The sequence below is a fragment of the Sinorhizobium psoraleae genome, from assembly GCF_013283645.1.
GTDB lineage: Bacteria > Pseudomonadota > Alphaproteobacteria > Rhizobiales > Rhizobiaceae > Sinorhizobium > Sinorhizobium psoraleae.
In genome coordinates, this window is record NZ_JABEKV010000010.1 from 56,103 (window position 1) to 113,507 (window position 57,405).

The 57,405-nt window shown below is 61.0% G+C and carries 46 protein-coding genes and 8 pseudogenes (2 of these 54 running past the window's edge); 37 read left to right on the top strand and 17 right to left on the bottom strand.

The features are described from left to right. Both rfbB and rfbD read left to right on the top strand, forming a co-directional pair. Window positions 1–367, top strand: partial view of a dTDP-glucose 4,6-dehydratase gene (gene rfbB, locus ILFOPFJJ_RS30650; RefSeq protein ID WP_173514258.1) — the 3' portion only. 704 nt of this gene lie to the left of the window's left edge; the window shows 367 of its 1,071 coding nt (coding positions 705–1,071); its start codon lies beyond the left edge, outside the window; its stop codon occupies window positions 365–367. Continuing rightward, a complete protein-coding gene (gene rfbD / locus ILFOPFJJ_RS30655) occupies window positions 364–1,257 on the top strand; it encodes a dTDP-4-dehydrorhamnose reductase (protein WP_173514259.1) in 894 nt (297 codons plus the stop codon). The genes rfbB and rfbD overlap by 4 nt, the downstream gene beginning before the upstream one ends. Window positions 1,258–1,326: 69 nt before the next feature. Here rfbD and ILFOPFJJ_RS30660 read toward each other — a convergent pair whose 3' ends face one another. Continuing rightward, entirely contained in the window at window positions 1,327–1,932 is a 606-nt protein-coding gene (locus ILFOPFJJ_RS30660) for a TetR/AcrR family transcriptional regulator (protein WP_173514260.1), read from the bottom strand. 133 nt (window positions 1,933–2,065) lie between these two features. On the opposite strand from ILFOPFJJ_RS30660, the gene ILFOPFJJ_RS30665 reads away from it, so the two are divergent. Then, entirely contained in the window at window positions 2,066–2,512 is a 447-nt protein-coding gene (locus ILFOPFJJ_RS30665; RefSeq protein WP_173514261.1) for a DUF2214 family protein, read from the top strand. Window positions 2,513–2,562: 50 nt separating this feature from the next. Here ILFOPFJJ_RS30665 and ILFOPFJJ_RS30670 read toward each other — a convergent pair whose 3' ends face one another. Then, window positions 2,563–2,991, bottom strand: a complete 429-nt coding sequence (locus ILFOPFJJ_RS30670; protein ID WP_173514262.1) for an FKBP-type peptidyl-prolyl cis-trans isomerase — start codon at window positions 2,989–2,991, stop codon at window positions 2,563–2,565. A 227-nt stretch (window positions 2,992–3,218) separates the two neighbouring features. On the opposite strand from ILFOPFJJ_RS30670, the gene abc-f reads away from it, so the two are divergent. From abc-f to ILFOPFJJ_RS30700, 6 genes are all read left to right on the top strand, one after another. Beyond that, the gene (gene abc-f, locus ILFOPFJJ_RS30675; RefSeq protein WP_173514263.1) at window positions 3,219–4,841 is read left to right on the top strand and encodes a ribosomal protection-like ABC-F family protein; all 1,623 of its coding nucleotides are present in this window, start codon (window positions 3,219–3,221) and stop codon (window positions 4,839–4,841) included. A 160-nt stretch (window positions 4,842–5,001) separates the two neighbouring features. Next, window positions 5,002–5,763, top strand: a complete 762-nt coding sequence (locus ILFOPFJJ_RS30680; protein WP_173514264.1) for a GGDEF domain-containing protein — start codon at window positions 5,002–5,004, stop codon at window positions 5,761–5,763. Window positions 5,764–5,950: 187 nt separating this feature from the next. Next, window positions 5,951–7,396, top strand: a complete 1,446-nt coding sequence (locus ILFOPFJJ_RS30685) for a TolC family outer membrane protein (protein WP_376741477.1) — start codon at window positions 5,951–5,953, stop codon at window positions 7,394–7,396. A 34-nt stretch (window positions 7,397–7,430) separates the two neighbouring features. Continuing rightward, the gene (locus ILFOPFJJ_RS30690) at window positions 7,431–9,608 is read left to right on the top strand and encodes a type I secretion system permease/ATPase (RefSeq protein ID WP_173514265.1); all 2,178 of its coding nucleotides are present in this window, start codon (window positions 7,431–7,433) and stop codon (window positions 9,606–9,608) included. 51 nt (window positions 9,609–9,659) lie between these two features. Then, window positions 9,660–10,940, top strand: coding sequence for an HlyD family type I secretion periplasmic adaptor subunit (locus tag ILFOPFJJ_RS30695; protein WP_173514266.1), 1,281 nt, complete (start codon window positions 9,660–9,662; stop codon window positions 10,938–10,940). A 4-nt stretch (window positions 10,941–10,944) separates the two neighbouring features. Further along, window positions 10,945–11,550 carry a ribbon-helix-helix domain-containing protein gene (locus ILFOPFJJ_RS30700; RefSeq protein ID WP_173514267.1) on the top strand — a complete coding sequence of 202 codons (606 nt, stop codon included), beginning with the start codon at window positions 10,945–10,947 and terminating at the stop codon, window positions 11,548–11,550. Between the two features lie 22 nt (window positions 11,551–11,572). Here ILFOPFJJ_RS30700 and ILFOPFJJ_RS30705 read toward each other — a convergent pair whose 3' ends face one another. Beyond that, the gene (locus tag ILFOPFJJ_RS30705) at window positions 11,573–12,484 is read right to left on the bottom strand and encodes a transglutaminase-like cysteine peptidase (protein WP_246299926.1); all 912 of its coding nucleotides are present in this window, start codon (window positions 12,482–12,484) and stop codon (window positions 11,573–11,575) included. Window positions 12,485–13,133: 649 nt separating this feature from the next. Between ILFOPFJJ_RS30705 and ILFOPFJJ_RS30710 the strand changes: the two are divergent. After that, window positions 13,134–14,264: pseudogene (locus tag ILFOPFJJ_RS30710) on the top strand (VCBS domain-containing protein); the annotation flags it as partial. A 116-nt stretch (window positions 14,265–14,380) separates the two neighbouring features. Further along, window positions 14,381–14,509 (top strand): annotated as a pseudogene (locus tag ILFOPFJJ_RS35545) (response regulator); the annotation flags it as partial. 251 nt (window positions 14,510–14,760) lie between these two features. On the opposite strand, the gene ILFOPFJJ_RS30715 reads toward ILFOPFJJ_RS35545, so the two are convergent. Further along, window positions 14,761–15,744, bottom strand: coding sequence for an MBL fold metallo-hydrolase (locus tag ILFOPFJJ_RS30715; protein ID WP_173514269.1), 984 nt, complete (start codon window positions 15,742–15,744; stop codon window positions 14,761–14,763). 179 nt (window positions 15,745–15,923) lie between these two features. Between ILFOPFJJ_RS30715 and ILFOPFJJ_RS30720 the strand changes: the two genes are divergently transcribed. Further along, entirely contained in the window at window positions 15,924–16,847 is a 924-nt protein-coding gene (locus ILFOPFJJ_RS30720) for a LysR family transcriptional regulator (RefSeq protein WP_173514270.1), read from the top strand. 75 nt (window positions 16,848–16,922) lie between these two features. On the opposite strand, the pseudogene ILFOPFJJ_RS35550 reads toward ILFOPFJJ_RS30720, so the two are convergent. Beyond that, window positions 16,923–17,173, bottom strand: a pseudogene (locus ILFOPFJJ_RS35550) (integrase); the annotation flags it as partial. A 144-nt stretch (window positions 17,174–17,317) separates the two neighbouring features. Between ILFOPFJJ_RS35550 and ILFOPFJJ_RS30725 the strand changes: the two are divergent. From ILFOPFJJ_RS30725 to ILFOPFJJ_RS30820, 20 genes and pseudogenes are all read left to right on the top strand, one after another. After that, window positions 17,318–18,673, top strand: a complete 1,356-nt coding sequence (locus ILFOPFJJ_RS30725) for an LLM class flavin-dependent oxidoreductase (protein ID WP_173514271.1) — start codon at window positions 17,318–17,320, stop codon at window positions 18,671–18,673. Between the two features lie 23 nt (window positions 18,674–18,696). Further along, on the top strand, window positions 18,697–19,545 hold the full coding sequence (locus ILFOPFJJ_RS30730) for an ABC transporter ATP-binding protein (RefSeq protein WP_173514272.1): 849 nt from the start codon (window positions 18,697–18,699) through the stop codon (window positions 19,543–19,545). Window positions 19,546–19,568: 23 nt separating this feature from the next. Beyond that, complete coding sequence (locus ILFOPFJJ_RS30735; RefSeq protein WP_173514273.1) at window positions 19,569–20,645, top strand: ABC transporter substrate-binding protein; 1,077 nt, start codon at window positions 19,569–19,571, stop codon at window positions 20,643–20,645. A 25-nt stretch (window positions 20,646–20,670) separates the two neighbouring features. Further along, entirely contained in the window at window positions 20,671–21,489 is an 819-nt protein-coding gene (locus ILFOPFJJ_RS30740; RefSeq protein WP_376741480.1) for an ABC transporter permease, read from the top strand. Window positions 21,490–21,491: 2 nt separating this feature from the next. Then, window positions 21,492–22,274 carry an ABC transporter permease gene (locus ILFOPFJJ_RS30745; RefSeq protein WP_173514275.1) on the top strand — a complete coding sequence of 261 codons (783 nt, stop codon included), beginning with the start codon at window positions 21,492–21,494 and terminating at the stop codon, window positions 22,272–22,274. Window positions 22,275–22,766: 492 nt separating this feature from the next. Beyond that, entirely contained in the window at window positions 22,767–23,879 is a 1,113-nt protein-coding gene (locus ILFOPFJJ_RS30750; RefSeq protein ID WP_173514276.1) for a sulfate/molybdate ABC transporter ATP-binding protein, read from the top strand. A gap of 435 nt (window positions 23,880–24,314) precedes the next feature. Further along, complete coding sequence (locus ILFOPFJJ_RS30755) at window positions 24,315–25,343, top strand: sulfate ABC transporter substrate-binding protein (RefSeq protein WP_173514277.1); 1,029 nt, start codon at window positions 24,315–24,317, stop codon at window positions 25,341–25,343. An 828-nt stretch (window positions 25,344–26,171) separates the two neighbouring features. Beyond that, entirely contained in the window at window positions 26,172–26,840 is a 669-nt protein-coding gene (locus tag ILFOPFJJ_RS30760; protein WP_173514278.1) for a helix-turn-helix domain-containing protein, read from the top strand. Between the two features lie 99 nt (window positions 26,841–26,939). Further along, the gene (locus ILFOPFJJ_RS30765) at window positions 26,940–27,845 is read left to right on the top strand and encodes a class II glutamine amidotransferase (protein ID WP_173514279.1); all 906 of its coding nucleotides are present in this window, start codon (window positions 26,940–26,942) and stop codon (window positions 27,843–27,845) included. A 32-nt stretch (window positions 27,846–27,877) separates the two neighbouring features. Then, window positions 27,878–28,564: a GltB/FmdC/FwdC-like GXGXG domain-containing protein gene (locus tag ILFOPFJJ_RS30770; protein ID WP_173514280.1), complete on the top strand. Its 687-nt coding sequence runs from the start codon at window positions 27,878–27,880 to the stop codon at window positions 28,562–28,564. 15 nt (window positions 28,565–28,579) lie between these two features. Further along, complete coding sequence (locus tag ILFOPFJJ_RS30775) at window positions 28,580–29,908, top strand: FMN-binding glutamate synthase family protein (protein ID WP_173514281.1); 1,329 nt, start codon at window positions 28,580–28,582, stop codon at window positions 29,906–29,908. Window positions 29,909–29,996: 88 nt separating this feature from the next. Continuing rightward, window positions 29,997–31,304 (top strand): type III glutamate--ammonia ligase, encoded by a 1,308-nt coding sequence (gene glnT / locus ILFOPFJJ_RS30780; RefSeq protein WP_173514282.1) that lies wholly within the window; start codon window positions 29,997–29,999, stop codon window positions 31,302–31,304. Between the two features lie 119 nt (window positions 31,305–31,423). After that, a complete protein-coding gene (purU, locus tag ILFOPFJJ_RS30785) occupies window positions 31,424–32,308 on the top strand; it encodes a formyltetrahydrofolate deformylase (RefSeq protein ID WP_173514283.1) in 885 nt (294 codons plus the stop codon). A gap of 3 nt (window positions 32,309–32,311) precedes the next feature. Next, window positions 32,312–33,211, top strand: a complete 900-nt coding sequence (locus tag ILFOPFJJ_RS30790; RefSeq protein ID WP_173514284.1) for a bifunctional methylenetetrahydrofolate dehydrogenase/methenyltetrahydrofolate cyclohydrolase — start codon at window positions 32,312–32,314, stop codon at window positions 33,209–33,211. 110 nt (window positions 33,212–33,321) lie between these two features. Further along, on the top strand, window positions 33,322–34,455 hold the full coding sequence (locus tag ILFOPFJJ_RS30795) for an aminomethyl transferase family protein (protein WP_173514285.1): 1,134 nt from the start codon (window positions 33,322–33,324) through the stop codon (window positions 34,453–34,455). A gap of 11 nt (window positions 34,456–34,466) precedes the next feature. Then, the gene (locus ILFOPFJJ_RS30800) at window positions 34,467–35,072 is read left to right on the top strand and encodes a dimethylamine monooxygenase subunit DmmA family protein (protein ID WP_173514286.1); all 606 of its coding nucleotides are present in this window, start codon (window positions 34,467–34,469) and stop codon (window positions 35,070–35,072) included. Continuing rightward, complete coding sequence (locus tag ILFOPFJJ_RS30805; protein WP_173514287.1) at window positions 35,069–36,037, top strand: PDR/VanB family oxidoreductase; 969 nt, start codon at window positions 35,069–35,071, stop codon at window positions 36,035–36,037. The genes ILFOPFJJ_RS30800 and ILFOPFJJ_RS30805 overlap by 4 nt, the downstream gene beginning before the upstream one ends. 22 nt (window positions 36,038–36,059) lie before the next feature. Beyond that, window positions 36,060–37,100: a heme-dependent oxidative N-demethylase family protein gene (locus ILFOPFJJ_RS30810; RefSeq protein ID WP_173514288.1), complete on the top strand. Its 1,041-nt coding sequence runs from the start codon at window positions 36,060–36,062 to the stop codon at window positions 37,098–37,100. A gap of 46 nt (window positions 37,101–37,146) precedes the next feature. After that, window positions 37,147–38,484 (top strand): trimethylamine monooxygenase, encoded by a 1,338-nt coding sequence (locus ILFOPFJJ_RS30815; RefSeq protein WP_173514289.1) that lies wholly within the window; start codon window positions 37,147–37,149, stop codon window positions 38,482–38,484. Between the two features lie 121 nt (window positions 38,485–38,605). Continuing rightward, window positions 38,606–39,158, top strand: a pseudogene (locus ILFOPFJJ_RS30820) (PAS domain-containing protein). A gap of 51 nt (window positions 39,159–39,209) precedes the next feature. On the opposite strand, the gene ILFOPFJJ_RS30825 reads toward ILFOPFJJ_RS30820, so the two are convergent. Next, window positions 39,210–41,579, bottom strand: a complete 2,370-nt coding sequence (locus ILFOPFJJ_RS30825) for a trimethylamine N-oxide demethylase (protein WP_173514290.1) — start codon at window positions 41,577–41,579, stop codon at window positions 39,210–39,212. A gap of 256 nt (window positions 41,580–41,835) precedes the next feature. Here ILFOPFJJ_RS30825 and ILFOPFJJ_RS30830 point away from each other — a divergent pair, with 256 nt between their 5' ends. Both ILFOPFJJ_RS30830 and ILFOPFJJ_RS36635 read left to right on the top strand, forming a co-directional pair. Next, window positions 41,836–43,620: a trimethylamine N-oxide permease gene (locus ILFOPFJJ_RS30830; RefSeq protein ID WP_173514291.1), complete on the top strand. Its 1,785-nt coding sequence runs from the start codon at window positions 41,836–41,838 to the stop codon at window positions 43,618–43,620. A gap of 170 nt (window positions 43,621–43,790) precedes the next feature. Continuing rightward, window positions 43,791–43,891: pseudogene (locus ILFOPFJJ_RS36635) on the top strand (3'-5' exonuclease); the annotation flags it as partial. Between the two features lie 169 nt (window positions 43,892–44,060). Here ILFOPFJJ_RS36635 and ILFOPFJJ_RS35555 read toward each other — a convergent pair. From ILFOPFJJ_RS35555 to ILFOPFJJ_RS34770, 3 genes and pseudogenes are all read right to left on the bottom strand, one after another. Continuing rightward, window positions 44,061–44,242: pseudogene (locus ILFOPFJJ_RS35555) on the bottom strand (MucR family transcriptional regulator); the annotation flags it as partial. A 13-nt stretch (window positions 44,243–44,255) separates the two neighbouring features. Beyond that, window positions 44,256–44,728, bottom strand: a pseudogene (locus ILFOPFJJ_RS35560) (helix-turn-helix transcriptional regulator). A 73-nt stretch (window positions 44,729–44,801) separates the two neighbouring features. Then, window positions 44,802–45,020, bottom strand: coding sequence for a hypothetical protein (locus ILFOPFJJ_RS34770; RefSeq protein ID WP_210267658.1), 219 nt, complete (start codon window positions 45,018–45,020; stop codon window positions 44,802–44,804). 32 nt (window positions 45,021–45,052) lie between these two features. Here ILFOPFJJ_RS34770 and ILFOPFJJ_RS36640 point away from each other — a divergent pair, with 32 nt between their 5' ends. Then, entirely contained in the window at window positions 45,053–45,238 is a 186-nt protein-coding gene (locus ILFOPFJJ_RS36640) for a hypothetical protein (protein ID WP_376741481.1), read from the top strand. Between the two features lie 38 nt (window positions 45,239–45,276). On the opposite strand, the pseudogene ILFOPFJJ_RS36335 reads toward ILFOPFJJ_RS36640, so the two are convergent. From ILFOPFJJ_RS36335 to ILFOPFJJ_RS30860, 6 genes and pseudogenes are all read right to left on the bottom strand, one after another. Beyond that, a pseudogene (locus ILFOPFJJ_RS36335) lies at window positions 45,277–45,442 on the bottom strand (short-chain dehydrogenase); the annotation flags it as partial. Between the two features lie 39 nt (window positions 45,443–45,481). After that, complete coding sequence (locus ILFOPFJJ_RS30840; RefSeq protein ID WP_173514292.1) at window positions 45,482–47,527, bottom strand: ABC transporter ATP-binding protein; 2,046 nt, start codon at window positions 47,525–47,527, stop codon at window positions 45,482–45,484. Window positions 47,528–47,529: 2 nt separating this feature from the next. Beyond that, the gene (locus ILFOPFJJ_RS30845; RefSeq protein WP_173514293.1) at window positions 47,530–48,417 is read right to left on the bottom strand and encodes an ABC transporter permease; all 888 of its coding nucleotides are present in this window, start codon (window positions 48,415–48,417) and stop codon (window positions 47,530–47,532) included. Further along, complete coding sequence (locus ILFOPFJJ_RS30850; RefSeq protein WP_173514294.1) at window positions 48,414–49,367, bottom strand: ABC transporter permease; 954 nt, start codon at window positions 49,365–49,367, stop codon at window positions 48,414–48,416. The genes ILFOPFJJ_RS30845 and ILFOPFJJ_RS30850 overlap by 4 nt, the downstream gene beginning before the upstream one ends. Next, complete coding sequence (locus ILFOPFJJ_RS30855; protein WP_173514295.1) at window positions 49,364–50,035, bottom strand: dimethylsulfonioproprionate lyase family protein; 672 nt, start codon at window positions 50,033–50,035, stop codon at window positions 49,364–49,366. Before ILFOPFJJ_RS30855 ends, ILFOPFJJ_RS30850 begins: the two co-directional genes overlap by 4 nt. A gap of 66 nt (window positions 50,036–50,101) precedes the next feature. Then, the gene (locus ILFOPFJJ_RS30860) at window positions 50,102–51,628 is read right to left on the bottom strand and encodes an ABC transporter substrate-binding protein (RefSeq protein ID WP_173514296.1); all 1,527 of its coding nucleotides are present in this window, start codon (window positions 51,626–51,628) and stop codon (window positions 50,102–50,104) included. A 111-nt stretch (window positions 51,629–51,739) separates the two neighbouring features. Here ILFOPFJJ_RS30860 and ILFOPFJJ_RS30865 point away from each other — a divergent pair, with 111 nt between their 5' ends. After that, a complete protein-coding gene (locus ILFOPFJJ_RS30865) occupies window positions 51,740–52,618 on the top strand; it encodes a LysR substrate-binding domain-containing protein (protein ID WP_173514297.1) in 879 nt (292 codons plus the stop codon). Between the two features lie 579 nt (window positions 52,619–53,197). Next, window positions 53,198–53,368, top strand: a complete 171-nt coding sequence (locus ILFOPFJJ_RS36645) for an SRPBCC family protein (RefSeq protein WP_210267659.1) — start codon at window positions 53,198–53,200, stop codon at window positions 53,366–53,368. A 245-nt stretch (window positions 53,369–53,613) separates the two neighbouring features. Here the strand turns inward: ILFOPFJJ_RS36645 and ILFOPFJJ_RS30875 are convergent, their stop codons facing one another. After that, window positions 53,614–55,515 carry a potassium transporter Kup gene (locus ILFOPFJJ_RS30875; RefSeq protein ID WP_173514298.1) on the bottom strand — a complete coding sequence of 634 codons (1,902 nt, stop codon included), beginning with the start codon at window positions 55,513–55,515 and terminating at the stop codon, window positions 53,614–53,616. A gap of 922 nt (window positions 55,516–56,437) precedes the next feature. Further along, a protein-coding gene (locus tag ILFOPFJJ_RS30880) for an alcohol dehydrogenase (RefSeq protein ID WP_173514299.1) crosses the window boundary here: on the bottom strand, window positions 56,438–57,405 show its 3' portion. Its footprint extends 52 nt past the window's final position; 968 of the gene's 1,020 nt are visible here — the last part of the coding sequence; its start codon lies beyond the right edge, outside the window — the gene reads right to left on this strand; its stop codon occupies window positions 56,438–56,440.

The window sequence follows — 57,405 nt, forward strand, 5'->3', positions numbered from 1 at the left end:
GGAGCTTGTGATAAGGCAGGGGAGGCCAGGGGAGAGCTACAATATCGGCGCCCGGGCCGAACGCAACAATCTGTCGGTGATGGAGAGCATCTGCGATCTCCTCGACATTCGCCGACCGCGCAAGGGTGGCAAGAGCTATCGGGATCTCATCACCCTTGTCGCTGACCGGCCCGGCCATGACCGACGCTACGCAATCGATCCCTCGAAGGTTGAGCGAGAGCTTGGCTGGAGACCGAAGCGGGCGTTTGAGGCGGGTCTGAGCGACACGATCGATTGGTACCTTGATAACAGTTGGTGGTGGGAGCCGATACGGCGAGAACGTTATTCGGGCGCCCGCCTCGGAGGACGGCTTCGGAGCGTCACATGAGGATCGTCGTGACAGGTTGCAGCGGGCAGGTGGCGCTCAGCCTTGCCGAAAGAGCGCGCGAGAGGCCGGATCTCGACGTGGTCACGGTCGGGCGGCCGCACCTCGATCTGGCGCGTCCGGAGTCGATCTTGCCGGCGCTCGAGCATCGTCGCCCCGATCTTGTCGTTTCCGCCGCTGCCTACACAGCCGTCGACCAAGCCGAAGACGAGCTGGATCTGGCTTTCGCGGTCAACGCAGTCGGGGCGGGCGCGGTCGCCGAAGCGGCAGCCCGCCTCGGGGTTCCAGTTATCCACCTTTCGACAGACTATGTCTTCGACGGGTTCAAGGAAGGCAACTACGCGGAAGACGATACAACAGCTCCGCTGAACGTCTATGGCGCCTCCAAGCTTGCCGGAGAAAAGGCCGTGGCGGCGGCAAATCCCCGCCACATCATCCTGCGTACGGCTTGGGTCTACAGCCCTTTCGGCAAGAATTTCGTGAAGACGATGCTGCAACTTGCGGAGAACCGCGAAGAGATTGCGGTCGTAGCCGACCAATGGGGAAATCCATCCTCGGCTCCCGACATCGCGGACGCAGTGTTCAAGACGGCCGCCTTCCTGATCCGGTCCCGCCAGAATGACATCTCCGGGGTCTATCACCTCGCTGGCACGGGTAAGGTCAACCGGGCGGATTTCGCGCGCCACATCCTTTCGGCAAGTCGTGCTCGAGGTGGGCCGTGGTCACGTGTTCGAGGCGTGACGACGGAGGAATTTCCGGCGCGGGCACGCCGTCCTGCCAATTCGTCTCTCGCAACCGCCAGGTTCGCCGCAACGTTCGGCTGGACCATGCCTGACTGGCAGCATTCGATCGAAAGCACCATCGAGCGGCTTCTCCAGGCAAAGCACGGCTGACCAGGGTGGCGACGGGCACGTCGCGCCCGGCGATTTCCAAGGAGAAGTAGGTCGCCGACGTGCCTTCTCCTAAAGCTCCCGTTCCTTCACATACTCGGCGACCCCCGGTTCCAGAAGCCGGAGAATTGCCGGCATGCTCTGGTCCAAACCGGACGGCAGCTTTTCGTCCATGAGAAGCATGACGAGCCCGTGCACCAAGGACCAGGCCGCGATCGGGCCGGGATCGCGAATGGGATCTGACCCATTCCGGCCGGCCTTCATGGCAAGGAGTTCCAGGGCTTGGCGACTGGCCGTCGACAGGTGCTCGTTGCGCATGTCTATGTGCTCGTCGGAACCGAACATCAATCTGTAAAGACCCGGATTCGCCCTTGCAAAGTCGAGATATGCCAGGCCAAGATCACTGAGGCTTCGCGCGGGATCGGATGCGAGTGGTGCGATCAGATCCCTCAGCCGAGAAAATCCCACCGTGGCGATGGCCGACATCAGCTCGCGCTTGCTGTGAAAATGCGCATAGGGGGCAGCCTGGCTGACGCCGACCTGCCGCGCCACCGCACGCAAGCTCACCCCACCCGGTCCCTCGCGCTCGAGCAGCGCCAATCCTGCTTTGATCAGTGCGGTTCGCAAATCGCCGTGATGATATCCCCGAGCCTGCATTTCCGGCACAACTTGAATCATGATCTTGACACTGTTAAGAACGCCGCTATCTTAACACCGTTAAAATCAGGCTGTCTATCTAAAATTCAAGGCATCTTGCCTGATCCGCAGGCGTCGCTGCCGATCCTTCGTCACCTGAATCGGGGGAACGCCCATGTTTACAGATCTTGTTCTTGCCGGCGCCCACCACGTCCTGGTCTTTTTGCTAGCGGCGATCATCGCCACGGAAGCGGCAATGGTACGACCCGGATTGTCTGCAGCGGGCGTGAAACGGCTCTCCCGGATCGATGCGTATTACGGAGCGATCGCCGCCCTCGTGATCCTCGTCGGCGTCGGCCGCATCGTCTTCGGCCTCAAGGGATGGGAGGCTTACATCTATAACTGGGCGTTTTGGTCAAAGATGGCGGCCTTCGTGGCGGTCGGACTCCTCTCCGCCCGCCCGACGCTGCAAATCCGAAAGTGGCGCATGTCGGCCGACGATGAGGCTTTTACCGTCCCGACCGAGGAAATAGCCGCAACACGCGGGTTTATCATCGCGCAGGGCGCCATCTTTCCGCTCATCCCGATCTTTGCCGCGACGATGGTCCGATACGGCTATTGAGCTGTCGGTCGAATGTCTGCACGGCAATCCGTGGTCTATCTGCAAGCTGCTTAAGTATTGAGGATTTCCACGACCGTGACGTCGAAGACCAGATCCTGGCCGGCGAGCGGATGATTGGCATCCACCGTCACTTGTTCGTCATCAACCCTCGTAACGGTGAGCGCCATCTGACGGCCATCCGGCGCGGTCGCTTGGAGCCTGGTCCCGATCTCGACCCCTTCGGGAACAGCGGAACGTGGGACCATCTGCACCTGCGTATCGTCATGTGGGCCATAGGCGTCCTCTGCTGGAATGGCCACCGTGTTCATCTCGCCGACGGCCATGCCGCTGATCTCGCGGTCGAGCCCGGGAATGATCTGGCCTGCACCCACCAGGACTTCGAGCGGCTCCCGGCCCTGCGAGGATTCGATTGCCGTGCCATCGGTGAGCTTGGCGGTATAGTGAATGCGAACGACGTCGCCGTTCTTGACTTCAGTCATATCTGTCTCTCGATAGATGTTGAGGAACGTTTCGGTCGCGAGGCTTAAAGGCTCATCGCACCGGGCGACATGCCGGTCTCTGCCGACATCAATACAGCGTGACCTAGGGCGCTGACGGCAAATGTAAACCGGAGCGGGATGGACGCACAGAGAATGCGCCGGATTGCGTGACAGCTGCACCAACCCATGGCATAGGGATGCCCGCAACCCCACCAGGCTTCCTCCACATGATCCGTATCGATAATATCAGCAAGTCCAACAGTCACCGCATCCTCTACATCGAAGCCTCGGCCGCGTTGAACCGTGGCGAAAAGATCGGGCTTGTCGGTCCCAACGGGGCGGGAAAGACGACCCTCTTTCGGATGATCACCGGCGAGGAACTGCCCGACGAGGGACAGGTTTCCGTCGAGAAGGGCATGACGATCGGCTATTTCGATCAGGACGTCGGCGAGATGTCCGGACGGTCGGCCGTCGCCGAGGTGATGGAAGGCGCAGGCCCGGTCAGCGCCGTGGCGGCGGAGCTGCGCGAGCTCGAAGCGGCCATGTCGGATCCGGATCGAATGGATGAAATGGATGCGATCATCGATCGCTACGGCGAGGTACAGGCACGCTACGAGGAGCTGGATGGCTACGCATTGGAGGGGCGCGCCCGCGAGGTCCTGGCGGGACTGAGCTTCAGCCAGGAAATGATGGACGGCGATGTTGCAAAGCTCTCGGGCGGCTGGAAGATGCGCGTGGCACTCGCCCGCATCCTGCTGATGCGCCCGGACGTCATGCTGCTCGACGAGCCGAGCAACCATCTCGATCTCGAAAGCCTGATCTGGCTGGAAGAATTCCTGCAAGGCTATGACGGCGCGCTGCTGATGACGTCCCATGATCGCGAGTTCATGAATCGGATCGCCACCAAGATCATCGAGATCGACGGCGGCACGCTGACGACCTATTCCGGCGATTATGGCTTCTATGAAGAACAGCGGGCGCTGAACGAGAGGCAACAGCAAGCGCAGTTCGAGCGCCAGCAGGCGATGCTCGCCAAGGAGATCAAGTTCATCGAGCGCTTCAAGGCCCGCGCCTCTCACGCCTCGCAGGTTCAGAGCCGCGTAAAGAAACTCGAAAAGATCGACCGTGTCGAGCCGCCGCGCCGGCGCCAGACAGTCGCCTTTGAATTCCTGCCGGCTCCACGCTCCGGCGAAGACGTCGTCAACCTCAGGAATGTCCATAAGGCCTATGGCAGCCGGACGATCTATGACGGGCTCGACTTCATGGTGCGCCGGCGCGAACGCTGGTGCATCATGGGCATAAACGGCGCCGGCAAGTCAACACTGCTCAAGCTGGTCACCGGCACCGCCACGCCGGACAAAGGTAACGTGTCACTCGGCGCCAGCGTCAAGCTCGGCTATTTCGCCCAGCATTCGATGGACCTGCTCGATGGCGACAGCACCATACTGCAATGGCTGGAGGAGCGCTTTCCCAAGGCCGGACAGGCTCCGCTTAGAGCGCTAGCCGGCTGTTTCGGCTTTTCCGGCGATGATGTCGAGAAGCGCTGTCGAGTGCTCTCCGGCGGTGAGAAGGCGCGGCTGGTGATGGCCGCAATGCTGTTCGACCCGCCGAACTTCCTCGTCCTCGACGAGCCGACCAACCACCTCGACCTCGATACCAAGGAAATGCTGATCAAGGCGCTCTCGGCGTACGAGGGCACCATGCTGTTCGTCTCGCACGATCGCCGTTTCCTGTCGGCGCTTTCCAATCGAGTGCTGGAGCTCACGCCGGATGGCATCCGGCAATATGGCGGCGGTTATACCGAATACGTGGAGCGCACCGGACAGGAGGCGCCGGGCCTGCGCGGGTGAGGGCGGGCGCCGGTCAAGGGCCGACCATATGATCCTATGCCGTTTTGATCCATTTCCCGGTTATTTGAGCCACTTGCATAAACTTGTAGACAAGCAGCAAAGGGAATATCCACAAAGCTGCGCTAGACCGAATATCCTCAGGGAATCGGGAGCTGGATGAATGCAGAGGCAAATACCGTTCAAAGGGCAGAAGGACTGGCGGGTGGCGCGCTATGCTCTCGGCGGCGTTGTCGGCTTTGCTGTCCTTGCCCAGCTGTTGACTTATCTCAGCCTGGCGGCGCTTCCCGACAGCCCCTATGTCGCCGCCATGGTCAGCGCGGGGTTGGTATCGTTGCTGATGGGTATCCCATTGATCGTGGTCGCCGCCGTCCAGTTTCGGCGCGCCGAACGACTGCGGAATCAAATCAATCATCTTGCCGCACATGATGGCGCGACCGGTTGCGTCACCGGACGCGGACTTGTCCAGCACGTGAGTGGACTGGAGCGCCGGCGCCGCCGTTCGGGCGATTCGCTGCAGGGCGCCCTCATTCATGTGCGTATCAACAATCTCGACGACATGGGCGCGAGCTTTGGTCCGCAATGGAGCGACGAGCTTTTGCAATTCGTGGCCTCCACCATCAGCACCTCCATTCGCCGCGACGACATCGTCGCACGAACCGGACCCGCGAGCTTCGATGTGCTGCTCATCGGTGCCACTGAAGCCGAGGCTGACCATGTATGTGCACGCCTGACCAAGGCGTTGGTTTCTTCGCACTTCGCCGCGGACGGCAAGGGTGCCGATCTTGCGCTCAGCGTCGGCGGCGTTTTGTTCGACGGCAGCATCGACCTGGAACGGCTGCATCGCGCCGCGGCTTCGGGGAGTGTTACAGTGACCGCGGAGGCCGCTCAGGACATCGGATTTATGCGCCTGCCGTCAGCCTGATGCGTCTTGACCGTTACAACGTACGGGTGGTTTGTTCCTTTTTTGCAACATGGCGCCGCCAAAGCTTGAGCGCGACCTTGGCCCCCTAAAAATTAATGGCTCTCCTTTATTACCAATGTATTATTTAACGCAAATTTTGAGTGATTTTGATGCATGCTCAACCTGCGGGCGTGACGAGGGGGATTAATTGAAATTAGGTAAGACATTTAGGGGTGGACTGTTTTCCATTCTGCTCGCATCGACTGTGCTTGCTAGTGGCGCAACGGAAGCGATGACGCTGCGGGAAGCGCTCCAGATTGCAATCGTATCCAACCCCGAAATCGGGCAGTCGGTAGAGAATCGCGAAGCGATCGAGTTCGAGCTGCGACAAGCGCGTGGACTTTATTTGCCGAGCGTCGATCTGGAGGCGTCAACCGGCGCCCGCCACCTGGAGGATGACAGCCGTCGACTGGCCTCCATCGAGAACGACCCCCTCTACCCATCGGATGTCAGTCTGACCGTCACGCAGAAACTCTTCGATGGGGGCGGCCGGCGCGCAGAGCTGGAGCGCCAGGCGGCACGCGTCGACAGCGCCTCTTTCCGCGTCCTGGAGCGGTCAGAAACAATCGCGCTGCAGATCGTTCGCGAGTATTTCGAATACATCCTCCAGCAGCAGATCGTGGAAGAGGCACGCCGTAACGTCGGTGCCCACCAGTCGATTCGCTCCGACATCAGCTCGTTGATTTCGGGTGGCAGGCTGACCGAGGCGGACCGCCAGCAGGCCGACGAACGCCTGCTTTCGGCGAAGGCCCGGCTGTTGGAAGCCGAAGAGGCGTTGGATACGGTCAAGATCAGCTTCAATCGTCTCGTCGGCCAGCCGCTGACCAAACCGTCCATGCCAAAATCGGTCGCCGCCGCGTTGCCGCAGACACTGGAAACTGCAATCGGTATCGCGCGGACCAATAATCCGCGCATCAAGGCAGCCGACGCCGATATCAATGTCGCCGACGCTCAGGTCAAGGCGGCGAAATCGAGCATGCTGCCGGAGATCGTTGCCGAGGGGCGTATCCGCTCTGGAGTGGACATCGACGGTTCGACGGGCGATACCTGGGATGCTCAGGCACGTATCGTCGCGAAGTGGAACCTCTATCGCGGCGGTATCGACATCGCCAACGAACAGGAGCAGATGCGTCGCGCCAGCGAGCAGCGGCTCGTTTTCCACCAGGCGCATCGCGAAGTCGAGGAAGCTGTCCGGATCTCCTGGGAGCGCCGCGCCAGCCAATATGATCTCTCGCGCACGCTGAAGGCGCAGGCGCAAGCGAACGACCAGCTTGTGGCATCCTATCGCGAGCAACTCGCCGTCGGGCAACGTTCGCTGCTGGACGTGCTCAGCGCGCAGAACGCGCGTTTCAATGCAAACGTTCTTGCGAAGACGGCGCAGTACGCCGCCTTGTTTGCCGAGTATCGCCTGCTCGCGGCCACGGGCCAACTTCTCGCCACCATGGAAATCAAGGCACCGGCCCAGTCGGAAGCCTATGCGCGGAAGGAATTCAACGTTTCCGAAGCTCCCGCGACGGAGACCTACCGCCGCGTGCCTTCCCGCCAGACGAATGATCTGCCGCTCGACCTGCTTGCACCGATCCGGCAAAAGTGATGACCTTCGCTATGGCACATGATCGGTCGTCATTATGCAAGGCATTGAAACCCAAGTGCAAACCGGCCCGGCTTTGACCGGCTTTACGACGGCGTTCAAGGAGATCTGCATCTTCTTGAACCGGCCGTCCTCCGATACAGTGCTCTATTCCGACGTGCCTTTCGATGCCCGCTCGCCGAGCGTCGAGGATGTGTCGCGTATCGCCGAGCGCGTCGGGCTGGAGACAGAAATCGTTTCTCCGCGCGCGCTCGCCAACCGTGATTTTCTATTTCCGCTGCTGCTCGTTTTTCGCGACGGTCGTGCGGCGGCGCTGTTGGAAGAGGGTTTGGATGGGGTCCTAAGCCTGTCGAACGCCGTATCATCGGCCGACGGCACCATGCTCAGGTTCTCGGATTTGCGTCTCGACCGGGTCGCATATGCCGTATCGTTCTCCGCGACCTATTTGAACGCCGCGACCGGCCCGGGTGTCGGCGAAGCACGCAATATCGACCGCAAACACTGGTTGACGGCGACAATACGACCTTTCTGGCAAGCCTATGCACAGGTTGCGCTCGCCGCGTTCTTCATCAACGTGCTTGCGTTGGCGGCGCCGCTATTCACGATGAACGTCTATGATCGCATTCTGCCCAACAAAGCGATTGCGACCCTCTGGGTGCTGGCGCTGGGTATCAGCGCCGTCATCCTTTTTGATTTCCTGCTGAAGACGGTGCGGGCTGCGCTCATCGACTACGCTGGACGCAAGGCTGATTTGAAGCTTTCCTACATGCTGTTCGAGAAAATCCTGCACGCCACCCTCGCGTCCAGGCCGCACTCGACCGGCGAATACGCCAACCGCGCCATGCAGTACGAATTCGTACGCGAATTCTTTACCTCGAATACGCTGAGCACGGTCATAGACAGCTTCTTTGTTTTCGTTTTCATTGCTGCAGTCTATGCCGTCGCGGGTTGGATTGCGGTCGTGCCCGCGGTCGCATTTATCTTCAGTCTGCTGATCGGCTATGTCGCTCAGCACAAGATCGGTAGCCGCGTTGCCGCTGCCTCGAACGAATCCGCCCAGCGCCAATCCTTGCTGGTCGAAACCATCAGCGCGATCGAGACAGTGAAGACGCTGCATTCGGAAAAGCAGCTTCTTCGCCGATGGAACGAGTTGGCCAAGCACTCTTCGAACACATCCGAGGAGATCAAACAGATTTCTTCATGGGCCGCGCATGCGACGCAATTCGTCCAGCAGTTGGTCACCGTGTGTATCGTCGTCGCCGGCGCTTACGAATTCACGCTGGGCAATATCTCATCCGGCGCAATCATTGCCGCCAGCATGCTCGCTGGCCGTGCGGTTGCACCGCTCGGCCAGATCGCCATGACGCTGGCACGACTTCGCCAAGCGCTCCTGTCGCTTCGTATTCTCAACTCGATTATGGAACAGCCCGAGGATCGACCCAACACGATCGGCTTCGTCAACCGCGACATTCGCCAGGGCAGCGTAACCTTCGCCAAGGTCGACTTTGCCTATCCCGGGACGGATCACAAGGTTGTCAGCGACATGAGTGTGACCATAGCTGCGGGCGAGCGCGTCGGGATCATCGGCCGCATTGGCTCGGGCAAGACGACGATCGGTCGTCTGTTGGCGGGACTGTATCCTCCGAGTTTGGGTCGGATCTTGCTCGATGGTGTCGATATCCGGCAGTTGCACCCCTCCGTGGTGCGCTCGGCAGTATCCTTCGTCTCGCAGAATTCGGACCTGTTCTCGGGTACCATCAAGGAGAACCTCTTGATGGCGAACCCGACGGCGAGCGACGAGGCAATGGTGGCGGCGGCGAAGCTTGCCGGCGTCGACGATTTTGTCTCCTCTCACCCGCGCGGCTACGACATGCCGGTCGGCGAACGCGGCTCCCAGCTTTCCGGCGGACAGCGCCAGGCAGTGGCGATCGCGCGGATCCTGCTTCGCAAGCCGAAGATCGTCTTCCTCGATGAGCCGTCCGGCGCCATGGATCTGGCCAGCGAGCGAGAGCTGATCAACCGGCTTTCCAATGTTTTCGGCCGGGATGTCACGCTGTTTATCTCCACCCATCGTTACAGCATGCTCAACCTCGTCGATCGGCTTCTGATTCTCGACCGCGGTCGCATAGTTGCCGACGGCCCTAAGGCGCAAGTTATCGAGCAGTTGCAGAAGCGGACCGGCTCGATCAGCCCTGTGCCGGAGGCAACCGCATGACTTCCCTTTCATCGGAAGGGGCACGGGTCACGAGCGGCGGAGGGAACCGGCATGACTGAAAAGCCACCCTTTGCAGCACGCGCCGGCCTGCTCGTCATCGGTCTTCTCATCACCTCGTTTGTCGCCTGGGCCGCGTTCGCCGAAGTCGACGAGATCGCTCGCGGCGAGGGCAAGGTGATCCCGGTTTCGAAGACGCAGATCATCCAGTCGAGCGAGCCCGGGATCGTGCGCGAGATCGCCGTCCAGGTTGGCCAGGTCGTTCGCCGGGGAGATCTGATCCTCAGGCTCGACGATACTGCCAGCGGCTCCTCGCTCGGCGAGCTCGAAGCCAAGGCGCGGTCGTTGCGCGCGCAGATAGCGCGCCTGGAGCTTGAAGAGGAAGGAGCCTACGAGTCAAAGTATAAATGCCCAGACGACATCGCCAAGGCGGCACCAGGCATATGCGCCAACGAGGAGCAGTTGCTTTTGGCCAAGGCCGGTAATTTCAACAACAAGCTCTCGGTCATGCAGGCGCGTCATGGCCAGCGCCAAAAGGAACTCGCGGAAGCACAAGCCAATATTGCGCGACTGAACGAAAGCCTGCAGGTGACGGAGCGTGAACAGGAACTGCTGGCGCCGATGGTCAAGCGCAAGCTGGTCGCGCAAACAGAACTGTTGCGGGTCGAGAAGGAGTTGACCGACACCCGCGGCCAACTCGCCCTGTCAAAGGAATCGATCGGACGACTGGAGGCGGCGATCAGGGAAGCCGCACTGCAGGTGACCGAATTATCGCTGCAACTGCGGCAAGAGGCTCTGGCGGAAAAGACCGAGGCGCTATCGCAACTCTCGGTGATCGAGGAAACGATCCGCGGTGCCAGTAGCCGGGTTGCGAACACCGATATCCGGTCGCCGGTCGATGGCATCATCAATACGCTGGAGGTCAACACCGTGGGAGCCTACGTGACACCTGGCGCGGTGATTGGCGGCGTCGTGCCGACATCCGAAACATTGCTGGTGGAAGCGCGCCTTTCGCCGCGCGATGTCGCTTTCGTTCGTACCGGTCAGCCGGCTCTGATCAAAGTTTCGGCCTACGACTTTTCGATCTATGGCGGCCTCGGCGGCGAGGTCGAAACCGTCAGTGCGGACAGTTTGGTCGATCAAAATACCGGCGAGACCTACTATCTCGTGCGGGTCAAGACCGACAGGGCCGCGCTTGTGAAGGACGGAAGGGAATACGCGATCATGCCTGGGATGATCGCTTCGGTCGACATCATGACCGGCAAGAAGACCATCCTTACCTATCTGATGAAACCCATCAACAAGGCGCGCGAGGAAGCCTTCCGGGAGCGTTAAGCAGATGAATGTCACGCAACCGACATCTTCAGCAGACATGAGTGCGCTTAGGTTCCGCGTCGTGACCGTCGGCGGACAGCGGCGCGGGATAAAGCTCGAGGAAATCTACTGGTCGAGCCTTTCCGAACTCGCCGCCCGTAGAAGCTGCAAGCTCGCCGATATCATCTCCGAGTGTGAACAAGCCCTGGATGGGGAAGGCAATTTGACAGCGAGGTTGCGTTACGTCGCGACAAGCTATTTGCGCGAACAGCTTTCCGGCGCTCGGGAACGCAGCGGGCTAGCGGTTGTCGCGGGCCAGGTGCGCGCATGCCCATCGCCAGCCTTTGCATTGTCGGGTGACAAGCGGATCATTGCCTATAATCCTGCATTCCTCACCTTCGTTCAGTCACGCTTTCTAAGATTCCAGTCCTCTCCGCCCGCGCAAGGCCTTAGGCTTTCCTTTGATGTCCAGTTTGCCGAGTTGGTAGATCGGTTGAAAGCTTCTCCCGGCGAACCCCAGCCGGCAGGGTTCACGATCGGGATCAACGAGCACGTCACCCGCGGTCGCCTGAGTGCAGCGCTCGCGTCACTGTTCGATCAGGATGTGGTTATCGGTTTCATCTCGGCGTGAAAGCAGCGAACTACACCGGCCGCTATCGGAGCGCACCCTCGCCAGGCATGACGTCCAACGACGGCGAGGCGGCTGAAGCAAGCTTGTCAACGCCAGTCTTGATGCCATGGATCCATGCACGATCCGCGCTGACCGAAAACAGCGGCTGGTAGGTAGGCAGGGCGCGGTCGAGCTTCACCTCGTCGCTCAGGTTGTCGAGTATGAAATAGCCCTGGCTGGTCATTACCGAGAGTACAGCGTGGTACAGATTGCGGCGTACGTCGCGGAGCACGACGATCGACATGGCCTGTGGCGGAAGCCCGGCCTGTTTCAGCGCAGCCATCTTGAGGATCGCGTAATCCTCGCAGTCGCCCTTGCCACGGGCGAGAATCTCGTTCGGGGATGCCCAATAATCCTTTGAACCGTAGTTCTGTGCATCCGCTTCGTAGCGAACGAGCCGGTTCACCGCGCGATTGATGCGGTTCAGCTTCTGGTAAAAGCCAAGGTCAATGGCGTCCTCGATGGAAGTCCGAAGTATTCCAGCTGCCGCGCAGCTGCTCGCCGTTTCGCACCGCGCGAAATCGGATGATGCTATCAAGGGAAATACGGCTTTCCATTTCCGCGCTGCCGGTATCGACGACACACGGAAAGCCACCGACTGGAATACGGCCACGGGGTTGGGTTGCGAGGCTGCATTCAGGCGGGGGCTGGCCGGCGTGACCGCCACCTGTTGCGGTCGAGCCTTGAGTGTTACCGTCGTCTTGTTCCTGAAGGCGTCGGCGTTGCCCATTGCGGCCGCAATTGCCGGCACGTCGAAGCCGATCATGTGCTGCAGAGTGCCGAGGTAGGCCACGCTGGGCTGGCCGGCCCACGTCGCTGAAGGGGACAGGAGGCTTGCAGCCAAAGCTACAACTTTCCAAACTGTCCTGTAGCGCGCCCAGTTCTTCTTACCCATTGCCGCACCTCACGGTTGAATGGGGATACTCTACGAAGGAAAAGAAAAACTGGCGTAAAGCTATACGGATTATCTACCGTATCAAGCAGTAATACAATTTGTATAAAATTTTATTCAAAGTGTATATTATATTTGGTCTCCATTGCGGTTGAAGTTCGTGTAAGTCGCAATTCCTACCGTGTAAACGACGCGGAAGATGGAACAATATTACCTATTTTTATGTGAGACTCAGGGGCAGCCGAGTCGTGTTTTCAACGAATGCTGCGATGGTGGAAGCGCCTGACGCCGCCGATATGCATACCATGATATGTCCTTAGTTCGCTTGTGAAAGAATATTCTCGTAACTGCATAATAGGATATATCGTTTCGCAATTTAAGGATTGCCTCAAGAATTGATTTCGAAAATGGCATGTGTTTACTTGCGCTAAATGCTTGGGGGATACTACACATGGCAACCGAAGGTATGGTTCTTTCCGATGATGCGTATGCGCCGACGGCTGAAAACAGCGTGGCCGATGAAGGGGGCGCTGCCAGGGGAGACCGCATCGTCGCGCAAGTGCAAAGCGGCGAGCTGCCTGAGCCGCAGTTGCTGGATCCGGCGACCGGAGCGCCTGTCGCCAGCGGCCAGGCCGCGGCTCCCGCACAGCCAATGCCGGACGTCGTCAGAGCGGATGCCTCCAATATCGTCAGGCTTCCTGCGGGTGTCTCCCTTGAGCAGATTAAGGTCTTCGGCAGCGACATCGTTCTGGAGCAGCCCGATGGTTCAACGATCAGAATTCTGAACGCGGCGCTGAACATTCCAACCTTTGTTATTGGCGATGCCGAGATCCCGAAAGAAACGCTCGTCGCGGTACTCGAAGGTAACGGCATCAACGTTGCGGCTGGCCCCGATGGAGGCATCAGCGTGGCTTCCAGCCAGAGCGGAGGCGGCAATTTTTCCGATGCTAGCGGCGGCATCGGCGATGCCGGGACGGTTATAGGACTGCTCGACCCAACCGCGCTTCAGTTTGGCGCGCCGGCGGGTGAGGAACAGTTGGCCGCCTTGCTCGATCCCAACGATGCACCGGTGATCACCGCGACGGCAAGCGGCGCCGTGACCGAGGACCTCGCGGTTATCGGCGGCAATCTGACGACGAGCGGCACGGTCACGGTCTCCGACGCTGACGCCAACGAGACGCTGACGGTAACAGCGACGCCGGCCGGGCAGCCGGTGTGGAACGGCGGTACGCTGACGCAGGCGCAGATCGACACGCTGACGGCGGGGTTCACCGCGACGACCGGCGGCTGGAACTATCAGGTGCCGAACGCGCTGGTGCAGTTCCTCGACGCGGGCGAAACGATCACGCTCAGCTATCAGCTGGCGGTCACCGATGGCGACGGCGCCACCGACACCCAGACGGTGACGATCACCATCAACGGCACCAATGACGCGCCCGTGCTCACCGCGACGGCAAGCGGCGCGGTGACCGAAGACCTCGCGGTTGTCGGCGGCAATCTGACGGCGGGCGGCACGATCACGCTTTCAGACGTCGACGCCAACGAGACGCTGACGGTGACGGGCACGCCGGCGGGGCAGCCGGTATGGAACGGCGGCGCGCTGACGCAGGCACAGGTCGACACGCTGACGGCGGGGTTCACCGCGACTGCAGGCGGTTGGAACTATCAGGTGCCGAACGTTTTGGTGCAGTTCCTCGGCGCAGGCGAGACGATCACGCTCAGCTATCAGGTGACGGTCACCGACGATGATGGCGCCACCGACACCCAGACGGTGACGATCACAATCACCGGCACCAACGACGCGCCGGTGATCGGCGCAACGTCGGTAATCGCCGGGGCGGTGAGCGAGAGCGGCCTTGCCGCCGACGACGTCACGCCGGTGACCGGGCCGCTGACGGCGTCGTGGCAAGCGCATATGCCGAGCCGGAGCTCATCGGCGGCGACATCCTCGCCGGGGCGCCGAATGTCGGCAAGCCGACCGAGGAGCGTCGCCTGCTCAGAGTTCTGAGGCAAGTCGTGGGTTCCTGAATCGCCCGTCGGTGGAGCATGCTGCTCTCCGCAGCGGAATCGCCGCAAGGTCCGCAACGGGACCAAATCCCGCCAGGTAAGCCGTTTGGCAGCCCATGACCGCGGAGGGTCGATCCTACTCCTTGCTCAGGGTCGCAAAGGGGAGGTGGCGGAATGACGACAGGCGCCTTGGTGGTGCTGCGGCGCTGCATGACTGCGACGATTGATCTTCGACCGGTCCATAAGAGTCTCCTGTTCTTCGGTTATCGACTTCAAAACTGCCAGTTGGCACGGACCCAGGCGTAGCCGCCATCGGTCTTGAGCATCCGGCCGAGGCCTGGAAACGGAAAATGGAAACCAAGCACCGGAATGCGATCGGCAGCCGCCCTGTCGAAGATGCGGCGGCGAGAGGCGAGTGCCGTCTCCTTGTCGCGATCGGGTCCGGGACGCCAGGGATTGTCGACGTTGACGATGGGGTGGTAGGCAAGGTCTGCTGTCAGCAACAACTGGTCATTTCCGGAATGGACGAGGAATGTCGCCATGCCTGGCGTGTGGCCGGATGCAACGATCGTCGTGAGGCCCGGCACGATCTCGGCGCCGGCTTCGTACAGCTCGACATCGTTCATGAAAGGTTCAAGGCTGCTTTTGATTGCAGCGGCGAACCGCACGCGAAAGTCCTCCGAAACGGGCATGTAGGAAAGATCGGGATCGGTGCGGACGAAGAATTCCCAATCCGCCTTCGGCACGAAAACGGTGGCGCGGGGGAAAGCCTTGCCTCCATCTGCTGTTCGCAGGTTGCCGACATGGTCGGGATGGGTGTGCGAGATCACCACCGCATCGATGTCTGCGGGACCGAGCCCGATCGCCGCCAGATTGGCGAAGATCCGGCCGGCATTCGGACCCATCGTACCGCCCGCGCCGGCTTCGATGAGAATCCGCCGGCCTCCGGTTTCGATCAGAAGGGTATTCAAGTTGAGCGTCATGTGATCGCTTGGCAGGAATGCACGCCGCAGCACCTCCTGAAGCTCCGCTTCGGGCGCGTCGCTTGCATAAACCCTGGTCGGGCCCCCGGTCACACCATCGCTCAAGACCGTCGCACTGATATCGCCGACACGGAAACGGTAGTAGCCGGCGTTTCCGCTCACAGGTGTCGCCTGGGCATTTGCGACACCGCCACCGCCTGCAACGAACATGCTCGATGCGCCGACAACAGCGGACAGCATGACAGCGCGTCTTTTTAGAATGAACGCATTCATTGGTATTCCTTTCATGATGATTGGCCGCCAGCTCGCCACACCCAGACGCGAGCTTATGAAAGCAACCGGTGACAGCACGGCGGTCAGAGCACGACAGTGACTACAGATCGAGCATGACACGGCGTCATCGCGCTGATAAGGCAGGTAAATAAGATCAGCTTGATTAGGTTAGCTTCGCAATGAACCCAATTCGTCTGGATAGCTTTGATGTGTTCGCCGCGATCGTACGCTGTGGTGGCTTTCGCGCTGCGGCGCTCGAGCGTGGCGTCTCGTCATCGGCCTTGAGCCAAACGATCAATGCACTGGAAGAGGCGCTCGGGATTCGACTCCTCAATCGAACGACAAGGAGCGTATCGCCGACGGAGGCGGGGCAGCGCCTCCTAGATCGTCTTGCTCCGGCCTTGAGCGATATCCAGCTTGCGATAGCCGAGGTCGACGAGCTGAGGGACAGCCCGTCGGGAACGTTGCGGATCAATGCGCCGGCTCCCGCCGTCGATCACCTCCTGTGTCCCCTCGCGTTCGACTTCATGGAAAGCTTCCCGGCGGTAAAAATCGAAATCACGAGTGACGCCGCGGTGATCGACATCGTGGAACACGGTTTCGACGCCGGTGTCCGGTTCGGCAAGCAGTTGGCGAAAGACATGATCGCAATTCCATTGGGTTTGCCGCTCCGATATGCGATCGTGGCTTCACCGGACTATATCGGACGACATGGGCGACCGGTGACGCCTCATGATCTGATCCACCACGACTGCATACGGCGCAGATTCCCGGGGGGCACGCTCGTGTCGTGGACGTTCCACAACGGAAACGATGAGATGGACATAACCCCGGAGGGGCGTCTTACACTCAGTTCAGCGTATAACGAGCTTCAAGCGGCGTTGGCGGGCAGGGGTATGGCGCACGTTTTTGAAGAATATGCCAAGCCCCACATCGAGGCGGGGAGGTTGATCGAGGTTCTTCCGGATTGGAGCCCGACATTGCCCAGCTGGTTTCTCTATTATCCCAATCGTCGCCTTCCAAGCGCCGCCATGCGAGCGTTCCTCTATTATGTGAGGACCTATAATTGGCACGCCAACGATCGGCAAAGCTTGCCGATGTAGAAGTAGTTCCTTGATCCGCTCGGGGAGGTGCGTGCGTATATCGGCCGAAGATCAAAAGGTGATAGGCGCTCGAATTCAAAGCGCAGCCGCCTGTGCGAGATCGATGCGGAAGCGATCACGTCGACGCTGGTATCGGCGGGTCATTTCGGCACTGGCATGGCCAGGCTGTTTCTGCACACAACGTTCATCGACTTCCGCCGATGAGGCAAGCCCAGCCGCAACGAATGGCGGGAAAACTTTAGCCCTCGCACGATCTTGGGAAGGTCACCGCGGATGCCGTGGCCAGCGGAGTCTTCTTGACGAGGCGCCACCTCCTGGTCGTTGAGAATACTGGTTAGAACAATCGTTTAGAGTCCTGCATCCTACGGTCACGACAAAATGCGCGAAACCCTCGCTAAATAGAACATAGTTTCTATAGATTATATTCGTTGCTGCTAGTCTATTCAAACCTAATGACCGAGGAGAGCGGAATGACCAACAAAGGACGCCAGTTGAAGCTCGGGGCCTTCCTTTATCCAACAGGCCACCACATTGCCGCGTGGCGGCATCCCCAGGCGCAGGCCGATGCCGGCTCCAACTTTGATCATTACATCGCCCTCGCACAGATTGCCGAGGCGGCCAAATTCGATCTCATCTTCATGGCCGACGGTGTCGGAACACGAGGGGCCGACACAGAGGCGCTCAGCCGCACGGCTTTACGCTACGTCGCCCAGTTCGAACCAATCACGCTGCTTTCCGCTCTTGCGGCCGTGACGAAGCGTATTGGCTTCGTCGCCACGGCCTCCACTTCCTACAACGAACCCTATCACATTGCCCGCAAGTTAGCCTCCCTCGACCATATCAGTGGCGGGCGGGCGGGCTGGAATCTCGTGACCTCCTCGAGTGAGCATGAGGCGCATAATTTCGGTCGCGATGAGCATTACGCCCACGCCGAGCGCTATGAACGGGCGGAAGAATTTGCCGACGTCGTTCGCGGTCTCTGGGACACTTGGGAAGAAGACGCGTTCCCGCGCGATAAGAAAAGTGGGATCTATTTCGATCCGGACAAGCAGCACATCCTCAATCACAAAGGCAAGCACTTCAAGGTGCGTGGTCCCCTGAACGTCGCGCGCGCTCCTCAGGGACATCCGGTGCTGGTGCAGGCTGGCTCTTCAGAGCCCGGCAAGGAACTGGCCGCGCGTACGGCAGAGCTTGTCTTCACCGCCCATCAGACGGTCGAAGACGCTCGTTCCTTCTACGCCGACGTCAAGGGGCGCCTGGCGAAATACGGAAGGGACAAGAACGATCTCAAGATCATGCCGGGCATCTTCCCCGTCGTTGGGCGAACGGAGGAAGAAGCGCAGGCGAAGTTCCAGGAGATCCAGGACCTGATCCATCCCGTTGTCGGCCTGTCGATGCTCGCCGGAATGGCCGGCGGAATCGATCTTTCACAATTTCCGCTCGACGGGCCGGTTCCGGAACTCCCGGAGACGAACAGCAGCAAGAGCCGGCAAAGGTTGCTCCTCGACCTTGCGCGCCGTGAAAACCTGACAATCCGGCAGCTCTACCTGCGCATTGCCGGCGCGCGCGGCCACTACCAGATCGTCGGAACGCCGGCGCAGATTGCCGACGTGATGGAGGAATGGTTCACCACCGGCGCCGCCGACGGCTTCAACGTCATGCCGCCGCATCTGCCGGTCGGGCTCCACGATTTCGTCGAGCACGTTTTGCCCGAGCTCCGCCGGCGCGGGCTTTTCCGCACGGAGTACGAGGGCGGGACGCTTCGCGAGAATCTCGGCCTGCGCGTGCCCCGGCACCCGGCCGAGCCTCGCGTCGCGGCAGAGTGATCCCGCAGCCGAGGAGAAACCCGATGAGCAATTCCGACCATCTTCGAATTCGCGAGGTGACGCGCGAGTTCAACGTCAACGGCGAGAAACTGACGGCACTGGACAGCGTCAGCCTCAATATTGCCGAGGGCGAATTCGTGACGATCGTCGGCGCGAGCGGCTGCGGAAAGTCGACGCTCTTGCGCCTTGCCGCCGGGCTCGACACCGCCCATGCCGGCCGCATCGCGCATGACGGGAACCTCGTCACGGGCCCCAGTCTTGACCGCGGCATGGTGTTTCAGGAGCCGAGGCTATTTCCCTGGTTGACAGTGGAGCGGAACGTCGCTCTCGGGCTCGAAAATTCCGGGCTTGCAAAGCGCGAGAAGAAACGGCTGGTCGAGGAACATCTGGAACTCGTCGGGCTCTCCGGCTTCGCGAAGGCCTATCCGCATCAACTTTCCGGAGGCATGGCGCAACGCGCCGGGATCGCCCGCGGCCTCGTAAACCGCCCGAACGTACTGTTTCTCGACGAACCCTTCGGCGCACTGGATGCGATCACCAAGACCCGGATGCAGGACGAATTGCAGGAGATCTGGGCGCGCGAACGCATCACCATGGTCCTCGTCACCCACGACGTCGAGGAGGCCGTCTATCTCGGCGACCGCGTCGTCATCATGTCGCCGCGGCCGGGCCGGATCCGCGACATCGTGCCGGTGAACCTTCGCAGGCCGCGCGAACGCATTTCCGCTGGGCTCGCCAAGATCCGGACGCGTGTTCTTGAAAGCCTCAATTCGATCGACAGCAGACCGACCGCTACCGATGAGCGGCCCGTAAAGGATGAAAGCGGCCGCAGGGCCGCGCCTCTTCGCCCGGCCGTGGTGCTCGCAAACTGATTCCGTCAGAAATGGAGAAGACGATGAAACTGATTTCTCTGGTCCGATTTGCTGCAGGCGCGGCGCTGGCGCTCGGACTTCTTGCAAGCGCCTCACATGCCGAAGAGCCGCTCGTCATTCACGTCGGCTACGCTGCAATCGGCGTCGACAACCGACCCTTCGCGGAGGGCACGTCGGCGGCAACCGCGCGCGCCGGCGAATATCTGGAGAAGGAATTCGCCAAGGATCCGAACATCAAGATCGAATGGACCTTCTTCAAGGGCGCTGGCCCGGCGGTGAACGAGGCCTTTGCCAACGACCAGCTCGATTTTGCCTACCAGGGTGACCTGCCGTCGCTGATCGGCCGCGCAACCGGGTTGAAGACCAAGTACCTGCTCGCCAGCGGAACTCGCAAGCCGCTCTATCTCGCCGTCGCCAAAAACTCCGGCATCCGGAAGATCGAGGATCTGAAGGGCCGCAAGGTTGCGTTTCAACGGGGAACCAACGGACATCTCTCTGCCATCAAGGTCCTGGAGGCGCATGGGCTCAAGGAGAGGGACGTCCAGGTCATTAATCTTGACAGCGCCGGCACCGTGGCGGCATTGACCAGCAAGGATATCGATGCTGCCTTCGGCGACACCCAGCTCATCAACCTCGCCGCCAAAGGTTCGGCCGATGTCATCTACACGACCAAGGGTAACGACCCGCGCTTTGGCCGTAATGCCGGCATCATCGGCCGCGAGGCCTTCATTGAGGCGCATCCGGAAATCACGCAGCGTATCGTCGATGCCTTCGTCAAGGCTGCTCAATGGTCGTCGGACGAGCCGAACCGAGCGGCGCTTTTCGAGCTCTGGCACAAGTCGGGCACGCCGATTCCGATCATCGAAGAGTATTTCAGCAACGACACGCTTGCCTACCGGAACTCGCCGCTCATCGATGGCCTGCTTGTATCCCAGTACACGGAGCAGGCGGCAAAGGGCAAGGAATACGGACTCATTCGCCGCGATGTCGATCTCGAAGGGTGGTTCGAGCCCAAGTATCTCAACGATGCGCTTGAACGGCTGAACCTGAAGTCCTTCTGGCAGCCCTATGGCGCGGACGGCAAGCCGCTCGCGTCCTAAGTTGCGACGGCAGGACGAGGCAATGGTGACTGCATTTTTCGAAACCGTCATACGAGCGGGCGAGGGAACCCCATCGCCATGGCGAAAGGCCCTGGCGCTGGGGGTGGCCGGCGCCATCTTCCCGGCGGTATTGCTCCTGCTCTGGTGGGTTGCCTCCGACAGGGGGTGGCTCGCCGAGCAGATCCTGCCATCACCCGTCTATGTCTACGAAACGGCGCGCGACATGATCACAAGCGGCGAACTTCCCTATCATGCTGGCGTCAGTCTGCGCCGCGTCGTCACGGGCTTCGCCTTCGGCGCGGTAGCCGGGCTCGGCCTTGGGGTTGCCATGGGACTTTCCCGACGTGTCGAAGAATACGTCAAGCCGCTCTTCCTGGCCTTCGCGCAGATTCCGACGCTCGGCTGGATTCCGCTTCTGATGCTGCTTGTCGGCATCGACGAAGCGCTGAAGATCATCATCATCGCCAAGGGCGCGCTCGTGCCCATGGCCGTCAACACCCATGCCGGCATTCGCGGCGTGTCGCCCAAATATATCGAGGTCGGGCGCGCGTTGAAATTCAGCGATTGGCAGACCTTGCGGTTCATCGTGCTGCCCGGTGCGATACCGTCGATCTTCACCGGCATCCGTTACGGGCTCACCCATTCCTGGACTTCGCTTGTCGGCGTCGAGCTGCTCGCCTCCTCAGAAGGGCTTGGCTATCTGCTCGTCTGGGGCCGCCAGATGTTCTGGCTCGATACGGTCATCGTGGCGATGATCGTCATCGGCCTCGTCGGCTTCGTCATGGACAAGGGCCTCGACCGTAGCGAAATCCTGATCCAGCGCTGGAAGCGCGAGGAGATTTGAGCATGACCGCGGCTATTGCTTCCACTCGCCTCATTCGATTTCGCAGAGGGGTCACCCTGCCGATCCTGCTGCTCATCGCCTGGGAGGTTTCGAGCCGCATCGGTCTTGCCGATCCGCGCTTCCTGCCGTCGCTCGAGGACGTGGCAATCACGGCCAAGCGCGAACTCGTCGACCATGACCTGATTGGCGAACTCGCCTTCAGCCTCATGCGAAACATTGCCGGCTTCCTGATCGGCTGTGTCGCCGGTGTCGCATTCGCTTCGCTGCTCGCGCTGTCGCGCACCGCCGATGTGCTGATCACGCCGACCTTCAACGGGTTAAAGCAGATCTCGCTGCTTGCCTGGATACCGCTGATCTCCGTCTGGTTCGGTTTCGGCGAGCAGGCCAAAATCGCCTTTGTCGCGCTCGCCGCCTTCATTCCGATTGTGCTCAATACCTATGAGGGCATGCGCAACGCGCCTGCCGATCTTGTCGAGGTTGGCCGGGCGCTGCGCTTCAATGCCCGGCAGAGAATTCTTCGCATCTTCCTGCCGGCGGCCATGCCTTCGATCGCGACGGGCGTGCATCTCGGCCTGATCTATTCCTGGCTCGCAACGGTCGGGGCCGAATATTTCTTATCTGTAGGTCCGGGAATCGGTGGACTCGTCATCGCCGGGCGGGAGCGCTTTGACATGGCGCTCGTCATGGTCGGCGTGCTGATCCTCGGCCTCGTCGGTTTTCTTTTCAATCGGTTCGCCTACGCGCTGGAAAGCTATCTGCTGCGCTGGCGCCCGCAGCAGGAATGAGAGGGGAGGCTCACGTTCCGGCGATGCTGCGGACGGCCGCATACTCCGATTGGACTACTTTGCGCCCGCATTGTTTTAGCACGCCTCCAAATTGACTATCATGCAGCGCTGATGGGGCGAGGACGACTCCCACGGCCGGGAAGAAATTTACTTCGGGCGCGGGAAGGAAGACAGGACATTTCGCAACTCCAGCCCGCTTCGCTCGCGCTGGAGTGCCCTCGGCTGATTCAAGGGCGCGTTCAAGGGCGCGGCGCTTACACTTGACCCACACATGCTCAACGCGCTCATATTATGTTTCGAGTCCTACAAGCGGAGTTGAGTGTGCTTTTCTGCAGCGCGATGCCAAGGGAGAGTTAGGTGCCGTCTCCGTCGTTGCCGGTCATACCTGCGGTGAGACGAACAAATGCCGTTGCCGGTCGAATCCTCCATGGTAAGCATAATCTCAGCGCCGCGCTCGCTCCGAGCCGCAGGCACTGAAAGGGCCAGAATTTCATGGAGGTCCGCGTCGACAAATTACGCAAGGAATTCGGCCGCTTCCCGGCGCTCGAAGACGTCTCGCTCAATATTCGTTCCGGCGAGCTGATTGCGCTTCTCGGTCCCTCCGGCTCGGGTAAGACCACGCTGCTCAGGCTAATTGCCGGGCTGGAAAGCCCGACCGAAGGGACAATCTTCTTTAGCGACGAAGACGCGTCGAAGAAAACCGTGCAGGAGCGCAATATCGGCTTTGTCTTCCAACATTACGCGCTGTTCCGGCATATGACGGTGCTCGAAAATGTCTCCTTCGGGCTGAAGGTGAGACCCGCAAACAGGCGCCCACCGGCCGGCGAGATTCGCCGCCGGGCACTCGACCTCTTGGAACTGGTGCAGCTTTCAGGCCTTGAAAAGCGCTATCCGGCGCAGCTTTCCGGCGGCCAGCGCCAGCGTGTGGCGCTCGCCCGTGCCATGGCGGTCCAGCCGAACGTGCTGCTTCTCGACGAGCCGTTCGGGGCGCTCGACGCGCAAGTGCGCAGGGAACTGCGGAAGTGGCTCCGGGAAATCCACGATCGCACCGGCCACACTACTGTCTTTGTCACTCACGACCAGGAGGAGGCGCTGGAGCTTGCCGACCGCATCGTCGTCATGAGCAAGGGCGTGATCGAGCAGGTGGGCACGCCCGATGAGATCTACGACCACCCGGTCTCGCCCTTCGTCTACGGCTTCATCGGCCAGTCCAACTGTCTTAGCGTCACGCTCGCCAGCGGCGAGATCTGGTTCGAGGACCGGCCAATCGGGTTGCGTGCAGCCAATGAACCCGATGGACCGGCAACCCTCTATTTCCGCCCACACGACGTCGAACTGATCGGCGGCTCCAGCGGCTGTCTCGCCGGCATCGTCACGGCGAGCCGGCGCGTCGCCGGCACGCGGCACCTGGAACTCAGTCTGGGCAGCGGCCATACTTCGGTGGAGATCGAGTTGTCACCGGAGCGCGCGTCCTCGGCAGACCGCAGCCGCATCGCCTTCCGGCCCCTAAAATGGAAGCTCTTCCGCAATGATGGGAAGGCAGAAGGGACGTCTCAGAACAAAGCAGAGAATCCGGCTGCCGCAATGGGGCGCACCGTAACCTGAGGCCACTGACGAGCAAGTCACGCAGCGAATGCCCAAATCTGCTTGCGCCAATGCGTCAGCTATTGCGGCTTCACCAACTTGCTTCCAGGTTTCTGCCGCAATGGCAATTAAACGGGTACAACACACCCGGCTGCGGCCACTCAATCCGACATAAGGAATGCCGTGTCGAGATCACGTGGCTCTGTCGAAATCTATCATTATGCCCCGCCAACCTGCGTCAACTGCAACTCACGGCTCATGAGCGCACAACAGGGAATGCGAGCGAACATCCGAGTCCAGGCGAGAGCCTGGCTGGCGCAACAACGTCCAAGTTGCAGCGTGATGAAGCTGACTTCGGGGGCGGGACCAAGGCGGCTATTTCCTTGCTTATATCGTCAAGTTGTTGCGTGAGCGATTGGGAGTGTATGTTCATCTGGCAAAGAATGGAGTTTGCAGATGGAAGGGAGCAGGCGTGCCGGGGTCGTGAAGATGGTGCTGCTGGCCGGGATCCTGCAGTTGACCGCTATCGGCCTCGCTGTCGCCGATACCACCATCCTGAACGTCTCCTATGACCCGACGCGGAAACTCTACAAGGACTTCAACACGGCTTTTGCGGAAAAATGGAAAGCCGATACCAAGGAGACGGTGACGATCCAGACCTCTCATGGCGGTTCCGGAAGGCAGGCGCGATTGGTGATAGAAGGCCTGGACGCGGATGTCGTGACGCTGGCGCTCGAAGCCGACATCGACGCGATCGCCCACGCGACCGGTAAGATACCGGCCCACTGGAAAAGTCGCCTCGCAAACAACAGCGCCCCCTACGCATCGACGATCGTTTTTCTCGTGCGAAAGGGCAATCCGAAGGGTATCAAGGACTGGGGCGACCTCGTGAAGGACGATATCCAAGTGATCACGCCCAATCCGAAGACCTCAGGTGGTGCCCGCTGGAACTTCCTCGCCGCCTGGGCGTGGGCGCGGGCCGCCAATGGCGGCGACGACGCCAAGGCGCGGGAATACGTGACACAACTCTTTCAGGAGCATGTGCTCTTTCTCAATACCGGCGCATGGGAGGCGATGACCGCCTTCGCTCAGCGTGGTTTCGGCGACGTGCTGCTGGCCTGGGAGAACGAGGCCTATCTCTCGATCGAAGAACTCGGCCCCGACAAGTTCGAGATCGTCACGCCGTCGATTTCGATCAAGGCCGAGCCACCGGTGGCGCTTGTCGATGGCAATGTCGATGCCAAGGGCACGCGCAAGGTGGCGGAAGCCTACCTCAGTTACCTTTATAGCGATGTCGGCCAGAAGATCGTGGCCAAACACTATTATCGGCCCTACAGGTCGGAAGCGGCCGACCCCGAGGATGTCGTCCGCTTCGCCCAGGTGAAACTGGTCACTATTGACGAATTCGGCGGCTGGAAGGAAGCCCAGCCGAAATTCTTCGGCGACGGCGGGATTTTCGACCAGATCTACAAGCCGGGACGATAGGGTTCATCGGCTCCGACCGATGAGACGCTTGCGGCGGAGGTAAGCGGTTCAGACGTTTACGCCGAACCGAGACCTCACGCTGCTCCGAACGACGACCTATTGATCAACTATAAAAGTCTCGTTTGCCATCGCGGCACTCTCCAATCAGCTCGGCTGACTGCGCAAGAGGGCGCTGCGCGTCTACACGAGCTTGAAAAGTACCTCCTCTACAGACTGGTCAAGCTCTATGGACCGCGTACGCTCGGTCCTGGCGCTGCAAACAGGCCACGTTCGTCGTTGTAATGCCCCGCCGGTAACCGGATCCACCTTCGGCTTTTCGCATGTGTCCTTAGCTCCGGGTGGCTGGACCACGTGTTGCTTTGAAACGGCAGCAAGATTGGCCTGCTCCTTGGGCAATTCTTGTATCAGTCCCTTCACAGCTCTGACTGCTATACGCTGCCATAGGAATATCGACCGGCACGATAGCGTCGGGACGGTTGGTACAGGAGGCCACTGCTGGCGTGGATGCCAGCGCGATCAGACGGATTTTCATTTAAGGCCCTCTAAGGATTTGCCCACGCTCAATTAAGCATGGTCAAGGGTGCCGGGGGAGCCGTGTCGAAGTGCCTTCCACAATTGACGCTATCGACGCCGGCCCTCGGTTCATTCAATGCGCATTTTCGGGCGATTTTTTCGTCCAGACTTCCAAATTGGCCGCCCCAGCGGCGCCTTTCGAGTTGAAGTCTTCAACGGCTCCCCCGGCAGGGAGAGTACCGCAGGTAATTTCTTCCCAGTTGAGGAAATTTTCCTTTGAGGATAATTTATCGGCTTTCGAGTGGTGAGAGTGAAATGAACAAGAACGAGAAGCTAGGCGCGACGCAGGGCCAGGTACTGTCGCAGGATCCCCACGCGGTGCGGGAGCCAAAGGAAAACAATCTTGAAATGGCAATCGGCCACGAGGTCCGCATCTATCGAAAGAAGCTCGGGCTTACCGTCACCGATCTTTCCGCCGCGACAGGAATGTCGGTCGGCATGCTGTCAAAGATCGAAAACGGCAATATCTCGCCGTCGCTGACGACGTTGCAGGCGCTCTCGCGCGCGCTCGGCGTGCCGATTACCGCCTTCTTCCGTCGTTTCGAGGAGCCTCGGCGGGCAAGTTTCGTCAAGGCGGGTGAGGGTATCAACATCGAGCGCCGCGGCACGCGGGCCGGTCACCAGTACAGCCTTCTCGGCCACATCGACAACAACACCAGCGGTGTGATCGTCGAGCCGTACCTCATCAAGCTGACGGCTGATTCCGATGTTTTCCCGACTTTCCAGCACGAGGGCATGGAGTTTCTCTACATGCTGGAAGGAGAGGTGGTCTATCGCCATGCTGAAAGCCTCTACACGATGCAGCCGGGCGACAGCCTGTTCTTCGATGCCGATGCGCCGCACGGGCCTGAGGTACTCGTTCGGCTACCAGCGCTCTACCTCTCGATCATCTCCTATCCGCAGCGCCGGGGCGCGGACGACTGACGCGAAAAAGTTGCCTTAAAAGAAAATTATATTCCTACGGATTGATTTCGGTCATCCGTCATGTTAGCACTTGCAACATCGACGAAACGGAGGTGGGCCATGTGCGGCATTGTTGGACTGTTCTTGAAGGACCGTAGCCTTGAACCGCAGCTCGGCGCGCTGCTCTCGGACATGCTGGTCACGATGACGGACCGCGGTCCGGATTCTGCGGGGATTGCAATTTACGGTGCGCAGTCGCGAGGCAAGGCCAAGATCACGATCCAGTCGGCGACGCCCGGCGCGGATTTCGCAAGACTTGAAGGTGCCCTCGCCGAACTGGACCTTCGCGTCGGCCTCACAGTCAAGAGCACCCATGCCATCCTCGAGGTGGAAACCGAGAAGGTGGACGAGACGAGGGCGGCGCTCGCCCGCCTGCGTCCCGGTGTCCGCATCATGGGTTCGGGCGACAGCATCGAGATCTATAAGGAAACGGGCCTTCCGAAGGATGTGGTTGCACGTTTCGACGTGCGCTCCATGGCGGGCACCCACGGGATCGGCCATACGCGCATGGCTACGGAATCGGCCGTGACGACGCTTGGCGCGCACCCGTTCTCCACTGGCGCCGACCAGTGCCTCGTCCACAACGGCTCGCTTTCGAACCACAACAACCTGCGCCGCGAACTCGTGCGCGAAGGCATGACCTTCGAAACGCAAAACGACACCGAGGTCGCAGCCGCTTATCTCAGCGCGAAACTCGCTAAGGGCGAGGATCTCGGCCAGGCCTTGACGAGCGCTCTCGATGACCTCGATGGGTTCTTCACCTTCGTCGTCGGTACGAAATCCGGTTTCGGCGTCGTTCGCGACCCGATCGCCTGCAAGCCCGCGGTGATGGCGGAAACAGACCGATATGTCGCTTTCGGTTCGGAATACCGTGCACTTGTGAGCTTACCCGGTATCGAGGACGCTCGCGTTTGGGAGCCCGAGCCTGCAACGGTCTACTTCTGGGATCACGAGAAAGCCGCCTGAACCGGCAATTCAGCATATCACAAGGATTGATCATGCCCGTCATAGATCTTGCCGTTACGCCCTTGCGCGATCTCAACAGCGCCCTGCATGCGATCCCTCGGGGGTCGAACGATATCGCCTTCGAAGTCGTCAATCCGCGCGGCAGTCACGCCGTCGCTGTCGGCATCGACGCGCCCGTCGCGGTCGATGTGAAAGGTTCCGTCGGTTACTACTGCGCCGGCATGAACGATGGCGGATCGGTGACCGTTCACGGTTCGGCTGGTCCGGGCGTCGCCGAGAACATGATGTCCGGAAAGGTCGTTATCCAGGGTGATGCCAGCCAGTATGCTGGCGCCACGGGGCGCGGCGGGCTGCTCGTCATCAAGGGCAATGCGGCATCGCGCTGCGGCATCTCCATGAAAGGGATCGACATCGTCGTTCACGGCAATATCGGCCATATGTCCGCCTTCATGGGCCAGTCCGGCCACCTCGTCGTGCTGGGTGACGCCGGCGACGCCCTTGGCGATTCCCTGTACGAGGCGAAGCTGTTCGTCCGCGGCACAGTAAAGAGCCTCGGCTCCGACTGCATCGAGAAGGAAATGCGGGCGGAGCACCTTTCGAAGCTTGCCGAGCTTCTGGAGAAGGCGGGCGTGAAGGGCGTCAGGCCGGAGGAGTTCAAACGCTACGGCTCGGCGCGCAAACTCTACAATTTCAACATCGACAACGCTGACGCGTACTGAGCGGGGAACCAGACCATGAGCTATCACAATCCCTATACCCCGCCGCGCAAATCGGCGACCTTCGACGACTACACGCTCGCAGAAATCCGCCGCGCCGCCGCCACCGGTATCTACGATATCCGCGGCGCAGGCACCAAGCGCAAGGTGCCGCATTTCGACGACCTGCTTTTTCTCGGCGCTTCGATCTCGCGCTACCCGCTGGAAGGCTATCGCGAGAAATGCGACACGACGGTGACGCTCGGAACGCGCTTCGCCAAGAAGCCGATCACGCTGAAGACGCCGATCACCATCGCCGGCATGAGCTTCGGCGCGCTTTCCGGCCCCGCCAAGGAAGCCCTCGGACGGGGTGCGACGATCGCCGGCACGTCGACCACCACCGGAGACGGCGGTATGACGGACGAGGAGCGCGGCCACAGCCAGACGCTCGTCTATCAATATCTGCCGTCCCGATATGGCATGAATCCGAGGGACCTGCGCCGCGCGGACGCGATCGAGGTCGTTGTCGGGCAGGGCGCAAAGCCCGGCGGCGGCGGCATGTTGCTCGGTCAGAAGATTTCCGACCGCGTCGCCGAGATGCGCACGCTGCCGAAGGGCATTGATCAGCGTTCCGCCTGCCGTCATCCCGATTGGACGGGGCCGGACGATCTCGAGATCAAGATCCTGGAGCTGCGCGAGATCACCGACTGGGAGAAGCCGATCTACGTCAAGGTTGGCGGCGCGCGGCCCTATTACGACACGGCGCTTGCAGTAAAGGCCGGCGCTGACGTGGTCGTGCTCGACGGCATGCAGGGCGGAACGGCGGCAACACAGGACGTCTTCATCGAGAATGTCGGCATGCCGACGCTCGCCTGCATCAGACCTGCCGTCCAGGCGCTGCAGGACCTCGGCATGCACCGCAAGGTCCAACTCATCATCTCGGGCGGCATTCGTTCCGGCGCCGATGTCGCCAAGGCGCTTGCGCTCGGAGCCGATGCGGTCGCCATCGGCACGGCCGCTTTGGTTGCGCTTGGCGACAACGACCCGCGCTGGGAGGACGAATACCGCAAACTCGGCACCACTGCCGGCGCCTACGACGACTGGCACGAGGGCAAGGACCCGGCCGGCATCACCACCCAGGATCCGGAACTGATGAAACGGCTTGACCCGATCGCCGCCGGCCGCCGGCTTGCCAACTACCTGAAGGTGATGACGCTCGAGGCGCAAACGATAGCGCGCGCCTGCGGCAAGAACCATCTGCACAATCTGGAGCCGGAAGATCTCTGCGCGCTGACAATCGAAGCGTCGGCGATGGCGCAGGTGCCGCTCGCCGGCACAAGCTGGATCCCCGGCAGGGGAGCGTTCTGATCAAAAAAATCGTCCGGCCGGTGTTCGCAGCTTCCAGCCGGACACCGGCTGATCCGTCAAAGTGTCGATAATCCAAAAGGGGAACGCAATGACACTGGATCTCTCGAGCTACGCCAAGGAGCGCGGCATCAAATATTTCATGATCAGCTACACCGACCTCTTCGGCGGCCAGCGCGCCAAGCTGGTTCCGGCAGAGGCGATCGCCGACATGCAGAAGGACGGCGCGGGCTTTGCGGGGTTTGCCACCTGGCTCGACCTGACGCCGGCCCATCCTGACCTGTTCGCGATACCCGATGCCTCCTCGGTGATCCAACTCCCCTGGAAGAAGGAAGTCGCCTGGGTCGCGGCCGATTGCGTCATGGAAGACGCGCCGGTCGAGCAGGCACCCCGCGTTGTGCTGAAAAGACTTATTGCGGAGGCGAAACGGGAGCGCTTGCGCGTCAAAACCGGCGTCGAAGCCGAGTTTTTCCTGATCTCGGCCGAGGGGTCAAAGATTTCCGACGAATACGACACGGCCGAAAAGCCGTGCTATGACCAGCAGGCGATCATGCGCCGCTACGACGTTATTGCCGAGATCTGCGACTACATGCTCGAACTCGGCTGGAGGCCCTATCAGAACGATCACGAGGATGCGAACGGCCAATTCGAGATGAATTGGGAATTCGACGACGCACTGAAGACCGCAGACAAGCACTCCTTCTTCAAGTTCATGGTGAAGTCCGTCGCCGAGAAACATGGCCTTCGCGCCACGTTCATGCCGAAGCCTTTCAAGGGGCTTACAGGCAACGGCTGCCACTGCCATATCTCAGTGTGGGACCTGGACGGCGAGGTCAACGCCTTTGCCGACAGGAGCGCCGAATTCGGGCTTTCGCAGCAGGGCCGCATGTTCCTGGGCGGTATCATGAAACATGCGAGCGCGCTCGCCGCGATCACCAACCCGACGGTGAATTCCTATAAGCGCATCAACGCGCCGCGCACCATTTCCGGCGCGACCTGGGCGCCGAATTCGGTCACCTGGACCGGTAACAACCGCACCCACATGGTGCGCGTGCCCGGCCCTGGCCGCTTCGAACTGCGCTTGCCAGACGGCGCCGTCAATCCGTATCTGCTGCAAGCGATCATCATCGCGGCCGGCCTCTCAGGTATCCGCTCCGAGGCCGATCCCGGACCGCACTACGATATCGACATGTACAAGGACGGCCACACCGTCACCGATGCGCCGAAACTGCCGCTCAACCTGCTCGACGCGCTTCGCGAATACCAGAAGGACGAAGTGCTGCAGGACGCGCTCGGGCGCGAGTTCTCCGCCGCCTATCTCAAGCTGAAGCATGGCGAATGGAACAGCTACTGCTCGCAATTCAGCAGGTGGGAGCACGAAACGACGCTCGACGTCTGAGATCGGCGGAGCATTGAGATCGAAGACCGAGCGCCAAGCGGCCTGCGTCTGCTTTCCGGCAATCGGTTGTCCTTTCATTGCGTGCAAACAGGCGCCGCATGGCAACGGGGAATTCCATCGTGAAAAACATCGTTCTGACAGTAGCTTGCAAATCCACACGAGGCATCGTCGCGGCCATTTCCGGCTACCTGGCGAAAGCAGGTTGCAACATTGTCGACTCTTCGCAATTCGACGATCTGGATACCGGGAAATTCTTCATGAGGATCAGTTTCATCTCGGAGGAGGGGACATCCGGGGCGGAAATCGCCAAGGGCTTTGCCGCCGTCGCCGCTCCGTTCGGCATGGATTTCGCGTTTCACGACAGCGAAGAGCGCATGAAGGTGCTGTTGATGGTGTCGCGTTTCGGCCATTGCCTGAACGACCTGCTCTACCGCTGGAAGATCGGCGCGCTGCCGATCGACATCGTCGGCGTCGTCTCCAACCACTTCGACTACCAGAAGGTGGTCGTCAACCACGACATTCCCTTCCACCACATCAAGGTGACCAAGGAGAACAAGCCGCAAGCCGAAGCGCGGCTGATGGAAATCGTCGAGCAGAGCGAAGCCGAGCTTGTGGTGCTCGCCCGCTACATGCAGGTGCTGTCCGACCAGCTCTGCAAGAAGATGTCGGGGCGGATCATCAACATCCACCATTCCTTCCTGCCGAGCTTCAAGGGCGCCAACCCCTACAAGCAGGCCTATGAGCGCGGCGTCAAGCTGATCGGCGCGACGGCGCATTACGTCACCGCCGATCTCGACGAGGGTCCGATCATCGAGCAGGACATCGCCCGCATCACCCATGCCCAGAGCGCCGAAGATTATGTCTCGATCGGCCGCGACGTCGAAAGCCAGGTGCTGGCCCGGGCGATCCACGCCCATATCCACCACCGCTGCTTCATCAACGGCAACCGCGTCGTCGTCTTCCCGCCGAGCCCAGGAAGCTATGCGTCGGAGCGGATGGGCTAGGCGATGGTTCAGGTCATCGACGGTAAGCACGTCGCCGCATCCGTAATCGAAACCGTCAAGGCCGCAACGGTCGCTCTCGAGGAACTGAGCGGCGTCAGGACCGGTCTGGCCGTCGTAATCGTCGGCGACGATCCGGCAAGCCACGCTTACGTTGGCTCCAAGAGCAGGATGGCGAAGGAGTGCGGCTTCAACTCGGTGCAGCACACGCTGCCCGCCGAGACGACGCAGGAGGAACTCGCGGCGCTTGTGGCGTCCCTCAATGCCGACCCCGAGGTTCATGGCATCCTTGTGCAGCTACCGCTGCCGAAGCACCTTCATGCCGAGCCAATCATCCAGTCTATTCGCCCCGAGAAGGACGTTGATGGCCTGCATGTCGTCAACGCCGGAAAGCTTGCGACCGGTGATATCCGGACCGGCCTCGTCTCCTGTACCCCGGCGGGCGCGATGGTCTTTGTCCGTCGCGTTCATGGAGACGATCTTTCCGGGCTGAATGCCGTCGTGATCGGCCGTTCGAACCTCTTTGGAAAACCGATGGCACAGCTTCTCTTGAACGCCCATGCCACTGTGACCGTCGCGCATTCGCGCACCAGGGACCTGCCGGTCGTGTGCCGCAATGCCGACATCCTGGTGGCCGCCGTCGGCCGGCCCGAGATGGTAAAGGGCAATTGGATAAAGCCCGACGCAACCGTGATCGACGTCGGCATCAATCGCGTTCCAGCGCCTGAAAGGGGGGAAGGCAAGACACGTCTCGTTGGCGATATCGCTTTTGACGAGGCCTTGGCAGTCGCCTCTGTCGTCACGCCCGTTCCGGGCGGTGTCGGCCCGATGACGATCGCGATGCTGATGGCCAATACTGTGATTGCCGCGCACCGGGCGGCGGGCCGCGCAGCGCCGACGTTCTGAGGAGGCCGCTCGAAACGGCGAGAAATCGCGCGTTCCTGCTTGCCACGCAAGAAAACGAAGCTATACTCAGGAAAGAAATATTCCACACAGTAAAAAAGAGGGAATGGAATATGACGGTGACATGGCGTTTCTCGGCTCTGGCCGACAGGCATCGGGCGCTGGGTTCGAAGCTCGAAGACTGGAGCGGAATGGGCACTGCCTGGACTTACGAGAAGGACATCTACGAGGAACATATCGCCGTCCGCACCAAAGCGGGCCTGATGGATGTCTCGGGACTGAAGAAGGTTCATCTCGTCGGTCCGCATGCGCTAGCAGTTCTCGACTATGTGACGACGCGTGACGTGAGCAAGATATATCCAGGCAAATCCGTCTATGCCTGCATGCTCAACGATCGCGGTCACTTCACCGACGACTGCATCATCTATCGCACTGGGCCGAATTCCTGGATGCTCGTTCACGGGTCCGGAACCGGGCATGAGGAAATCGCAAAACAGGCCGCCGGGCGCAATTGCGCGGTGCTCTTCGATGATGACCTGCACGATCTCTCGCTCCAGGGCCCGCTCGCCGTCGACTATCTTCAAAAGCATGTTCCGGGCATTCGGGACCTGAAGTATTTCCACCACATGCAGACGACGCTGTTCGGCGCGCCGGTGATGATCTCGCGTACCGGCTACACCGGCGAACGCGGCTATGAAATCTTCGTGCGCGGCCAAGACGCACCGATGGTGTGGGACCGCATCATCGACGAAGGCAAGGAGATGGGCATCATCCCGGTCTGCTTCAGCGTGCTCGACATGCTGCGCGTCGAGAGCTACCTGCTGTTCTATCCCTACGACAATTCGCAGATGTATCCTTTTGCGGATGAGCCGCCCGGCGACAGCCTCTGGGAACTGGGCCTGGATTTCACCGTCAGCCCCGGGAAGACCGGCTTTCGCGGTGCCGAGGAGCATGCGCGGCTCAAGGGGAAGGAAAGATTCAAGATCTTCGGCTTGCTCATCGACGCCGACAGCCCGGCGGATCTCGGTGATGAAGTCTGGTCGGATGGCAGGGAGGTGGGCGTCATCACATGCCCGAGCTATTCGAAACTCACAAACCGCTCCATGGCGATTGCACGCCTTGACGTCGACAAGGCGGTGCAGGGCACGCGGCTTGAAGTTCGCGGCAAGTCGCTGATGGCCAAGGCCATCGCCCATACCATCACATTCGATGACCCGGAGAAGAAGAAGAGAACGGCGGTCGGCTGAGGGAGCCTGCGATGCTGGTAGAAGGTATCAAGAGCCGCCCCGTCTACGGCGGGATCGCAATCGACCCTTGCGCGCGTCGGCACATCTTTGCACTTGAGGGTGAGGGGGCGCTCGCACTGCTCGATCAAAAGCCGGCTTTGACCGAGACAATGCTTAGCCGCAGCGAGGTCCTTTACGTCGCCGCCGGCTCCAAAGGTCTCGATCACGACCTAGCGCTCGCCGCTCTGAAAACCGACCGGTTCTGGCAGGGGCCGACGATAGAAACCCTGCTCTTCCGGCTCAGGGGCTCGTTGTCGGCTGCGACCATGAGCACGCGTCTCTACATCTCAGGCCGAGAAGGTTTCATCGGCCAGTGCATGCAGGTGGCCACCGACATGGGAATGGATTTCAGTTCCATTCCCACCGAGCATCGCGGCTCGCTGGCGCGGCGCGTACAGTGCGTGCACTGCAAGGGCATCACCGACGATGTCAGGACGAGTCCCTTCAAATGCAGCCATTGCGGCCTGGATTTGCTCGTGCGTGATCACTACTCCCGCCGGCTCGGAGCTTTCCAGGGCGTCAATATTGATGCCGAGGAACCCGGAACGGCTCCGCAGGCGGAGGAACTGTTCGCATGAGCGCCGGGGGTCTTGCGATTGCCGTCCAGGTCAGCCGGATCGATACCGTCGCGGCGAATATAAAGCGACTTCGTCTCGTGCGCCCTGACGGCAAACCGCTCCCGGTCTTTTCGGCCGGCGCCCACGTCATCGTCACCATGGACGATGACGGTCACAGACGTCGCAATCCCTATTCGTTGATGTCGGCGCCCCACGATACGTCGGGATACGATATCTCAGTCTTGAGGGTCGCCGAGTCCCGCGGCGGGTCTGCATTCCTGCACGAGAAGCTCAGGGAAGGCGACGCGCTGACCATCAGTCATCCGGTCAACCTTTTCCATGCCGACAAGCGCGGGCGCAAGCATATTCTGCTGGCGGGTGGGATCGGAATCACCCCGTTCCTGGCGATGATGGCGGAGTTCGATCGCGCCAATGTCGCGTTCGAACTACACTACGCCATGCGCTCCCGCGCTCACGGCGCCTATTGGCAGGAACTGGTCGAACGGTACGGCGCCCATCGGGTGAAGCTCTATTTCAGTGCCGAAAACGACGTTCTGCCGGTCGCTTCGCTCCTGCACAACCAACCATTGGGGACGCATGCCTACGTCTGCGGTCCCGACCGGATGACCGACTTCGTGCTCAGGACCGCTCGCGAATGCGGTTGGCCGAAGTCGAATGTTCATTCCGAGCGATTTCTCGCTCCGATCAGCGGCAAGGCGTTCGATGCGGAGCTGCTACGCTCCGGGATCGTCGTCCGCGTCGGCGACCACGAGAGCATTCTCGAGGCCGTGGAAGCGGCCGGTATCGATGCGCCTTACATGTGTCGCGGCGGCGCCTGCGGCCAGTGCGAGACGGCCGTTATCGCGTGCAACGGAGTGCTTGCGCACCACGACGTCTACCTTTCCGAGGAAGAGAAGGCATCGGGTCGCAAGGTCATGATCTGCGTCTCGCGCTTCGATGGGACGAAACTGTCCCTGGATCTATAAATCACGATAGGGGAGCCAGCCGATGGCAATCGTGTTCAGGCAAGAAACATTCCGCGACGATTTCACCTACCGCAACAGTCCCGGCAACATCCGCCGTTTTCCTTTCCCCTTCGATCGGGACGAGTACATGTACTCGGTCAACATGGAGCCCCACGTGCACGGCCAGGCGGGCACGGTCTACGAGAGCCTGATCGACGTGGACGAGCACTACGTCGCCGAAATGCACGACCGGGCGTTGGTGCTGAAGGAGGATCCGCTGCGCTATCAGGCGCTGCCGCATATGATGGCGGCGCAATGGGATACGCTCGAATTGCTGATGGAGGAGCAGGCGGCCGGATATCCGGAGCACTTCACACTTATAAGGAATAGCGATCGATGGCGCTGGATCAACCGTCCGCTCGGCATCGACGACACCTTCACCTTCGGCGACGCCTCGACGTTGTCCTGCGAACCTTTCGAATACATCACCCGCCAGGCCCAGGGAGATTTCTGCATTGTCGACCAGCGCAACGACAATCTCTGGATGGATGCCGGCATGGTCACGACGCAGGCCGACTGGTCGCTCGATTTCGATATCGGCATGAACTTCATGGAGTGGCATGGTCCGGTCCCGCTCGCGCATCAAATCGGCGTTTTCGACCGGGCGCTGAAGTTTCTCTTGAACCTGCAACTGGGAAAGCCGACGCGCCGCTTCAACTGGACGATGACGATCAACCCGCGGCTCGACACCAGCCCGGAGAATTACCACAAGTGGGGGCCGGACCGAACGACCGTGACATCAGACAACGTCGGCGAGAAGGTGCATCTGCGCGTCGAACTGCAGAGCCTGTGGCGCCTGCCGAGGTCGAACGCGATCCTCTTCGTAATCCGCTGCTACCTGATAAGCATGAACGAACTCGTCACGGTGCCAAAATGGGCGCGCCGCCTCCACCGCGTTCTGAAAACGCTGCCCTCTGAACTCGTCGACTACAAGGGGCTGACCCGGTATCGCGACAACACCATTACATGGCTTTCGAAACACGACGATGGCGCGCCCACGAGCCCAGGCATCTTTCCGGATTGAGGCTGCTTTCGGCACCAACTGCAACAAGCAAAGAGGGGAATGTTTCATGACAAGAGTAGCCGTCATCGGTGCCGGTCCATCCGGTCTCGCCCAATTGCGGGCCTTCCAGTCGGCCGCCCAGAAGGGCGCCCGGATTCCGGAAATCGTCTGTTACGAGAAACAGTCCGACTGGGGCGGACTGTGGAACTATACCTGGCGCACCGGCCTCGACGAATACGGCGAACCGGTTCACGGCAGCATGTATCGCTATCTCTGGTCGAACGGCCCGAAGGAATGTCTGGAATTCGCCGACTACTCGTTCGAGGAGCATTTTGGCAAGCCCATCGCCTCCTATCCTCCGCGGGCCGTACTCTGGGATTATATCAAGGGCCGCGTGGAGAAGGCGAATGTGCGCCAGTGGGTGCGCTTCAACACGCCGGTGCGCATGGTCCGGTTCGACGATGCGCGGGAGAAATTCACGGTGACGGCCCACGATCGCGTCGACGACCGCATGTACGATGAGGAGTTCGACTTCGTGGTCGTCGCCACGGGTCACTTTTCGACGCCGAACGTCCCCTATTTCGAAGGCGTGAAATCCTTCAACGGTCGTGTCCTGCACGCCCACGACTTCCGCGATGCGTTGGAATTCAAGGGAAAGGACATCCTGCTCGTCGGCCGCAGCTACTCGGCGGAGGACATCGGCTCGCAATGCTGGAAATACGGCGCGAAGTCGGTGACGACGAGCTATCGTTCCAAGCCGATGGGCTTCAAATGGCCGGAGAACTTCGAGGAGCGGCCGCTATTGGTGAGGCTCGAAAACCGCACGGCGCATTTCGCCGACGGCTCGAGCAAGGAGGTCGACGCGCTGATCTTGTGCACCGGATACCAGCACCACTTCCCGTTCCTGCCCGATGAGTTGCGCCTGAAGACCGCCAACCGCCTCTGGGCCGACAGCCTCTACAAGGGGGTGATCTTCGATCGCAACCGCCAGCTCTTCTACATCGGGATGCAGGACCAGTTTTACACCTTCAACATGTTCGACGTGCAGGCCTGGTGGGCGCGCGACGTGATGATGGGCCGCATTGAGCTGCCGCCTGAAGATGAACTGAAGGCAAATTTCGACAAATGGCGCGCCCGCGAGGAGACGCTCGAAGACGCCGAGCAGATGATCTGGTTCCAGGGCGACTACGTGAAGGAGCTGCTCGCCGAGACCGACTATCCGAGCTTCGACATCGACGGCGTCAACAGGACCTTCATGGAGTGGGAGCACCACAAGGCGGAGAACATTATGGGTTTCCGCGACCATGCCTACCGCTCGCTGATGACCGGGAATCTCTCGCCGAAGCACCACACGCCCTGGGTCGAAGCGCTCGACGATTCGATGGAGGAATATCTGCGCGATTGACGATCTTCCAACCCCCGCCTCCCAAGCGGCCGAACAATCGGAAGGGCCGCTTGCTGGCCCTTCCGACATGCTTGAAATGAGGCGAGGAGCGGGATCCGAAACTCTGTTGGAGCGTGGCTCCATGGATTTTCAAACGAGCATTCTCGGCCGCATGAGCGGGTTCCTCTATCGATGCCGTGCCGACGAAAACGATGCGATGCTGGAGACGGCCAACGGCGTCGAACGCATCTTCGGCTACCGCGCCGACGAGATCATTGGCAACCGGACGCGCAGCTCACCTTGATAACGTGCGAGGAGGACGTACCGGTTATGGATCGGCTAGTTGGGATCGCATTGGAAAGACGCACCGATTGGACGATGGGATAACGCATCCGCCACAGGGATGGGCACTTCATCTGGGTGATGGAGACGGGCGGCAGTGAGGCTGCATCGTCAACATCGGGGTCGCTTTACCAACGCATCGATGCGCAGACCGCCGAAATGCGCATTGCAGCTTCGAAGTCCGGCGAGATCCTGCAGTCGCTGCGCCTCTGAAGCTGCTTGCGGTCAATGCCGGCATCGAGGCGGCCCGGCCGTGTCAGGGTTCGCGGTCCTTGGTGCGGAGATGCGCATGCTCGCCAACTCCTCCGAGAAAGCAGCGCGCGATCTCCGACGCGCAGCGCAAGCCCATCTAGGGCGATCCTGGGAAAACCGTTACACATTTTCCCTGGAATTGCTTCAGCCGCTCACGATCGCGGCCGCGTCTTCTGGGGATCGTAGTGCGAGAGCGGCACGATCACGGCAGGAAGACGCTTCTGATGGCCGTCGAGCTTTCCGATCTCCACCTCGGTTCCAACCGCTCCGTGCATGGCATCGACCCGTGCCAGGGCAATGGTCTTGCCGAGGATCGGAGAGCGGATCGCGCTTGTAACGACGCCGACCTGCGCGCGGCCGATATGGATGCAATCCCCGTGGCCGATGGCATCGTTCGCCTTGACGTCGAGGCCCACCAGCAAATGACGCGGATGCTCCTTGCGACGGATCAGCGCCTCGCGGCCGATGAAATCGTCGGCCTTCGATTTGAGTGGCACCGTGAAGCCGATACCAGCCTCGAAGGGATCGGTCTGGTCGGTGAACTCGTGATCGGCGAAGATCAGCCCGGCTTCGATACGCACCATATCGAGCGCTTCCAGACCCATCGGCTTCAGCCCGCGCGGCTCTCCGACCTGCCAGACGGCATCGAAGACGGCCAATGCGTCCTTCGGATGGCAGAAGATTTCATAGCCGAGTTCTCCGGTATAGCCGGTGCGTGAGACGACGACGGGCGGGCCTTCGAACGTGCCGATCCGGCCGACAGCGAAGCGGAACCATTCAAGCTCGGCGATGGTCGGCTGGCGCGGCGCCGTCCAGATGATCTCCTTCAGGATGTCGCGGCTCTTCGGACCCTGGACAGCGATATTGTGCATCTGCGCAGTCGAGGAGCGTACCCAAGCCCTCAAGCCCTTCTTCTCCGCCTGCTCGCGCAGCCAGACGCCGCTGTAATCGTCGCCGCAGACCCATCGGAAGTTCCTGTCGCCGAGCCGGAAGAGCGTGCCGTCATCGATCATGCCGCCGTTTTCATAGCACATTGCCGAATAGACGACCTGGCCGTTCGCGAGTTTGCGGACGTCGCGCGTCAGGCAATATTGCATCAGCTCTTCGGCATCGGGGCCAGTCACCTCGAATTTCCTGAGCGGGGAGAGGTCGATCACCACGGCCCTTTCGCGGCAGGCCCAGTATTCCTCGACCACGCCGTCGGCGGCGAAGCGGTTTGGAAGCCAATAGCCGCGATATTCGGTGTAATCCCGCGTCAGCGCGGAGAGGCGGGTGTGAAAGGCGGTTTCGCGCGTCAATTCGGGATCGGAATCGGGGGTCATACGATAGGCTACCGCTCGTGAGAATTTCTCTTTTCCAGAAAAGGTACGGACGTGGATGTCTGTCGGATCCCAGCCGTTCGCCGCGTCGATATCGTCGGGGCAGGAAGACGAAACGCAGACAAGATCAGTAAGCGCCCGCATCAGCACGTAGTCGCCCGGTCGGGACCAGGGCTCGTCAAGGTATAGCTGGTTAGCGTGATCAATATTGGTATTGTAGAAGTAGTTGAGTGCCTCCCACCCTTTGCGCGGCGCAATGCCGTAGGGCGCAAGCGCTGCGTTGAAGTTGTCCGTACAGTTGATGTGGCCGGGATAACCCATGTCGTCGTAGTAGCGCGCATTGCAGGCCGTCGCGAACGCGTCGTGGCGGCCAACCGTATCTTGAACGATCTCCACCAGGGGTTCGAAGTCGCGATCGAAGGCCCTCGAGGGCAAACCCGGCGCCGGGTAGCTGCGGCCGAGCAAGGTGCGTGTAACTGTGGAATCGAGCGCGAGATCAAGGCCCTTCTCGACCTTACGTGCGGCAAAGGCCTGGAAGTCGGTGCACTGCCTGCCGTACACGTCGATGATCTGAATGAACTCGCCCGCACGAACAAAATAAGCGGACGCCGTCGCCGCCTTGATGCGGATATCTTCAATCGGATCGGCCAATGGTTCCGGCAGAGCGGCGGCATAGTCGCGGACGGTCCTGCCACGCCGTACCCGGATCTCGATTGGGGTCGTGGTATCCTGCGCCTCCGGTGACATCGCATGGCCTGGTGCGACGGCGATCAGCAGACCCTTGAGGGTGATCGTGAAGTCCGCCTTGCTGCCGGGCGTCGATGCTTCCCCGAAAAGTCTGAGAGCGCCGGCCGCGGCGAGATCGGCGCCGCGGCGCCGAAGGGCGAGCCGCGTGCGTGCGGCACTCTCGTTGTCCGACGAGAGAATGGCCTTCAGACCTTCAGCCGCAGTGGTGAAAGCCGCCCCGAGCCCGGCAGACTGGAAGCGACCGTTCCCCTCGACGAAGGAAATCTCGCAAGCCTGCCCACCCTCACTGTCGATGACGGTCACTTGGTCGCCGGCTTCGACACTCAACACCAGTGATCCGCCGCCCTTGACCCGGTAGCGTTCGGTGCCGCTGGGCAATGCCGGAACGCCGGGATAGCGGACGGTGCTTGCGGATATCGGACGCACACCGATCCCCATAGGGTGAAGATCTCGCATATTGACCCTCTCGGGATTGAATGACGCTGCACGCCCAATCATGCTCGCAAAATGCCGATGCAAAGTAAAGGAGATATTGACTGCTAAGAAAAAATATTCACTATGTGTCAACATCCGAGACCCGGAGGTCCGCGCGCGAACGCGGATGATCAGAACGACCGGGCCGGGGTCGAATGGCTGGGGAGGTCGCGTTCAGGGAGACGTACGGAAGATACGTCCGGAACACCAGAACAATTAGAAATGGGGAATTTTACCGATGACAGATGTAGTGGACGCCGGCATCCCGTCCGGCACGGAAGGCAAGTTGATACGTGCGCTTGACTGGAAGGGCGCATTCTGGGTGGCGGCAGGGGTGCCGCCACTCGTCCTTTTCTCGATCGGAGGCATTGCAGGAACGACTGGAAAGCTTGCCTTTGCCGTCTGGATCATTTCGATGATCATGGGCTTCCTGCAGTCCTTCACCTATGCGGAAATCGCCGGCATGTTCGGCAACAAGTCAGGAGGTGCCTCGGTCTATGGGGCGACGGCGTGGCTGCGCTATTCCAAATTCATTGCGCCGCTTTCGGTCTGGTGTAACTGGTTTGCCTGGTCGCCCGTGCTCTCGCTTGGCTGCGCGATTGCCGCCGGCTACATCCTGAATGCGCTTTTTCCGATCCCCGCCGCCGATTCCCGGCCGGTTCTCGACTGGATTGCCGCGCACGCCTCATCCGTCGCGGCTGATAGTCCGCGTGTGGCGGAATGGCTGGCGGCACACGCCGGCGGGACGCCGGACGAGGCGGTCAAAGCGTTGCTCGGCGCAGACGCCGTGGCCGCGCTGACACCCGCCGTGCGCAACTGGTCGCTGGCAAGCTTCGGCATACCCTTCCTGGCTACGGCCAATCTCAACGCGACGTTCTTCATCGGGGCAGTCCTCATGCTGATCATCTTCGCGATCCAGCACCGCGGGATCCAGGAAACCGCCAGCGTGCAGAAATGGCTCGCGATCATCGTTCTCGTGCCCCTCGCCTTGATCGGCATCTTCCCGATTATTACCGGCGCGATCCAGATGACCAACGTCACGGGCCTCGTGCCGCCGAGCGCCGCCTATTCCGGCGAGGATGGTACGTGGAGCAACGGCGGCTGGACGCTCTTTCTGGGTGGCCTCTACATTGCCGCCTGGTCGACTTACGGCTTCGAGACGGCGGTTTGCTACACCCGCGAACTCAAGAATCCGAAGACCGACACGTTCAAGGCGATCTTCTATTCCGGCCTGGCGTGCTGCCTGTTCTTCTTCCTCGTTCCCTTCGCCTTCCAGGGTGTGCTCGGCCACACGGGCATGCTGGCGCCAGGCATCGTCGACGGGACCGGTGTCGCGGAAGCGCTGGCCGGATTGATCGGGGGCGGACGCATCCTCACCCAGGTTCTGGTGATCCTGATGATCATGGCGCTGTTCCTCGCCATCATGACCGCGATGGCCGGGTCGTCCCGTACCCTCTATCAAGGTTCCAAGGACGGCTGGCTGCCGAAGTATCTGGACCACGTGAATGAAAACGGTGCACCCACCCGCGCCATGTGGACGGACTTCGCCTTCAACCTCTTCCTCCTGGCGATCGCGTCGGATGTCGGCGGCTATTTCTTCGTTTTGGCCGTTTCGAATGTGGGCTACATCATCTTCAACTTCCTGAACCTGAATTCAGGGTGGATTCACCGGATGGATTCGGGCCATATCGAGCGGCCGTGGAAGGCGCCGACGTGGCTTATCGGCCTCAATACCGTGCTGGCCTTCGTGAATGCGCTTTTCCTCGGCGCAGGCGCCAAGGTCTGGGGCTATGCCAATGCGCTCTGGGTTGGTTTCGCGTTCGCCGCCGTCATACTGCCGGTCTTTGCCTATCGTCATTACGTTCGAGATGGCGGCAAGTTCCCGGCAGGTGCGATGGACGATCTCGGTCTTGTGGGGCAGGACCTCGGTGTGAAGAAGGCCGGTATACTCCCCTATGCCGCGCTTGTCGCTGGACTTGCAATTGTGCTGGTCGCCAATGCGGTGTTCCAGCTTCCTGCCTAGTCTAGTTTCCACCCATAAAACAGCATGTTTGGTGAATCGCAGTTTGCACGGGCAAGGCCCGGCGGTTTCAATTATCCTGGATCATGTCACTGATTCCAAGTGCTGCGACCGCCGGAGCCGACAGTGCGCGAAGAACGCACCGTCCAAGCCAGCACATTCGATCTTTTCGCCTCGCACGAGAGCTCCGCTTCTTGAGATCGGAGATCTACCGGTGGAATGAAGCCGGCCCGTCGGTGAATCGCCTGACCGCTTCGATCGCTTCAAGGCCTGACTGAACTTCGATCGACACACGAGCAGTGGGCGTCACCTCCCGCATATCGGGGCGGCGGCGCTTTGGGCTGCGCTTGCGCCGCTCGTCCTCCTTCGCGTCCAAGCGGGATGCCGCCCGTCGGTGCAGGACGAGGCCGGTCCCGGGCGCCTTTCGAACCTAGACAACCTAGTAGGCAGATGATGAAGTCCTCTGTCACGGATTTCTTGATCGGGACTGCGGGGCGTTGCTCCTCGGCGGAGGCTCGGTTCTGGATGGTCGAGAAGTCCGATCTAGCGAGTCGTAGGTTTGCTGGAAAAGAGGGAGGAACTCGCCGGCGGGAATGACATCGCGGCTCAAACAGGCGGACACGATTCAGCTGGTGAGCTCAAGTCTCCGTTCCTCTGGTGGCGACAGCGTCGGCCGATGGTTCGCCCGGGGTCATGCGTTTCAGACGCCGGATCAGAGCGCGCATGGTGTCATGCGGCAATCGTTCGATGAGCTTCGTCAATGTCAGGCGATCCTCTGCTTCCTCCGGCGTCTTGCCCACAAGTGCGGCGCTGTGTCAAAGATCATGTCGACAGGCATAAAGCCCATGATCTCACAGAGATGAATCAGGCGCGGGATCGACATCCGAGCTTCTGAGCCTCGCTCGTACCTCCCGGAAACAGATACGGAGAGTCCTAGCAAATGCGCTAAATCGGCGCGGGAGATGCACTTGGCTTCGCGCGTTTTTTTGAGCCAGGCCGAGATCTTTTCATCCATCTCCTTTGCGGTAAGGATGCCGTCGAAACCCGGCTGGCGGAAGACCGGCCTGTCAAATTTCGGGTCGGTTATTCTGATCGCCAGCGAGCGGGACAGGCCGAAGGTGGCGCGGTTCCAAAGCCGCTGGAAGACCCATCAACATCGACTTGGCCCGCACGCGCGGCTGGTGTCAGCGCGGCCAGCCGCTGATCGCGCATGGCCATTGGAAGACGCTGACCTTCCTCGCCGGGCTGCGCCACGACCGCATCGTCGCGCCCTTCGTGCTGACGGCCCGATCAACGCCACCGCCTTCACCGCCGGGGTCGAGCAACGCCTGGCACCAACCCTCAATCGGGGCGATATCGTCATCCTCGACAATCTCGGCAGCCACAGGCAAGCTGGCGCGCAACCATCCGCGATCCCGGCGCCCATCTGTTCTTCCTGCCGTCCTACAGCCCCGATCGCAATCCCATCGAGATAAGGTTCGCCAAACTCAAAACCCTGCTGCGCAAGGCCGACGAGCGTAGCGTCGACGCGACATGGAGGCGCCTCGGCGAAGTTCTCAAAGCCTTCAGCCCGCACGAATGCGCCGACTATCTCAGGCATGCAGGTTATGTTTCAACGTAGATCTGACAGACTCTAGGTAGCAATACCTCACGCGTGCCTCAAGCCAGGGCTCGCGCCCCCGTTATTTCCACAACAGAGCCGCACGTGAACACTGCCTCATCGGAGGCGAGGAAAGCGACGAGGACCGCGACCTCTTTCCGGCCTGCCAATCCACCCGAACAGCACAAGCTTGTCGAGGTCGGCAATGGTTCGGCCCGAGCGTTGAGACTGTTATGCGAGAAGAACCGGCCTGACCCGAAAGGGTCACGAGTTCAGGACACGAATCCCGTCTGTGCCAGCCGATCGCTTGTGTTCCGGCGAGACTGTGCGGCTGGCCAGCTCGTCGGCCGGTATGTGGCAACGGATGAATCCGCCTCCGGTCGCATGGAGGGGCGGCCGGACGTCTGCGCAAAGGCTGCCGACCTGGCGCGGACAACGGCCGGCGAGGGGACAGCCGACGCCTGGTGCCGCCTTCGACGCGGGCATGGCCGGTAGGCGAGAGACGTAACCGTCCTTCTTGAGGCCCGGCGCGGCTTCCAGCAGGATCTCGGTATAGGGGTGGAGGGGCGCGCTGAGCAGTGAGGCGGTATCGCTCATCTGCATGAGCTCGCCGCGATAGAGCACTGCCACCCGGTCGGCCAGCTGCTGCACGACGGCAAGGTCATGCGAGATGAAGAGCATCGCGACGGCATGCTTTTCCTTGAGTGAGCGCAATAGCTCGACGATCCGTGCCTGCACCGAGACGTCGAGCGCGGACAGAATCTCGTCGCAAATCAACAGTTTGGGATTGACCAGCAGCGCGCGGGCAATGGCGATGCGCTGGCGTTCGCCGCCCGAGAGCTGTTCGGGGAAACGATCGAGATAACCGGCGTGGAGGCCAACATTTTCCAGCACCGCTTCGAGCGTATTCTCGCCAGCCTCAAGGCCGAAATGGTTGAGCGGACGCGTGAGGATCGACCGGATGCGGCGACGGGGATTGAGCGACGCGTCGGGGTTCTGGAAGATGTACTGGATCTGCCGCAACTGTTCGACGGAACGATCCTTCACCGTCGGCGGGAGCAGGCCGCCTTCGAGGCTGATGAGACCTGCGCGGGGTGGCAGGCGACCGCTGATCGCCCGCGCGATTGTCGACTTGCCGCTGCCGGATTCCCCAACGAGCGCGACCACTTCACCGGCACAAAGTTCGAGGTCGATGTCGCGGACCACAGAAGGGTTTGTCCGGCCAAGAAGTTTGTCGACGAGGCTCGGCTTTCGATAAGAGAGCGTGAGGTCGGCAACCGAGAGCAGGCGCTCCGGTTTAGCAGAGACCTCGCCGTCCGTTCTGGCGACAAGAGTGAGCGGTTGCGGTGCCGCGACTTCCTGCCATCGTATGCAGGCGACGGATCGCGCGCCGGCGATCGGTTCGAGCACCTGTGGCGTGGTACGGCAGGCGGTTGTCGCGAAATCGCAGCGTGGCTCGAACTTGCATCCAGTTGACATCTGGTCGCGGCGAAGCACACCGCGCAGTCCGCGCGCCTGCCGCTTCGCGCCGTCCATGGTGGGGATCGAGGCGATCAGGCCGCGGGAGTAGGGATGGGCGGGGGCCGAGAGGAGCGTGTCGCCGGAGGCGACCTCGACGAGTTGGCCTGCATACATGACGCCCACGCGGTCAGCGATTTGGGCAAGGAGCGCGAGATCATGCGTGACGTAGAGCATCGCCATGCCGATGCGGGTTCTCAGATCGGAAAGAAGCTGGATAATCTGGCGCTGGGTGGTGGCGTCGAGGCCAGTCGTCGGCTCGTCGAGTACCAGGAGATCGGGATTGCAGGCGACGGCCATCGCGATCGTCACGCGCTGCTGCTGGCCGCCGGAGAGCTCGTGCGGATAACGGTGGCTGACATCCGGTAGGCCGACCAGCGCAAAGAGTTCGACGATGCGTTGCCCCATCGTCATGCCGTCCGGCAGGGCCTTGTGCGTCGCGATCATCTCGCGGACCTGCGAGCCGACCCGCATGCCGGGGCTGAGTGAGGTCGTCGGGTTCTGCGGCACGAGCGCGATGCGGTTGCCGCGCAGGCGCGTCAGTGACGTGGCATCGAGCTTCAGGAGATCGGTGCCGTCGAACAGAACCTCGCCGGTCTGAACGAAGCTGTTGATCGTGCCGTAGCCTAGCATGCGGTAGGCGACGGTGGATTTGCCGCAGCCGGATTCTCCGACGAGCCCAAAGGCCTCGCCGCGGGCGATCTCGAAGGAGACGCCTTGCACGACGTTGGTCCAGCCGGCCGCGCCGCCATAGGCGATGTTAAGATTGCGGACTTCGATGAGCTTTTGCATGGTCACGCTCCTGGGACGGGCCGCTGGCCGAGCATGCGCGACAGCCCATCGGTGAACAGGTTGAATCCGATGACAAGGGAGGCAAGGCCGAGGCCCGGGCCGAAGACCGTCACGGGCGAGGCGATCAGAAGGTTGCGGTTCTCGCTGATCATCAGGCCCCATTCAGGCGTCGGCGGGCGGATGCCGAAACCCAGAAAGCCGAGTGCCCCGATGAGAATCGGGGCATAGCTGAGGCGCAGCGAGAATTCGACGAGCAGCACGTTGGCGGCATTGGGAAGGATCTCGCGGAACACGATCGACCAGATGCCTTCGCCACGCAGCTCCGCCACGGCGACATATTCCCGCGTCGCGATCTCCATGGCGGCGGCCCGGGCGATGCGGGTAATCCGCGGCGCGTAAACGAGGCCGACGACGAATACGATGAGCACCGGCTCGCCGGCGAGCGCCGGGCCGGCGGCGATGATGGTCACCAGTGCAAGCGCCAGGAAGGGAATGCTGATCATCGCCTCGACGATGCGCTGGGTGATCTCGTCGAACCAGCCGCCGATGTAGCCCGATAGGAGGCCGAGCGTGGTGCCGGCAACCATGCCCAATATCGTGCCGGCGAAGGAAAGCATCAGCACGATATGCGCGCCGTACATGAAGCGGCTGAAGACATCGCGGCCGATCTGGTCAAGACCCATTGGATGCTGCCAGGATGCGCCGGAAAGCGGCAGGCCCGTTCCCATTTCGGCAAAGCCGTGCGGGGTCCAGAAGGCACCCCCGATCGCAAAGAGCACATGGACAAGGAGGATGACCGCGCCGACCTTGAAGGGTCCGGGCGTGACGCTCCAGCGCTCCGTGCCGAACCAGGCGAACCTATTGGATGAACGGGCGGTAATCATGCTCATCGGCTTGTCCTCAGGCGCGGTTGAAGCAGGACGGCTAAGATATCCGCCACGAGATTGGCGCCGACATAAACGGCGGCGCTGATCATCACGGTCGCCTTGATGAGGGGAATATCGCGCAGTTGCAGCGCATCGATCAGCAGTGTGCCAAAGCCGGGATAAGAGAACACCCGCTCGACGATGACGACGCCGCCAATCAGGAATCCGAGGTTCAGCGCGGTGACGTTGAGTGCCGGTACGATGGCGTTCGGCAGGGCATGGCGAAAGAGCACGGCGCGGGGACGTAAACCCTTTAGTTCGGCGAGGCGCACATAGTCCGAGCGCAACACTTCGATCAGGCTGTCGCGCAGCACGCGGATGGCATAGACGGCCATCATGATGGCGAGTGTCACGGCGGGCAGAACCATGGCGCGCAGCATCTCTTGCCAGGTACTGGCCTCCGAGATCGTCGCAAGCGCCGGCAGGATCGGCACGGCGACGGCGAAGAGGAAGAGCAGGATGGTCGCGAGCAAAAAGTCGGGCAGCGACAGCAGGAGCAGCGTGATCACCGAAATGACGTTGTCGACCGCCTTGCCGCGGTTCACCGCCTGAATAATCGCCGGAACGAGCGCCAAGACGAGATAGATCGTGAAGGCGAAGAGCGACAGAAGCAGCGTGTTAACGATGCGGGGTCCGAGAACGTCGGCGATCGATCGACCGGTGGCAATCGACACGCCGAGATCGCCGCGCAGGAAGTCGCCGAGCCAATGGAGGTAACGGACCAGCGCCGGCTGATCGAGGTGGAGCTGGCCGCGCAGCACCGCCAGCGCCTTGGCAGTTGCGTCACGGCCGAGTATGCGCGTGGCAACGTCGCCGGGAAGCGCCTCGAGGATCAGGAAGATCAGGATCGACACGAGAAAAAGCGTCAGCGCCGAAAAGAGGACCCGGCTGGCCAGGAGACGAGGTATGCTCATTTTGTGTCCACTCCCTCTGAGAGCAGGGCGGCCTTCGCCGTCAGCACGTCGGGAATGAAGGCTGCATCGGTTTCGAGATCTCCTTCCCACACGTAAAGGAGCACCAAGGGCCTGTCGGCCGAAAGTGTAGCATGGGGTAGCCACGGCACGTGATGGATGGTTTCATCGATGCCCCGCATGTCCCAGTCTGCATCACTCGCTCGCCAAAAAGAGGGGCCGGTGACGGTGTAGTATAGCTCATCAGCGGGATGGTGGTGGAGCGGGTAATGGGTCTCCGGCCCCAGGAACATCAATCCGAACGCAATTTCCTCGTCCTTGATTAGCGCCGGAGGACCATTGTCTGGGCCACAGATGACGCCGTATCCATAGTTTTCCCCGAAATCGCTGCTCGGCGGGTTGGCGAGATAGCTCTTGCTGCGGGTCATATGGATGGCAGGCAGAAGCGCGGCAAGTGCCAGGGCGAGCGGCGACTGGGCGCTGTAGCCGGCAAGCTCGACCTCGCAGGTCGCCTGGATCGGTACGCGGCTCTGCGGCACGTCGTTTACCGGCGGCAGGTGTTCCGCAATCCGGCGCAGTCGGACGGCATGGGATCGCGATACGGTTCGCGCATCGCGATCGAGCGCATCGGCAAAACAGTTGAGAAAGGTCGTCAAAGCGGAAGTCGTCATGCAGCTATCCTCTTCCACGGGACGGGCTGCCCCGTGGATGCGGTTGTCTCGGGAGTGGGGTGGGCGTTAGTCGGCGCAGGCCAGTTCGGCATAATCGATGCGGTTCACATCGACATTAGGCTGATAGCCCGTGCAGCCTCTGCGCAGACCCGCCACGACAGAGGTGAAGACCGGCAGGATCATCCCGCCTTCGTCGGCGACGATCCGCTGGGCATCGCGGTAGAGCTTGTTGCGCTCCGTCTCGTCGGCGGTCTGCCCGGCCTTAACGACAAGCGCGTCGAAATCGTCCCGCTTCCAGTGAGTCTCGTTCCATTCTGACTTGCTGTTCAGCGAGAGCGTCAGGGCCTCGGCCGGCGGGCGGGCGCTGGTGTAGGAGATGACCGCCGGCTTCTTCAGCCAGACCGTATCCCAGTAGCCTTCCGCCGGCGACGTGATGACGTTGACGCGGATGCCGGCCTCAGCAGCCATCTGGGCATAGACCTGCGCAAGCAGCATCATGCCGGGATAGGAGTCGGAGGTGTAAAGGTCGAAATCGATTCCGTCTGGATGCCCCGCTTCGGCGAGAAGGGTCTTGGCTTTCTCGACGTCCGCCGCTTTTGCCGGCGTGCCGAGGCCGAACGGCGAGGAGAGTGGGATCGGTGTATCGCCGCCAACCTCGCCATAGCCGAGCAGCACGGTGTCGAGGATCTTCTGCCGATCCATCACCAGCCTCATGGCTTCGCGGACCTTGATGTTGTCAAAGGGCGGTGTGTCCGTCCAGACCGCAAGATAGAGCGACGTCGCACCTGGCGTCGTGACGAGCTCGACAGCGGGATTGTCCTTGAGTGTAAGGAGGCTCGGTGGATCGACCGTCAGCGACAGGTCGACCGTGCCGGAGAGCAGCGCGGAAAGCCGCGAGGTCGGCTCGAGGCTGGTGGTGATCTCCAGGCACTCGGCCTTCGGCAGGCCGGTGCGCCAGTAGTTCGGATTGCGCCGCATCACGCGCACGGCGCCATTTATGGTGAAAGTTTCTTGCAGGAAAGGCCCGGTGCCATTGCCCTTGACGCGCAGGTCCTCGGGTTTGGCCCCGTCCGAAACCATCAGTGCATATTTGGTCGCGATCAACATTGGCAGTTCGACGACCGGCTCTTTTACCTTGAAGCGCACCGTATGGTCGTCGACGGCGGTGATGCCGTCCGCATCAAGGAAGGCAAGCGTCGAAAAACCGCCCGGCGAGACGGCGGGATCGAGCAGGCGGCGATAGGAATAGACCACGTCCTTGGCGTCGAAATCGGAGCCGTCGTGGAACTTGACGCCGTTGCGCAAGTGGAAAGTCCATTCCGTTGCGTCGGCATTGGATTTCCAGGATTCAGCAAGTGCCGGCACGGGCTGCATCGCGTTGTTGCGATCGACAAGTGGCTCGTAAACCGCTCGGATATGATAGACGCTGTCCGTGCCGATGAGGGCCGCCGGGTCCATGGTCTGCTTCTCGCCGTCGGATTCGTAGCCGAGGACGCGCACGCAGCCTTGCTGTGCAAACACGGCGTTTGCGGAGAGCGAACAGGCTGTCATAGTCACGGCAAGGGCCGTGCCTTTCAGAAGATCTCGCTTCATTTTTGTGTTCCCTTATTATCGATTATTCTGGGAGTATGAAAATGGGCCCGGCTCCTTGCAAACGATTAGAATTAACGTCTACATGAGTAGAATTCATGTGGGTTTGTGAGCATGGTCCGGCGCACTTTGCCTCCGTTGACGACGCTGCGGGCATTCGAAGCTGCCGCGCGGCTGATGAGCTTCAAGTCGGCGGCTGAGGAGCTGCGCGTCACGCAGTCCGCGATCAGCCATCAGATTGCCTCGCTGGAGCGCAATCTCGGCACCCCGCTGTTTCTGCGGCTGCCGGGCCGAGTGGAACTGAGCCGAGAGGGCGCAATCTACTTTCCCGTGGTGCAGGATGCACTCGACAGGATCGCGCTGACCACCGACCTCATTCGCCAGACCAACACGCCCGCGGCGCTGACCGTGCAGGTCTATGTCACCGTCGCTGTCCGATGGCTGATACCGCGTCTCCAGACGTTCAAGCAAGCTTCCCCCGAGATTGCCGTGAACCTCGATGCAAGCCTTCTCGACTGGGAATTCAATCCGGACCGCGCCGATATCGGCCTCATCTATACGCGGGCGCCAAATAGGCCGAACCTCACCTATACCCTGCTGCGTCGCGAGCGGCTCGTCGGCGTCTGCTCGCCAGCGATCGCCAAAGCCATCAAGACGCCTGATGACCTGCGGCATTTCTCGTTTCTTGCGGTCAGCGGAACCACCGAGGACGCGGCCACCTGGGCCGCCAACGTGGGGGCGACCGGCCTCTCGCAAAAATCCTCGCCGCTCTTCGACAGCAACCTGCTCGCCATCGAGGCGGCCGCCAATGGACAGGGCGTGGTTGTCGTTCCGCAATTCCTGGTCGAGGTAGATATTGCCCACGGCAACCTCGTGACCCCGCTTGCCTCTGACGTTATGCAGCCCGGTGGATGGTATCTCGTGCACCTGGAGCGGCGCGCCGGCGAGAAGGCCATCCGCAAATTCCTGCAATGGATCCAGAGCCAGGTGTGACGGCGCGCGACGGATGACAAACGGCCCGCAACAGCGACGTTGCGAGCCGGGGAGGCGGGAGATGCTGGCGCGCTCGATACCGGAGCAGCTCAGCCCCGTCAGCGCATAATCCTTCAGGAAAACCGTTCCAGTGGCGATGTCGGGAGTCATGGATCGGTCCCGATCCAGGAACGGCACCTTTTGCCGGAGCGCATCATGGAACGAGGTCGTCGCTGTCGCGAGCTTCCGCTCCGGATGCTCCTTCAGGCGCAGGTCCGCCGCCTGCGCGGCATGAAGCGACGACGAAAGGAGCGTTCGTGCCGACATCTTCGACGCCGCCGGCAATCGGGCGGGAGTCGAAAGAGGTCGGTTGCGCCAGGGCTCGGTTCTACGTCGCCAACGCCATGAGCGGCGCCTCTACCACCAGAAATGCATGATGCGTATTCTCCGTGCCGAGGTAACGCGGGAGTTTCGCGTGGGTTGGGTTGTTGAGTGTCCTTATCCAACAACTCCACGCACAATGGTGGGCGGGGGACGTCAAGCCAGTGGCCGGCCAGGTTCGAGCTCGACATGGGTCCGTGAGGCAAGCAGCGTTGCAAGGTGCTCGAAGTCGAGCCGGAGCGTCTGCTGCGTTACCTTTTCGCCGCGGACGTGCTCGACACGACGATTACCTGGTGGTTGACGCCCGAAGGAAACGGAACACACCTGAGCCTGCAACAGAGGGGTTCAGCCTCGACACACCGATGGGGCGCCAGGCCTTCGACGGAATGAGGCCCGGCTTGCTCGATCGCCTTGCGCGAGCACTCGACAGCGTCTTACAGAGCAACGGCTAAGCGCATAGCGACAGGATCAGCTCCTGCATATTCGCGACACCAGCCGCCCCGACATCGCGAAGATCGATGCTGCCCTGAAGCGGGTCGAGGCGAAAACTCCACCGGCGGAAGCGGCCAAGCAAAAATGGCCAAACTCGGCCAGCCGGTGAGGCGCACGGATTTAGGTTCCTGGAGTCCGCGAGACTAAACGATGACTTGCTCGCCGAGTTCGACGACCCGATTTGCGGGCAAATGGAAATAATCGGTCGGGTCGATCGCCGAGTCCGCCATCGCGATGAATAGCTTGTCCTGCCATTTCGGCATGCCCGACAGCGGGTCTGCGACCAGTTTGCGGCGGCCGAGATAGAACGACGTCGTCATGATCTCGAACTTGAAGCCCTCCTTGCGACAGCGCGCAAGCGCCCGCGAGACGTTCGGGTCGTCCATGAAGCCGAAACGCAGTTCAAGTTTGCTGAACCGGTCGGAGAGTTTTGTAAGCGTGTAGCGGTCCTCTTCCGGGACATAAGGCACCCTGGCGGTCTTGATCGTCAGGATGACGTTGTGCTCGTGCAATACGTGATTGTGCTTGATGTTGTGCAACAGAACGGCCGGGGTCATATCGGGTGTTGCGGTCAGGAAGATTGCGGTTCCCGGGACCACGGCAGGGGCGTGTTCGGATTTTCGCTCGACCGCGGCTATGAACGTGTCGAGCGCAACATCCTGGCGGGCGGTCTTCTCACGCAGAATCCGGACGCCTTTGCGCCAGGTCCACATCAGCGTCATCACTAGGCCGGCGAAGAGGATGGGCACGTAGCCGCCGTCATGGATCTTGAAGAGGTTGGCACCGAGAAAAGTGAGCTCGAGCAGGAACAGAGGAAGCAGGACCGCAGTCGCAGTCCATATGCGCCAGTTCCACTGATGGCGGACGAATTCGATGGCGAGAATGGTGGTGACGACCATGGCGCCAGTGACCGATACACCATAGGCCGTGGCAAGCGACTCGGAACTGCCGAACACGAGCATGAGAACAAGCACGCCGACCAGGAGCGCGGTGTTGACCAATGGCAGGTAAATCTGTCCCGTCTGCGTTTCCGAGGTGTAGCAGATCTCAAACCTCGGCAGGAATCCGAGGTGAATCGCTTGTCGTACGAGTGAAAACGCTCCGGTGATCACTGCCTGGCTGGCGATGATAGTTGCTGCGGTTGCCAGAATCACGATCGGCAACAGAGCCCAGCTTGGAAACATCAGAAAAAACGGATCAGAGATAGCTTCGGGATGCGACAGCACCAGGGCGCCCTGTCCGACATAATTCAAGGCCAGTGCCGGAAACACGACTGCAAACCAAGCCGCCTGGATTGGCCGGCGACCGAAGTGTCCAAGATCGGCATAGAGCGCCTCGGCTCCTGTCACTGTCAAGAATACGGCGCCGAGGACGATAAAACCGACGAGGCCGCCGTTCCATAAAAAGGTCACGGCGTGAACCGGATTGACGGCCGCCAGAATCCCCAAATCGTCGCCGATGTGGGCAATGCCGGCCGCTCCCATGGCGATAAACCAAACGAGGGTGATCGGTCCGAACAGGTTCGACACGGCTCCTGTGCCGCGGGACTGGATGGCAAACAACAGCACTATGATCGCCACAGAGATCGGTAGCACGTAATCCTGAAACGCTGGCGTGACGAGCTTGAGCCCCTCCACGGCCGAAAGGACGGAAAGCGCCGGCGTGATCATTGCATCGCCGATAAAGAGGGCGGCACCCAAGATTCCAACCATAAGCATGATCGCTGTCTGGCGGGGTGCCTTCTTCATCAACAGGGCCAGCAGGGCCAGCATCCCACCCTCACCGTCATTGTCGGCGCGCAGCAGAAACAGCACGTATTTGCAGCTCACGATGATCGTCAGCGCCCAGAGCATCAGCGAAATGAGGCCGATGACCTCCCCGCGCTCGACCCCTCCTGCGGCAAAGGGACGGAGTGCCTCGCGGAAGGCATACAGTGGGCTCGTCCCGATATCGCCGTACACGACGCCGACCGAACCAAGGGTGAGCACCAAAAATTGACGCAGGTTGTTTGTCTGCGCGGGCGTATGGTCCATGGACGCCGTCATCGGCTCTCCGAAAATGCCTCGCTCTGCGATTATCCGCAAAGCCCAAGTGCGAGGTGGTCAGGATCTTGTGCCAGCACGCTGTACCGAGTGGGCCATATATGCGTTTGCAGACCGCTTTGCGTCTACCTTACGTCCGTATGAGGTCTGGATTCGATTGGGGATTTCAGTTGCGCGCGTAAAGATTTCATAAAGAGCGAGCCTGTTCCTTCCAGAAACACGAGCTCAGAAAGGGCCGATAAGGATGGTACCGTCACGCGCTAACCCGACGCGGCGGACGGTGCTCGTCCAGTCCCTGCAGCCTATCTTATGACGGCTCGATGCCCCCGCTGGGCACGCGCCTCGATGCCCGCCACCCGCGACCGCTGGTTGTCCTGGCGTTTGCCATGCGCGGCGCTGTCCCGGCACTTCCCTCGATCATCGTCACGCCGGCGTCAAGCGAGCTTCTGAGCAATCCGGTGTACATGCGCCTGTCGCACAAGCTAGGAGTTGCTGCGCCCGATGCCAGCAGGCATCGTAGGTTATCTGCCCCTCGCACTTGCAACCGCTCTGGAGGCCGCTTCCATGCTAGCACCGGGCATTCGGGGACTTTTGGCGGGTGTCCGCAACGGGTCGAGAATTCGCCTTCACGAGCGTCGTGGGGTGGATGGTGGCTGTGTGAAAACCCCGCAGGGTCGAGGACGCGTGGAATGATTTTCCGAGATCGATTCGTTGCTTGCGAAACTCAGGCATTGGCACGGGGCCCCAGCCCCAGTTCTCCAACTCGACCCAGAATCTCCCCCACTCCCGAAACCGGAGGACACCCGGAGCATCACGGGCTCCTGATGCCTTGATCTCGTCCATGAACGGGCAGCGGTGCCGTGACCGGTGGGAAGTCCCGCGACTACAACGCGCCTGACGTTTCCTCACATGCGTCACAACCGGACTATTGCCCGGTCGTTATCACCATCCGGAACCGGGCTGCGCCGCTCATCATCCGCTCATAGGCTTCGGCCGCCCGCTCAAGCGGCATCGTTTCGATCATCGGCCGAATGTTGGCGAGGGCGCTGAAAGCCAAAGTTTCTTCAGAATCCGTCGAGGTTCCAGAGGGCCACCCCTGGATCGCCCGGCGACCGCCGATCAGCAGGAACGGCGAGACCTCGATGGGATCGGGTGAAGCGCCAACGACGATCATCTTGCCATCAACGGCCAGTCCGCCAAGCACCGCGCTTACCGCCTGCGAGTTGGTGACCGTGGAGAGGATCACGCGAGCTCCACCCAGCTTGTTCAGCTCGGTGGCGACATCCTGGGTGGTGCTATCGAAATAGTGATGAGCGCCGAGCTTGCGCGCCAGCGGCCCCTTATCGGCGCCCCGCGCGATGGCGACCGTGCGGCAGCCCATCTTGGCGGCAAACTGAACACCGAGATGACCGAGACCGCCGATACCAAGCACCGCGACAGTATCGCCTGCACGGATCCCGCCGTTCCGCAATGCATTGTAGGTCGTGATTCCAGCGCACAGGAGAGGCGCAGCCTCGGCGGCCTGCAGATCATCTGGGATCGCAGCCAGGGCTTCGAAAGGCGCGATCATGTAATCGGCATAGCCGCCATCATAGGTGATGCCGGGAATTTGCCCGTTCGCACATGTAATGAAATCGCCATGGCGGCAGGACGGACAATGGCCACAATGGCCACCGTGCCAGCCAACCCCGACCCGTTGCCCGGGCTTCCAATTGGGCACACGCTCGCCGACCTTGTCGATGACGCCCACAACTTCGTGGCCCGGCACGCGCGGAAAGGTAATGCCCGGGAAAGCCCCCATTTTGGTGAAAGCATCGCTGTGACATATCCCGCACGCCTGGACCTTGATCAGGACCTGGCCCGCAGCTGGGGTCGGAATTTCGCGTTCGACAA

Excerpts from the sequence above, each read along its gene's own strand:
- rfbD (WP_173514259.1), top strand. The coding sequence starts at position 364 with ATGAGGATCGTCGTGACAGGTTGCAGCGGGCAGGTGGCGCTCAGCCTT.
- ILFOPFJJ_RS30660 (WP_173514260.1), bottom strand. The coding sequence starts at position 1,932 with ATGATTCAAGTTGTGCCGGAAATGCAGGCTCGGGGATATCATCACGGC.
- ILFOPFJJ_RS30665 (WP_173514261.1), top strand. The coding sequence starts at position 2,066 with ATGTTTACAGATCTTGTTCTTGCCGGCGCCCACCACGTCCTGGTCTTT.
- ILFOPFJJ_RS30670 (WP_173514262.1), bottom strand. The coding sequence starts at position 2,991 with ATGACTGAAGTCAAGAACGGCGACGTCGTTCGCATTCACTATACCGCC.
- abc-f (WP_173514263.1), top strand. The coding sequence starts at position 3,219 with ATGATCCGTATCGATAATATCAGCAAGTCCAACAGTCACCGCATCCTC.
- ILFOPFJJ_RS30680 (WP_173514264.1), top strand. The coding sequence starts at position 5,002 with ATGCAGAGGCAAATACCGTTCAAAGGGCAGAAGGACTGGCGGGTGGCG.
- ILFOPFJJ_RS30690 (WP_173514265.1), top strand. The coding sequence starts at position 7,431 with ATGCAAGGCATTGAAACCCAAGTGCAAACCGGCCCGGCTTTGACCGGC.
- ILFOPFJJ_RS30695 (WP_173514266.1), top strand. The coding sequence starts at position 9,660 with ATGACTGAAAAGCCACCCTTTGCAGCACGCGCCGGCCTGCTCGTCATC.
- ILFOPFJJ_RS30700 (WP_173514267.1), top strand. The coding sequence starts at position 10,945 with ATGAATGTCACGCAACCGACATCTTCAGCAGACATGAGTGCGCTTAGG.
- ILFOPFJJ_RS30705 (WP_246299926.1), bottom strand. The coding sequence starts at position 12,484 with ATGGGTAAGAAGAACTGGGCGCGCTACAGGACAGTTTGGAAAGTTGTA.
- ILFOPFJJ_RS30715 (WP_173514269.1), bottom strand. The coding sequence starts at position 15,744 with ATGAATGCGTTCATTCTAAAAAGACGCGCTGTCATGCTGTCCGCTGTT.
- ILFOPFJJ_RS30720 (WP_173514270.1), top strand. The coding sequence starts at position 15,924 with ATGAACCCAATTCGTCTGGATAGCTTTGATGTGTTCGCCGCGATCGTA.
- ILFOPFJJ_RS30725 (WP_173514271.1), top strand. The coding sequence starts at position 17,318 with ATGACCAACAAAGGACGCCAGTTGAAGCTCGGGGCCTTCCTTTATCCA.
- ILFOPFJJ_RS30730 (WP_173514272.1), top strand. The coding sequence starts at position 18,697 with ATGAGCAATTCCGACCATCTTCGAATTCGCGAGGTGACGCGCGAGTTC.
- ILFOPFJJ_RS30735 (WP_173514273.1), top strand. The coding sequence starts at position 19,569 with ATGAAACTGATTTCTCTGGTCCGATTTGCTGCAGGCGCGGCGCTGGCG.
- ILFOPFJJ_RS30745 (WP_173514275.1), top strand. The coding sequence starts at position 21,492 with ATGACCGCGGCTATTGCTTCCACTCGCCTCATTCGATTTCGCAGAGGG.
- ILFOPFJJ_RS30750 (WP_173514276.1), top strand. The coding sequence starts at position 22,767 with ATGGAGGTCCGCGTCGACAAATTACGCAAGGAATTCGGCCGCTTCCCG.
- ILFOPFJJ_RS30755 (WP_173514277.1), top strand. The coding sequence starts at position 24,315 with ATGGAAGGGAGCAGGCGTGCCGGGGTCGTGAAGATGGTGCTGCTGGCC.
- ILFOPFJJ_RS30760 (WP_173514278.1), top strand. The coding sequence starts at position 26,172 with ATGAACAAGAACGAGAAGCTAGGCGCGACGCAGGGCCAGGTACTGTCG.
- ILFOPFJJ_RS30765 (WP_173514279.1), top strand. The coding sequence starts at position 26,940 with ATGTGCGGCATTGTTGGACTGTTCTTGAAGGACCGTAGCCTTGAACCG.
- ILFOPFJJ_RS30770 (WP_173514280.1), top strand. The coding sequence starts at position 27,878 with ATGCCCGTCATAGATCTTGCCGTTACGCCCTTGCGCGATCTCAACAGC.
- ILFOPFJJ_RS30775 (WP_173514281.1), top strand. The coding sequence starts at position 28,580 with ATGAGCTATCACAATCCCTATACCCCGCCGCGCAAATCGGCGACCTTC.
- glnT (WP_173514282.1), top strand. The coding sequence starts at position 29,997 with ATGACACTGGATCTCTCGAGCTACGCCAAGGAGCGCGGCATCAAATAT.
- ILFOPFJJ_RS30790 (WP_173514284.1), top strand. The coding sequence starts at position 32,312 with ATGGTTCAGGTCATCGACGGTAAGCACGTCGCCGCATCCGTAATCGAA.
- ILFOPFJJ_RS30795 (WP_173514285.1), top strand. The coding sequence starts at position 33,322 with ATGACGGTGACATGGCGTTTCTCGGCTCTGGCCGACAGGCATCGGGCG.
- ILFOPFJJ_RS30800 (WP_173514286.1), top strand. The coding sequence starts at position 34,467 with ATGCTGGTAGAAGGTATCAAGAGCCGCCCCGTCTACGGCGGGATCGCA.
- ILFOPFJJ_RS30805 (WP_173514287.1), top strand. The coding sequence starts at position 35,069 with ATGAGCGCCGGGGGTCTTGCGATTGCCGTCCAGGTCAGCCGGATCGAT.
- ILFOPFJJ_RS30810 (WP_173514288.1), top strand. The coding sequence starts at position 36,060 with ATGGCAATCGTGTTCAGGCAAGAAACATTCCGCGACGATTTCACCTAC.
- ILFOPFJJ_RS30815 (WP_173514289.1), top strand. The coding sequence starts at position 37,147 with ATGACAAGAGTAGCCGTCATCGGTGCCGGTCCATCCGGTCTCGCCCAA.
- ILFOPFJJ_RS30825 (WP_173514290.1), bottom strand. The coding sequence starts at position 41,579 with ATGCGAGATCTTCACCCTATGGGGATCGGTGTGCGTCCGATATCCGCA.
- ILFOPFJJ_RS30830 (WP_173514291.1), top strand. The coding sequence starts at position 41,836 with ATGACAGATGTAGTGGACGCCGGCATCCCGTCCGGCACGGAAGGCAAG.
- ILFOPFJJ_RS30840 (WP_173514292.1), bottom strand. The coding sequence starts at position 47,527 with ATGCAAAAGCTCATCGAAGTCCGCAATCTTAACATCGCCTATGGCGGC.
- ILFOPFJJ_RS30845 (WP_173514293.1), bottom strand. The coding sequence starts at position 48,417 with ATGAGCATGATTACCGCCCGTTCATCCAATAGGTTCGCCTGGTTCGGC.
- ILFOPFJJ_RS30850 (WP_173514294.1), bottom strand. The coding sequence starts at position 49,367 with ATGAGCATACCTCGTCTCCTGGCCAGCCGGGTCCTCTTTTCGGCGCTG.
- ILFOPFJJ_RS30855 (WP_173514295.1), bottom strand. The coding sequence starts at position 50,035 with ATGACGACTTCCGCTTTGACGACCTTTCTCAACTGTTTTGCCGATGCG.
- ILFOPFJJ_RS30860 (WP_173514296.1), bottom strand. The coding sequence starts at position 51,628 with ATGAAGCGAGATCTTCTGAAAGGCACGGCCCTTGCCGTGACTATGACA.
- ILFOPFJJ_RS30865 (WP_173514297.1), top strand. The coding sequence starts at position 51,740 with ATGGTCCGGCGCACTTTGCCTCCGTTGACGACGCTGCGGGCATTCGAA.
- ILFOPFJJ_RS30875 (WP_173514298.1), bottom strand. The coding sequence starts at position 55,515 with ATGACGGCGTCCATGGACCATACGCCCGCGCAGACAAACAACCTGCGT.